A 57671-nucleotide genomic window follows, 5' to 3' on the forward strand; every position below is an offset into this window, starting at 1 on the left:
TCCTCGCGCAAGAATCTATTGCACGCATCGCTTTAATGGCATTAAGTAACGGAAACAAAAGCGCTACCGAATAATAGCGTTACTGAGAGCGAGGGCAGATGTGACGGACACTGTACACATCAATACACGGATCCGCCGTAATGCGGAAACGCTTTCCGAGGCGTTGGAAAGTCACATGTTGAAGGTCTTTGCGCCCGACGCGCGCAAGGAGCTACGCCGCTTTTCAGCCGGAGAAGCGGCTGAATTGCTTGGAATTTCAACCAGCTTCCTTCGCAAACTCCATTTCGACAATAAGGTCGTTGACGTTCAGACAAGCCCGGGCGGGCGGCGGCATTACAGTGCTGAAGATCTGCTCTCGATCCGGCGCACGCTTGAGTCAACGGCCAAATCGCGCGGTGCCTACCAGCGTGGCCGTCGTGACGGGGACAAACTGCAAGTATTGTCCTTTTTGAACTTCAAAGGCGGCAGCGGAAAGACGACGAGCGCAATCCATGCGGCGCAACGACTGGCCTTGAAGGGCTACCGTGTGCTCTGCGTCGATATTGACCCGCAAGCGTCTCTAACAACGCTTTTTGGCTATCGGCCCGAGTATGATTTCCTGAACTCGGGGACCATCTACGATGCCATCCAATATGACGATCCGGTCCCTTTGGCCGATGTCATTCAGAAAACATTCTTTACTGGCATTGATCTTGCTCCCGGCGGGTTGATGCTTCAGGAGTTTGAGCATGAAACCCCCCAAGCTCTGCTGAACAACACCCAGCCGGCATTTTTCGCCCGGTTGGCGACCTCTCTGCAGGACGTAGAGCAAGATTACGACGTGGTTATCTTCGATTGCCCGCCGCAACTGGGGTACCTCACGATGTCGGCGCTTTGCGCCTCGACGGGCGTGTTAATCACAGTGGTCCCAAACATGCTCGACGTCGCATCGATGTCGCAGTTCCTGCAGATGAGCGCGGACCTGCTTGATGTAGTCTCTAATGCAGGAGCAAGCATGGAATTTGATTTCCTGCGTTTCCTGATAAATCGGTACGAGCCGAATGATGGGCCGCAACAACAGGTTCTATCTTTCCTGCGCCAGCTCTTTGACGAGGAAGTCATGGTCGCACCGATGTTGAAATCCACCGCGATTTCGGATGCCGGGCTGACGCATCAGACGATTTATGAGGTCGACCGGTCCCAATTTCACCGCTCGACCTATGACCGGGCGGTGGATTCACTCAATCTTGTGAATGATGAGATCGAAAGCATGATCCAGAAAGCATGGGGGCGGTAATGGCACGTAAAGGCATTTTATCTTCTGCACCGGCGAATGTTGAGAAGCCGGAGAAGCCTAAATCCCCCTCGATAGAGCCTAATAAGAGCCGGGGTAAGGCCAGTTTAATGCCGCGCGGCGCGGTGGGGGCGCTTCAGTCTTCGTTGAACCGGATGCAAGAAAACGCGGTTCAGGAATTGGACGGCAATCTGATCGACATGGCTGGTGTCGAAGACCGTTTAGGCACTGATACACAGGCTCAGAAGCAGCTGCAAGACAGCCTCAAAACCTACGGGCAGCAGGTTCCTGTGCTCGTTCGACCCCACCCCAAAACCCCCGGACGGTTTGAAATTGTCTACGGGCGACGGCGGCTTCAGGCACTGAAAGCGCTTGGGATGCCCGTCAAGGCGATGGTCCGCCAGTTGGACGACCATGCTCTGGTGATGGCGCAGGGGCAGGAGAATACCGCGCGACAGGATCTGTCGTTTATCGAAAAGGCGAGCTTTGCTGCTCAGTTAGACGTGGGCGGGCATGACCGGCAGACAATCGCAGACGCGCTGTCGATCGATCTGCCGATGGTCAGTCGCATGCTCAAGGTTGGTCATGCGTTTGAGCTACCTTTTTTGCGCCAGATCGGTTCTGCCCCGTCCATCGGCCGGGACCGCTGGATGGCTTTGGTCAAGCTTTTTGAGCAACCCGCAGCAAAAGCGCGGGCGGACAAACGGATGTCGCAGGCCGACTGGGAAGGGTTCAATTCAGATGAACGGTTCGAGGCGATCTTTGCCGAAGCCTCAGCCCAGCCCGAGAAAGCTGCCGCCTCCCCTGCCCCATCGGCCAAGCCCCGCACCCTGCGGAGCCGTGATGGCAAGGCTTTGGCGGACATTCGCAGCGGCAAGCGTGGTGTCACGGTGACCGTCCCTGCCCGTGCAGCCGAGGGATTTGATACATGGCTCGATGCGCATGCAGAAGAGCTTTTGCAAGAGATTCACGACCGCTGGCAAAAGACCCGCGCGTGAGAAATTGAGGAAGTAGCAACAGGAGGCACATCCAAGACCACAAAAAAAGCCCCCCAGGATAAATCCCGGAAGGCCCTTCTCAAACTTTGCACCTTCGAGATAGCCCCAAAGATTTATCGATGTCAACTCTACCCGATGGGATAGGGCCGGTATTTTGTTGTCTTTCGTGATTTTAAATGGAAAACACGTTCCGAACTGGGTTCGGGCGGCCGAAATCGGCTACCCAAGTGTCATGCGAGGGGCCGGACAAATGGGCTTTGCTCGACCGGCTGACAACTGCGGCTGACTGTTTTGAATTGTCGCACCGCACCCTCACCGTATTGAAGGCGTTGCTCAGCTTTCTGCCGAGCCGTCATATTCCAGATGGCGCGGCAGGGATCGTATTTGCCTCGAACGCCCGGCTGTCTGAGCGGTTGCACGGGATGCCTGAAAGCACGCTTCGACGGCATCTTGCCCAGCTTGTCCGTGTCGGGCTTATTGCCCGGCACGATAGCCCCAATCGCAAACGCTTTGCACGAAACCGGGGCGGCGCGATTGCGCTGGCCTTTGGCTTTGACCTCTCCCCCCTTGTCGTTCAGTCAGATATGATAGAGACAGCCGCTCAGGCAGCCGAAGCGCACAGTGAGCGGCTGCAAGCGCTGAGGGACCGGGTGCTTGTTCTGAGGCACGCGCTGATCCGTCAGGGTGGCGCTGAGGGGGTGGCAAATGAGGCGGGGCGTGTCCTTCGGCGCAAGCCGGATGAAGCGGCATTGACCCTTCTTGAGAATGCATTACGTGAGGCGCTTGAGAGCACGGCCACCATTGTTGATGAAGCCGAAGCAGAACCGGTTTCCCCTGCCCCATCTACAGAACAAATGAGCGCCAGCGACGGCGAAAATGAGCGGCACATACAGGATTCAATTAAATCCTATTTTGACTCTGAACAGCAGAGCGGTCCGAAAGACGCCCTCCCTCACTCGGCTGACAACATTGACAGTGAAGACAACAAGCCAAAAAAAGGGGTCACTTTTGCTGAGGTGGTCGCTGCTTGCAAAGAAGTTCAAAGCTTCTTCCCAGAAGCGATGCGCAATTGGAGTGACATTGTACGGATCGGAGATCAGATTGCCCCAATGCTGGGGATTGACCTGCCGGTCTTAAATGAGGCAAAACGGGACATGGGTGCGGAGAGCGCAGCGGTGACAGTCCTTTGTCTGCTTGAGAAAGCCGCGACCATCCGAAGCCCGGGCGCATATCTTCGCCGTTTGACCCAAATGGCCCGTAATGGCGCTTTTTCCCTTAATCCCATGGTGGCAGCACTGGTAAATCAGCGCAATTGTCAGCTGACAATTTGAAAACCTACGGTTTTACAATGGGTTAGGCATATGTATGCTTGGCAATCGGGGCCAAAATACTGAATTGGTGGGGTTTGTCGGGCAAAATACGCCCCCACACTTCACCCTTGAAGGCGCAGCGGCTAAATTGGCCTCAGTTTTCCGGGAAAGCCCATGACCTCCGTTCGCCTACGCCTGCTGATCCTCGCGCTAACACCGCTTATCGTGTTGATGCCGCTGCTGCTGGTCTTGGGCATGTCGCGTTGGACGGCGGACTATGACGAAGTGCTCATCGCGAATGTCGAGAGCGAGTTGAGGATCGCCAACCAGTATCTCGCGCGGTTGTTGGCGCAGACCGGCAATGAACTGGATGCCGTCGCAGGCTCGGTCGAATTTGCCCGCTTGCTTGAGATGCCGACCGCAGATCGGGTGGCCTCATTTGCCGAGATACAAGATCGGCTGGGCTTGGATTTTCTGCGCTTCCTCCCCCTCGAAACAGCGGTCGATGAAGGCGAGGATTGGCCGGTGATCGCCCGCGCGGCGCGGGGAGCACGCGGGGCGGAGATCGACGTATTTAGCAATGCACGGCTGACAACTTTGAACGACGCGCTTGCGGTACGCGCGCAGGTGCCGGTGATCGACACGCCCGCCGCCGTGCCCACCAACCGAAAAGTCGAAGACCGCGGGATGGTGGTCCATGCGGCAAGCCCGGTTGCGCTGAACGGCAGGCAGGGCGTTTTGGTTGGCGGAATGCTTTTGAACCGAAACCTCGACTTCATCGATACGATCAACGACCTAGTCTATTTGAACGCGGTGACCGGCGGCGACCGGCAGGGGACCGCGACGCTGTTCCTCGACGATCTGCGCATCTCGACCAATGTGCGCCTGTTCGAGGATGTGCGCGCCCTTGGCACGCGCGTCTCGGCCGAAGTGCGGGAGGCCGTGTTGATCGAAGGGCGCACTTGGCTCGACCGGGCGTTTGTGGTGAACGATTGGTATATCTCAGGCTACCAGCCCATCACCGACAGTTTCGGGGAGCGGGTAGGGATGCTCTATGTCGGTTTTCTTGAGGCGCCTTTTGCGCAGGCGAAGCGCGAGGCGTTCTGGTGGATGCTGGCGGCCTTCTTTGCCGTGCTGGCCCTCTCGGCGCCGGTGTTCCTGTGGCTGGCGCGGGGAATCTTCTCGCCGCTTGAACGGATGACAAAGGTCATGCACCGCGTCGGCAAGGGAGAGCTTTCGGCGCGGATCGGGCCAGTGCCCGCGCGGGATGAGATCGGCGCGGTGGCGCATCACCTCGATTGGTTGCTGGAGCAGGTTCAAGAACGCGACCGGCAGTTGCGCAGTTGGAATGATGAGCTGAACCAGCGCGTGGATCAGCGTACCGGTGAATTGCGCGAGGCGAATGAGAAGTTGGAGCAGACCTTCCGCCAGTTGGTGATGAGCGAAAAGCTCGCCTCCATCGGGGAAATCACCGCCGGGGTCGCCCATGAGATCAACAACCCGGTCGCGGTCATCATGGGCAATGTCGATGTCATCCGTGAGACCCTAGGCGAGGATGCCGCGCCCGTGGCCACGGAACTGGGGCTGATCGACAGACAACTGTCGCGGATCGAGGTGATCGTCGGCAAATTGCTGAAGTTCGCCGCGCCGTCTGAGTTTTCCGACTGTGAACATAATATCGCGCTACGGCCCTTGGTGCAGGATTGCCTCGTGCTCGTTGATCATCTGATCAGCCGGGGCGGGATTGAGGTGGATTGCGATTTTGAAGAGGTCCCGCCCGTGCGCGCGGACTCGGGCGAGATTCAGCAAGTCGTGGTGAACCTTGTGGTCAATGCCGTGCAGGCGATGCGGGGGGCAGGGCGGTTGGATCTGTATCTAAGGTCTGAGGAGCGCGACGCTGTGCCCGGTGTCGCGCTTTCTGTCCATGACAGTGGGCCGGGGGTGCCAGAGGCGTTGCTCGGCTCGCTGTTCGATCCCTTCTTTACCACGAAACCCGGAGAGGGGACGGGGCTGGGCCTGTCGATCTCTCAGACGCTGATCCAGCGCGCCGGGGGGATCATCACGGTGCGCAACCGGGACGAGGGAGGCGCGGCCTTTACCGTCTGGCTGCCGCAAGCGCCCGATGATGCAGCCCCCCCCTGAACGCGCGCGGCGCGTTTAGGGGGGGCAGGGGGCTTTAGGCGGCCTTGCCGTCGAAGCCTTCCAGATAGGCCACGAGGATATCAAGCGCCGCCTGTAGGTCACTCTTGGAGACCATCTCCGTCACCGTGTGGATGTAGCGGGTGCCGACCACGATCCCCACCGCCCGCGCGCCTGCGGCAGCCTGCTGCGCCGCGGCGCCATCTTGTCCACCGGCGGCGAGCATGGTGCGTTGAAAAGGAATGTCACGTTCCAAGGCCAGGTCTTCAATCTCACTGACAAGACCCACATCGGCGATAAAACTGCTGTCGCGCACGTGCAGGCCAAACCCTTTGCCAAGGCGCGTCGTCGCCAAATGGTCGGGCACGCCGGGCGTGTCGCAGGCCAGCGTCGTGTCGATGCCAAGACCGATGTCGGGCTGCACTTTATAGGCCGCCGTACGCGCGCCGCGCAGGCCGACTTCCTCCTGACAAGTGAAGGCCACGTGAATTTCCGCCCCGCGCCCCTTGTCGGCCAGCTTGCGGATCGCTTCGATCCCCAGCCAGCAGGCGACGCGGTTGTCGAGCGCCTTAGACACAAATTGATCGCCCATTTCGAGGAAAGGTTCATCCATCACCACGAAGTCACCGACCTTGACGATGTCCTTGGCTTTTTCGCCCAGTCCCAGATCGACGAAGAACTCCGACACTTCGGGAATTTTCTTGCGGTCTTCGGCAGAAGAGATGTGAATGGGCTTACCGCCGGGGTTCATCACGCCCTTCAGATCGCCCTGATCGGTGCAGACCAACACTCGGCGCGAGAAGAGGTTGCGCGGATCAAAACCCCCCACGGGTTGAAGGTACAGAAACCCGTCTTTCGAGATATGGCTGACCAGAAACCCGATCTCATCCATGTGGCACAACAGCATGATCTTGGGCGCTTTGCCGTCGCCTGCCGTCGCATCACGGCGGCAGAGGAGGGAACCCATGGCGTCGGTCTCTACATGGTCGAACAGGCCCTCGATCTGCTGGGTGATCAGGTCACGCACGCGGTGCTCGCGCCCCGGAACGCCGGGGGTTTCGCAAAGGTCTTTGAGTAGGTCGATGTTCATGCTGGCCTCATCCTTGGTGATTTGGCCGCACTATCGCGCCGCGCTGGTCGAAGTGCAAACAGACGCGGCGCGATGAGGCTGAGAGGGCAGGGGGCTTACATCTGCCCCGGTAGGAAAAGCACCAGCGCGGGGAAGATCAGCAGCAGGATCAGCCGCAGGATATCGACCAGCCAGAAGGGCGTGACCCCGCGAAAGATCGTCCCGGTAGAGACATCGCCGACCACGCCCTTAAGCACAAAGACGTTCAGACCCACGGGAGGGGTAATCAGGCTAATCTCTGTCACTACGACGACGATGATACCGAACCACACCGGATCAAACCCAAGGCTGGTGACCAGTGGAAAGAAGATCGGCACCGTCAGCAACAGCATCGACATGCTCTCGAAAATGCAGCCAAGCGCGATGTAGATCAAAAGGATCAGCCCCATGACCACCCATGGGCCGAGGTCCAGCGCCGTGACGGTCGCCAGCAGCCCTTCGGGCAGGCCCGCGAGGTTCACGAAGTTTGAGAAAATCCATGCGCCAATCAGCACCGAGAAAAGCGAGGCGGACGTGAGCGTCGTTTCCTCCAGCACCTCACGCAGTCCGGCCCAGCTGAGCCCGCCACGCGCCCAAGCGATGAGGAAAGCACCCGCAGCCCCCATGCCCGCCGCTTCGGTCGGGGAGAAAGCCAAATGGATTGGCCAGAAATCAAGCACACCGTAGAGCCCGCCGATCACCAGCGCAAAGAGCGCCAGCACCGACCAAACGTGGTTCAGCGCGCGCAGCCGCTCACCCCATGTGGCGCGGGGGCCAGCGGGGCCTGCCTCGGGGTTCATGGCGACGGAAAAGCGCACCGCGCAGAGGTAAAGAAGGATGCCAAGCGCGCCGGGCACGATGCCCGCGATGAACAGCGCGCCGATAGAGGTCTCGGTCAGCAGCCCATAGATCACAAGGATCACCGACGGCGGGATCAGGATGCCGAGCGTGCCGCCAGCGGCAATGGACGCGGTCGAAAGACTGTCAGCATAGCCGTATTTGCGCATCTCTGGCATGGCGACTTTGGACATGGTCGCCGCCGTGGCCAAGGACGAGCCACAGATCGCCGCAAAGCCCCCGCAAGCCACGATGGTGGCCATGGCCAAGCCGCCCCGGAAGTGCCCCAGAAAGGCGTTGGAGACTTGGTAAAGCTCACGGCTGATGCCGCCTTTGTTCACGAAGAGCCCCATGAGGATGAAAAGCGGGATCACCGACAGCCCGTAGTCTTGGCTGGTGTCGATAATCAGCCGCGACACCATAGAGATTGAGGCGCGGTAGCTGGTTTCATAGACCAGCCCGACCATCCCAACGAGGCCCATGGCAAAGGCAATCGGCAAGCGTAGCAAGACGAGGGCAAAAACGGCGGCAAAGCCGATGGCAGATGCGATCATGTGGCAGGGTCCAGAAGTTGCGGCGCAAAGAGGCGCAAAAGCCCGCGCAGGATCAGCACAACGGCGGTGAGATAGGTCATCACCGCGATGAACATGCCGATGTAAAAGGTCGGAATTTCAAGGTATTCGGTCACGTCGCCATAGCTCAGCGCGCGGTAGGCTAGGTCCACCACCCGCCCGGCTGGAAACCACAGCATCACCCCGCACCCCAGCGTCACCAGCCCGTCGCGCCAGCGTTGCAGCCCCCAATTTTCAAAGGGGCGGTCCAGCAGGTCAGCAGCGATATGCCCCTCGCGGCCCGACAGAACGGGCAGGGCAGAGAAAACGATCAAGGCGATGCCGATGCGGATCAGCTCGGTCGCGGCTTCGATCGGGGCGTTGAAGACCGAGCGCATGATGACATCGGCAAAGGTCAGCACCATCAGCGCGAAAAGCGCGACAGAGGCCATCGTCATCGGCAGGGCCGAGAGGGCGGTGGTGAGGCGGATCAAAGAGCGCATGGCGGTTCCCTGGCTGGGGGCCGACCGCTGCTGCGACCGGCCCCTTTGGCGGTGGGGGTTACTGGCTGGCGTTTGCCATTTCCTCACGCATCATCTCATAGGCGGCTTGCCCATCGACACCGGCTTCGTCCAACTCGGCGATCACCTTGTCGCGCACCTTGGCGGCCATTTCGGCAAAGCGGGCCTGATCCTCTTCAGAGGCGGTGACGATCTTGTTGTCGCCTGCGGCTTCGGTCGCCTCACGCGCGTCCACGTCGCTCTGATCCCAGACGGCACCCATCATGCGGCTCGCCGTCTCGCCAAAAACTTCGCTGTCGAGCTTTTGCTGCACGTCTTCGGGCAGGCTGTCAAAGGTCTCTTGGCTCATGATGACCGAGAAGGAACCGCGATAAAAACCACCGGGCATTTCATAGACGTTCTTGGCCACTTCGTTCAGTTTAAAGCTGATCCGCTCGCCCATGTTCATCGCCACGGCGTCAGCGGCACCGGAATCGAGGGTTTCGTAAACCTTGGGCGCGGGCACCTGAATGCCGACGAGGCCAAGCTCCGCCCCCACATCCGCCGAAACACCGCCACCGAGACGGGTTTTAAGCCCTTGGAGGTCTTCCAGCGAGGCGACTTCTTTGTTGGAGTGAATCTGCCCCGGACCGTGGGTCGTCAGCGCAATAACCTTCACGCCGCGGTGCTCGTCCAACTCGGCCAGCATCGCCTCATGCACGCGCCAATGGGCAACCGAAGCCGCCTCGGCATTGCCTTCGTATCCGGGGATTTCCACCAGCTTGGTGCCGACGAAACGACCGGGCGTGTAGCCATGAAACAGGATCGCGATATCGGCGGCACCGTCCAACAGCAGGTCCATCTGCGCGGGCGGCGGGGCAAGGCCGTTTTTCAGCTCGGTTTCGATCAGCCCATCGCTGGCTTCGGACATCATGTCGGTCAGTTGCGTGAACATGCCGGTGTTGACCGGGTGGCTTGGTGGCAGCCAAGTGGAAATGGTCAGCGTCTCGGCGGCAAACGCGCCGGTCGCGGTGCAGAGCGCAAGCGCACTCGTCGTGAGAAACTTGGTGAATTTGGTCATTTTGGGCTCCTCCCCATACCGTTCGATATGCCTTGGCGGGGTTCTCCCAAACCCGTGTCGCCAAGTATATGCTTTTTCATGTATTCACATTTACAGCACGATTGGAACCATTTTTTGCGCGCAGGGCAAGGGCTGCGATCAGCCGCGTTGATCCGCAGTGTCGTCCAAGGCGGCCAGCAAGGATTTCAGCGCCGGTTTCAATTGCGCGCCCTCATTGCCCTTGAGCATTTCGATCAAAGCGGCCTCATGACGGCGCGCTTGCGGCACCAGTTCGGCGGCCAGCGCCCGGCCCGCATCGGTCAGATAGACACGCACCCGGCGGCCATCGGCGGGGTCACTGCGGCGGATCAGCAGGCCGCGTTCCTCCATCTGGGCGATGATCCGGGTGAGTCGTGATTGCTCGGCCAGCGCCTGCCGAGCCAGTTGCGTGATCATCGCGCCATCGGTGTCCGACAGACAGGCCAGCACGCGCCATTCCGGCACGCGCAGCCCCGCCTTGCGCACCTGCGCGTGGAACTGTGCGCTCGCCACATCGCTGGCCGCCGCCAACAAATAGAGCAGGTAATCGGAGACGAATCCCCCCTCCTGACCCGTGTCTTTGTCAGAGGTTGCGTCGGTCTTTTGCTGCGTCACACCTGTTAAGCCTTTGATGGAAAGAGGGCTCCTTGCGCCTCGGCACCCCTAAATGGCGGGCAAAATCGCGCTTGGCAAGAAAACCCTTGACCGAAACTATATGAAAAATCATATTGTTTACCACGGGAGGACATCACATGACGAAGATCAACGCTATTGTGCGGGAGGTCACAGCGCTGACCGATCGCATCAGTGAGTTCCAGATCGCAGCCGCAGATGGCAGCGCGCTGCCGCGGTGGGAGGCGGGCGCCCATGTGCTTTTCGATCTGCCCGACGGCGACACCCGCGCCTATTCTCTGATCTCCTTCGATCCGATTCCCGAGGCCCCCGAGAGCTACCGCATCGCCGTCCAACGCGAACCTGAGGGCAAGGGCGGATCAACCCATATGCACGGGCTGAAACCGGGGGCAGAAATCACCTGCGCCGCGCCGAAGAACGACTTCCCCCTGACCCAAGACGCGCCTGCGGTGCTGCTGGCAGGGGGGATTGGCATCACGCCGATGATCTCAATGGCGGCGACGCTCAAGGCCGCTGGTCAGGCGTTTGCATTTCACTACTCAGGCCGCAGCGCATCCCTGATGGCCTATCGCGATCCCCTGCGCGCGACCTTTGGCGATGCCTTGCATCTGCATTGTGACGATGACGACAGCGCGCTGAACCTTGATGCGGTGATTGCCTCTGCGGGGGGCGACGCGCATTTCTATGTCTGTGGCCCCAAGGGGCTGATCGACGCGGTCAAGGCGAAGGCCGAAGCCGCTGGTATCGCGCCTGACCACATCCACTTCGAACTCTTCGACGCACCCCAAGAGCAGCAGGGCGACAGCGCCTTCGAGGTCGAAGTCGCCTCAAGCGGGGAGGTTTTCACCATCCCGCCCGGCCAATCCATCATCGACGTGCTGGAGGCGGGGGGCGTCGATGTCATGTACGACTGCCAGCGCGGCGACTGTGGCATCTGCCAATGCGACGTGATCAGCGGCACGCCCGATCACCGCGACGTGGTTCTGTCCGAGGCGGAACGCGCGGCAGGCAATGTCATGCAAATCTGCGTCAGCCGCGCCAAATCACCGCGCCTTGTACTCGACATCTGAGGGAGGAACTCATGGGACGTTACGACAGCCCGGCGGCACTGGCCGCCCTCGTGCAGCCACATCAGGTGCACCGCGATATCTACACCGACGCGGAGGTGTTCCAACAAGAGATGAAGCATCTTTTCGCCAATGCGTGGGTCTTTGTCGGCCATGAAAGTCAGACGCCGAACAAGGGCGATTATTTCAGCACCCACATCGGCACCCAGCCGGTCATTCAGGTGCGTCATTCCACCGGCGACATCCATGTGCTGCTGAACCGCTGTCCGCATAAGGGCACCAAGATCGTGATCGATCGGCAGGGCAACACCGGCAAGTTCTTCCGATGCCCCTATCACGCATGGAGCTTCAAAACCGACGGCTGCCTTTTGGCGATCCCGCTCAAAAAAGGCTACCAAGATACCGGGCTGGAAGAGACCGACAGCGGCAAGGGCATGCGCAGCGTTGGCGATGTGAAGAACTACCGCGGCTTCATCTTTGCCCGGCTCGCGGAAGAGGGCATCAGCTTCGAAGAGTTCTTTGGCGCGAGCCTGACCTCGCTCGACAATATGGTGGACCGTTCCCCCGCCGGACGGCTCGAAGTCGTCGGCCCGCCGCTGCGTTACATGCATCATTGCAACTGGAAGATGCTGGTCGAAAACCAGACCGACACCTGCCACCCGATGGTAGCCCACGAAAGCTCTGCCGGGACGGCGGTGAAACTCTACGAGGAAATGGACCTCCCCGAAGGTGCCCCCAAGCCCCCCGCGATGGAGATCATCGCCCCCTTCATGTCGCCTTACGAATTCTTCGAAGGCATGGGCATCCGCACTTGGCCCAATGGCCACGGGCATACGGGCGTAAACCATTCAATCCACTCGGATTACGCCGCCATCCCCGGCTATTTCGAAGCGCTCTGCGACAGCTATGGAGAGGAGAAAGCCAAGGCGATCTTGGACGAAAACCGCCACAACACGGTCTATTTCCCGAACATCATGATCAAGGGCCCGATCCAGCAGCTGCGCGTATTCATCCCCATCGCGGCGGACCGCACGGTGGTGGAAAGCTACATCTACCGCCTTGTCGACGCCCCGGAAGAGCTGACCGCCCGCACCGCGATGTACAACCGCATGATCAACGCGCCGACCTCCATCGTCGGCCATGACGACTTGGAAATGTACGAGCGCGCCCAAGAGGGTCTGATGGTCGACGGTTTGGAATGGGTGAACATCCAACGCCTGATCGAAGACGACGAAGATTTTGAAGTGGAAGCGGTCGAAAACGGCACCACCGAACGCCAGATGCGCAACCAATTCCACGCTTGGGTCAAGTTCATGACCATGAGCCAAACAGCGGAGGCAGCGGAATGAGCGTGACGCGCGAGTGCCTGATCGACTTCATCTATGACGAAGCGCGCATGTTGGACGAGGGGCGCTATACCGAATGGCTGAACCTCTGGCTGCCGGATGGGCATTACTGGATGCCGCTGGACTATCAACAGACCGATCCGATCAATCAAACCTCGCTGATGTATGAGGATATGTTCATGCTGAAATTGCGCGTCGAACGGCTCAATGGCGCACGAACCTTCAGCCAAAAGCCCAAAAGCCGCTGCCATCATGTGATCCAGCGTCCTTTCGTCGATGAGATGGACATGGAGGCGGGACGTTTCGTCACCACCACCTTCATGCACTACGTTGAGACGCGGCTTGATGAGCAGCAACTGCTCGCCATCACCGCGCGGCATGAGTTGGCCTTGGTCGAGGGCGCGCTGCGGATCGCCAACAAACGGGTCGATATCGTCAATTGCGATGCGGCCTTCCGCAACATCCAGTTGCTGCCATGATCGCGCCAGAGATCGCAACGGTTTACGCGGCCTTTCAGGACACCGCCGCGCAGCATCCCAACCGCGCCTTTCTCAATGTCTTGCCAGAAACGGCGGAAATCTACGGCATCGCGGCGGGCGAGGTGAGCTATGCCGCAGCCGCGCGCGAGGTTGCGGCTTTGCGTGAGAACATCGCGGCGGCGGGCTACCTTTCCGGCCAGCGGGTCATGCTGCTGATGGAGAACCGCCCGGCCTTTTTCCTCTGGTGGCTGGCGCTGAACGGTTTGGGCCTGTCGGTCGTGCCGGTGAACCCCGATCTGCGCGCGGCGGAACTGAGCTATATGATCGACCACGCCGAGCCTGTTTTGGCCGTGGCGATCCCTTCGCGGGGCGATGACCTGCGCGCGGCGGCGCGGCAGGCGGGGCGCGACATGCCGGTGATTGCACCGGGCGATCCACTCCCATCGCCGGTCACGTTCACGGCCATCGCGGCGCATAATGGCGGCGCGGAGAACGCGGAAGCCGCACTTCTCTACACTTCCGGCACCACGGGCCAGCCCAAAGGCTGCATCCTCACCAATACCTATTTCCTCGACGCCGGGCGGTGGTACGCCGACACGGGTGGGCTCTGCGCCCTGTCGCAAGACCGCGAGCGCATGATTACGCCCCTGCCGATTTTCCACATGAACGCGATGGCTTATTCCTTCATGGCAATGATCGCCGTGGGCGGCTGCCTGACCGCGCTTGATCGGTTCCATCCGCGCAGCTGGTGGGCCTCGGTTCGGGCCTCGGGGGCGACCTGCCTGCACTACCTTGGTGTCATGCCATCCATGCTGATGGGGGCCGAAGAAAGCGAAGCCGACCGCGATCACGCCCTGCGCTTCGGCTTTGGCGCAGGGGTCGACCCAAAACTCCACGCCGCGTTTGAGGCGCGCTTCGGCTTTCCGTTGGTGGAGGCTTGGGCCATGACCGAAACGGGCGCGGGCGCCGTGATCTGCGCCAACCGCGAACCCCGGAGGGTGGGCGAAAGCTGTCTTGGTGCCCCCGAGGGTGGGCTGGAGGTCCGGCTGCTCGACGATGCCGGGCAAGAGGCCGATCAAGGCGAACTGCTGGTGCGCCGCGCCGGTCCCGACCCTCGGCGCGGGTTCTTCGCGGGCTACTTCAAAAATGCCGAAGCCACGAATGAGGCATGGTCGGACGGTTGGTTTCACACCGGCGACATCGTGCGCCGTGCTCCGGATGGCGCGATGTATTTCGTTGACCGCAAGAAAAACGTCATCCGCCGCGCGGGCGAAAACATTGCAGCGGTTGAGGTAGAATCGACCCTGATGCGCCATCCCGCCGTGGCCAGCGCCGCCGTCGCCGCTGTGCCCGACGCGGTGCGCGGGGATGAGGTCTTTGCCTGTATCGTCGCCAAAGACAGCGCCGCCGATCCCGCCGCGCTGGCGCAAGAGATCACCCAATGGTGCCTCACCCAACTTGCCTATTACAAAGCCCCCGGCTTCATCGCCTTTGTCGAGGCGCTGCCCCTGACCGCGACCCAAAAACTCCAACGAGGGGTGCTGAAAACGCTGGCCGCCGACCTGCTCACCGACCCCGCCACGCAAGACCTGCGCGGGATGAAGAAACGGACAGCGGCATGAGGCGTCAGGGCTATGACGGTGTGGTGCTCGCGGCACCCACCTCGGTTCCCTACGCGCGCTACAGCAACGAGACCGCGCATTGGTGGATCGCCCGCGCCCTGCGCGAGATGTTGGGTGAAGCGGGAATCGCGCCGGCGGAGTTGGACGGATTTTCGGTCTCCAGCTTCTCGCTCGCCCCCGACACGCCGGTCGGGCTGACCCAACATTTGGGACTTTCCCCGCGCTGGCTTGATACCGTGCCCACGGGTGGGGCCAGCGGGGTGATCGCGCTGCGCCGTGCGGCGCGGGCGGTGCAATCGGGGGACGTGGATGTGGTCGCCTGCGTGGCGGGGGACGCAAACCGGATCGACAGTTTTCGCACCCTGCTCAGCGGGTTTTCGCGCTTTTCGATGGATGCCACCTTTCCCTATGGGTTCGGCGGCCCCAACGCCAGTTTCGCGCTGCTGATGGACCGCTACATGCAGGAATTCAGCGCCACGCGCGAGGATTTTGGCCATATTGCGGTCTCGCAACGCGCAAATGCGCTGAACTATCCTGCGGCCTTGATGAAGACTCCGCTAAGCTTGGCGCAGTATATGGACGCCCGGATGATCTCAGACCCCATCGCGCTGTTCGACTGCGTCATGCCCTGCGCCGGGGCCGAGGCGTTTTTGGTCATGCGCGAGGACGAGGCCCTGCGCCGCGACCTGCCCTTCGCCCAGATCAGCGGCACGATTGAACGTCACAACGCCTATCCCGAAGACCCGATGCAACTGCGCGGCGGCTGGGGCATGGACATTGGGGAGCTCTATGACATGGCGGGTCATGGGCCGGAGGGCGTCGACCTGTTGCAGACCTATGACGACTACCCGGTGATCTCGATGATGCAGTTCGAAGACCTCGGATTTTGCGCCAAGGGGGAGGGGGCCGCCTTTGCCCGCAAGCGTGATCTCACGACCAACGGCGACTTCCCGCACAACACCTCGGGTGGGCAATTGTCGGTGGGCCAAGCGGGGGCGGCGGGTGGTTATCTGGGGTTGGTCGAAGCGATCCGGCAGGTGACCGGACAGGCCGAAGGCACGCAGGTTGCAAACGCCCGGCGGGCGCTGGTCTCGGGCTTTGGCATGATCAATTATGACCGGGGCGTCTGTTCGGCGGCGGCGATCATCGAAGGGGGCGGGGCATGACCGAACCATTGATGCCGCCCCAAAAGAAGAACCCGCAAAAGCGCAGCACGGTGCCGACCCTGCCGCCTGCCCAACGCTCGCGCGCGACGCTTGGGCTGGCGATTGCCGCAGGGCGCGGGCAGTTCGCCCTGCAGCACTGCGCGGATTGCGGCGCGGTGCAATATCCACCGCGTGATGCCTGCGGCAAATGCCTGTCGGTGGCGCTTGAGTGGCGCGAGACTGAACCGGCGGGCGAGGTGCTGGCCGAAACGACGATCCGGGTCTCGCCCGACCCTTACTTCCGCGAACGTCTGCCATGGCGCATTGGCACGGTCCAACTCGCCGCCGGACCGGTTGCGGTGTGCCATCTGCACGGCGATGTCGGGCGCGGCGATCACGTCCGTCTGGCGCTCAAATTGGACCGGGCAGGGCAGGGGGTCATGGTGGCCCTGCCGCGAGAGGAAAGCGAATTTATGCAAGACGATCCAATGCTGCGCGCAATGTCGAGCGACCCGAAACACCGGCGGGTGCTGATCACCGATGCCCGCTCCCCCTTGGTCTTGCCGCTGACCCAAGCGCTTTTGAAGGCTGGTGCGGCGCAGGTCTTTCTGGGTGAGCCGGAACATTGGCGGCGGTGGGAAGGGCGCGCGGGGTTCGAGGGGATGGAGAACGTCAGCCTCATGCCGCTTGATGTGACCGACACCGCCTCGGTCTCGCGCCTTGCGGCAGAGATCGGCGGCAAGGTCGATATCCTCATCAACACGGCACAGTTCATCCGCCCCGGCGGGGTGCTGGGCAATGATACGATCTTTGCCCGCGAGGGGATGGAGACCAATGTGCTGGGCCTGATGCGACTGGCGCAGGGCTTTGGCCCGGCGATGGCGTCGCGCACGGCGGATGGTGTGAATTCGGCAGTGGCGTGGGTGAACATCCTGTCGGCGGGAGCCTTGGCGCCCGAGGCAGGGTTTGGCGGCTTCGATGCCTCGCAGGCAGCGGCGCGGTCGCTCAGCCAGACGCTGCGGGCGGAATTTGCCGGGTCCGGGCTGCGGGTGATGAATGTCTACACCGGCCCGGTAGACGATGAATGGCACCAACCCCTGCCACCGCCCAAAGTCACCCCCCGCGCGCTGGCGCGGACGGTGGTGACTGGCCTGATTGATGGCCTCGAAGAGCTCGCCTGCGGGGATGTGGCCAAGGATGCTCTGGCCCGTTGGCTGGAGGATCCGGCATTGATGGAACGTGAGATGCGGGGGAGCGGCGCATGAGCGATGCAATCACAGCACTGGCCGATGCGCTGGCAAGCGGCGCGGCCCGGGTCGTCGATCTGACGCACCGGCTTGATCCCGATTTCCCCGTCATCGTGCTGCCGCCCGAGTTCGGCCAATGCGCGCGGTTCCGGATGGAGGAGGTCTCGGCCTATGATCATCGCGGCCCGGCGTGGAAGTGGCATAACCTCACCCTCAATGAGCACACTGGCACCCATTTCGACGCGCCGATTCACTGGGTCTCGGGCAAAGACGTGACAAACGGCGCGGTGGATGAAATCCCGGCAGAGGCCTTCATCGGCCCGGTCGTTGTGATCGACTGCTCCGAGGGGGCAGGGCAGGACGATGACTTTGAACTGACCCCCGAAATCATCCACGATTGGGAAGCCAAACACGGCGCGATCCCGGCAGACGTTTGGGTGTTGATGCGCACCGATTGGTCAAAGCGCAGCGGCGCGGATTACCTCAACATGCACGAGGACGGCGCCCATTCGCCCGGTCCCACACCCGCCGCGATTGCCCTTCTGTTGGAGCGCGGCATTCGTGGCTTTGGCACCGAAACCGTCGGCACCGACGCGGGGCAGGGGATGCACTACGATCCGCCCTTTCCGGCGCATTACCTGCTGCATGGAGCGGGCAAATACGGGCTGCAATGTCTGTGCAACCTCGACCAACTGCCGCCCACCGGGGCCATGCTGATCGCACCGCCGCTCAAGATTAAAGGCGGGACCGGCAGCCCCTTGCGGGTGCTGGCGCTGATACCGGGAGCGAGACCATGAGCAATTACACCGCCGTCATCACCGGGGGCAGCAAGGGCATCGGCGCCGATCTGGCGCAGCGGCTGCTGGAGCGCGGCTATCGGGTGATCTCAATCGCGCGGGGCAAGCCGGAATGGGAGGCGGAAGGATGTGAGCATATCGAAGCCGACCTTCTCGATCCCGCCTCCGTCGCTGCCGTCGCCGCTGATATCGCGGCGCGCTATGACGTGACCCATCTGGTGCATAACGCCGGGTTGATCTGGCCCAATCTGATTGAAGAGGCCAAGCCCGAAGACATCTCCGGACTGGCGCAACTGCACCTCGGCTCGGCCCTGACGCTTCTACAAGCCTTCCTGCCCAACATGAAAAAACGCGGCTTTGGCCGGGTGATGTTCAACGCCTCGCGCGCGGCCTTGGGCGCCCCGACGCGCACCGCTTATTCGGCGTCGAAAGCGGGGATGATCGGCATGGCGCGCACATGGGCGCTGGAGCTTGCACCGCATGGGATCACCGTCAACGTCGTGGCCCCCGGCCCAGTGCAGACCGACAATTTCTGGGGCATCATCCCGAAAGAAAGCGAACGCGAAGCAGAGCTTGCCAAACGCATCCCGGTGGGCCGGTTGGGGCAAGTCGAGGACGTGACCAACGCATTTCTCTTCTTCTGCGATCCAGCCAATAGTTTCGTCACCGGCCAGACGCTTTTCGTCTGTGGCGGGTCGAGCATCGGGACGCTGACGCTCTGACCCTAGGGCTTAACCCTTGCGGAAATGCTGCACCAACTCTGGCACATAGGCATCGCCCGCGCCCTTTTCGACGACCTTAGACAAGGCGCTGTAAACCCCGTCGGCAATCTCAACCTGCGCACCTGCTTGCGCGGACATCTGGCGGTAATAGTCGAAATCCTTCAGCGCATTGCTGATCGCAAAGGGCAGCGCCTCGCGGTCGCCGCTGACGATGAAGGGAGCCAGCCGATCAAGCGCGACACTGGCGCCGCCGCCACCCGCCAAGACATCGACAAAGCTCTGCGGATCAATGCCCGCATCAGCTGATTGCGCGGCGGCTTCGGCGAGCAGCGACATAAAGCCAACAGAGACGTAGTTGTGCAGCAATTTCAAACGGTGGCCTGCGCTGACCTCGCCCACATGTTTGACCTCGTCGGTGAAGGAGGCGAGGACGGGAGAGACCTTTTCAACAACCGCCGCGTCCCCCCCGACCAGCAGGTTCAACTTCCCCTCATGGGCGAATTGCGCGGTGCGGGTCATTGGCGCGTCAACGAATTCGCCCCCCGCCGCTTTGACCGCCTCGGCCATCTTTACCGTCGAGGCGGGCAGAGAGGTAGAGCAATCGACCACAACCGCACCGGGCTTCAGTCCGGCAATCACGCCGCCCGCCCCGGTCAGAATTCCTTCGACCTGCGGGGAGCCGGTCACGCAGAGAATAATCACATCCGACGCGGCGGCCAGATCGCTAAGACTGTCAAAGGCCGTGGCCCCCAGCCCGTCCAGCTCATCGGTCGGCTGGTTGCCGGGGTGGCCAAAATAGCCAAGCGCAAAACCTCCGCGCCGCATCACGTTGCGCGCAATACCGTGGCCCATCAGGCCGACACCGATCATACCGATTTTCATGGGCTTTCCCTCGCTTGCCACCGCCGCTCCTGCGCGCGGTTCCCTTGGGTAAAGGTCTACCCCGCCGCCCGCCACGGCGCAACGCGGGCGGGGCGGATTTTCTCGGCCAAACAGGGCTTTGTATATTTGAAACCGACACAGCGCTTGATAGGAATGGCGCATTGATTGCATGAGGCTGATATGACTTTGACCATCGACCCCCACCAGATTGCCCAAGACCTCTATCACGGGCAGTTCTGTCCGATGTTCATCGACGGCAAGGATGTGCCCGCGCTTTCCGGTGAGGTGCTGAATGTGGTCGATCCCGCTTCGGGCCGGGCGCTGGCGACGGTGCCGCGTGGCGGGGCCGAAGATGTCGATGCCGCCGTCGCCGCCGCGCGCCGGGCCTTTGAGGGGGAGTGGTCGAAATTCACGCCCTATGACCGGCAAGAGGTGCTTTTGCGCATTGCCGATGTGATGGAGCGCGATTGGGAAAAGCTCTGTGTGTCGGACACAGCCGACATGGGTCTGCCGCTGGCGCGGACCATGGGCAACAAACGCCGGGTGATCGGGATGCTGCGGTTCTATGCGGGGCAGGCGGTCGCGTTGCACGGCGATGTGATCGAGAACTCGGTCTCGCAATCGATGTTCTCTTTTACAACGCGCGAGCCGGTCGGCGTGGTGGGGGCGATTATCCCTTGGAACGCCCCGACCGCTGCCTCGATCTGGAAAATCGCGCCTGCCTTGGCGACGGGCTGCACCGTGGTATTGAAGCCCTCCGAAGACGCGCCGCTGACGCCCTTGATGATCGCGAAGTTGATGCAAGAGGCAGGCGTGCCCGATGGGGTGGTCAACGTGGTGACCGGCACGGGCCGCGAAGCAGGCGCGCGTTTGGCCGAACATGAGGACGTGAACAAAGTGGTCTTCACCGGCTCGACCGCCACGGGCAAGACCATCGCCCGCGCTGGCGTTGAGAACCTCAAGCGGATCACGTTGGAGTTGGGCGGGAAATCTCCGCTGATCATCTGCAAGGATGCTGACATCGACAAGGCGGTGCCTGTCGCGGCGATGGCGGTCTACGCGCATTCGGGGCAAATCTGCATCGCAGGCTCGCGGCTGTTCGTGGCGCGCGAAATTCAGGATGAGTTCATCGAGAAACTGGCCGCTTTCGCGCGGGGGCTGAAGATCGGGCATGGCTTGGATGAGGGCACGGACCTCGGCCCGCTGATCAACCGTGTGCAGGCCGAAAAGGTCGAGGGCTATATCGCTGCGGGCAAAGCCGAAGGCGCGCGGCTGGTCACCGGCGGGGCGCGGCCCGAGGGCGCGGACTATGAAGGCGGCAACTTTCTTGAGCCGGTGATCTTTGCCGATGTGACCGACGACATGACCATCGCGCGGGAAGAGATTTTCGGGCCCGTGATCTCTGTCCTGCCCTTCGACACGATGGAAGAGGTGATCGCGCGCGCCAATGCCACGCCCTATGGGCTGGCGGCGGGCATCTTTACCCGTGATCTAAGCACGGCGCACCGCACGGTGAAACGGCTGAAAGCGGGCTCGGTTTGGGTAAACATGTACCACGCAATCGACCCGGCGGTGCCGTTCGGCGGGCTCAAGATGTCGGGCTATGGCAAGGAAGGCGGCGTGGAGCACCTGCAGGCGTATTTGGATACCAAGGCGGTTTGGATTCAGACCGAGTAGGGAAACGCGACCGGCAACGCCGCCCGGTCTGATGCCGGGCGGTAAACTGTTAAAAACCGCTGACCTTCGGCAGCCATGTCGAAATCGCCGGCACAAAGGTCAGCAGCATCAACACGACAAAATTCGCCAGAAAGAACGGCGGCATCTCACGGATCAGCGCCGCAGGGCGCAGGTTCACCGCCGAAGACACCACGAAAATCAGGCTCCCCACCGGCGGCGTCGTCAGGCCGAGCGTCAGGTTCACGATCACCACAATCGCAAAATGGTCCGGCGCGATGCCAAGCGCATGGCTGATCGGCGCCAAGATCGGCACCAAGATCATCACGCCCGGCAGCGGGTCCATAAACAGGCCAAAGAGCAGCAGCAACACGTTGACCGCCAAGAGAAACAGGATCGGCGACAACTCCCATGAAATGATCGTCTCGGCCAGAAACTGCGGCACGCCTTCGATCACCAGAACCCATGCAAAGGCCCGCGCCGCGCCAAGGATCAACAAAACGGCGGACGAAATCAGCGCGGCGCGCAGGATCAGCCCCGGCAGGTCACGCAAGCGCAGCGCGCGGTAGACGAAAAAACCGCAGAAGAGGGCATAGAACACCGCGATGACCGAGGCTTCTGTGGGCGTGAAAATACCGCCCCGGATGCCGCCGACAATCAACACGATTAGCCCAAGTGCTGGCAGCGCCATAAAGGTATTGCGCCACATCTGCGCCCGCTCGGGGCGCGCATCTGCGCTGCGATAGTCGCGTTTCCAACTGACCCACCCGTTGGCGGCAAGACTGCCACAGGCCAGCAAAAGCCCCGGAATGACACCGGCCATAAACAGCGACCCGACCGAGACTTCCTGATCCTGCAGCGCATAGATGATCATCACGATCGACGGTGGAATGATCGGCCCTACCACCGCCGAGGAAATCGTCAGCGCCCCGGCGTAGGAGCGGTCATAGCCGCCTTTTTCCATCATGCGGATCATCATCGCCCCCGGCCCCGCCGCATCGGCCAAGGCCGAGCCGGAAATGCCCGCGAACATGGTGGAGGAGATCACATTGGCATAGCCCAAGCCGCCCCGCAGGTGGCCCACGAATTGTGCCGCAAAGCGCAAAAGTGTGTGCGTGATCGCGCCGCCGGTCATGATCTCGGCGGCGAGGATGAAGAAGGGCACAGCCAAAAGCGGGAAGCTGTCGAGGCCGGAAAACATCTCTTTGACAACGACGATCTGCGGATAGGAACTGCCCAAGCCAATTGCCGCAAAAACCGAAATGGCCATGGCAAAGGCAACGGGCAGGCCCAGCACCATCAGCACGAAAAGCGAGATAAAGAGGATCTCAGCCATTGGCGGCTCCCGGCATGTTTTCGGTTTGGCCATCGGACTGATGGTAGTGGCCCGCCATTATGAAAGGCCGCGCGATCAGCAGCAAATGCACGATCAACAGCGTGAACCCAACGGGCATGGCAGCATAAACATAGCGGAACGACAGGCGCATTGCGGGGGTCATCTGGTACTGCGCGCGCTGCATATAATCCCAGCCGACTTTAACCATAAAGGCGAAAAAGAACAGCAGCACCGCCACGATGACCGCGCGCAAAATGCGTTGCATCCGGGTGCTCATCACGTCATGCAGATTGGTAATCGCGACATGGCCGCCTTGGCGCAGGGCCAATCCAGCCCCCAGAAAGGCCATCCAGATCATCAGGTAACGGGCGGATTCATCGGACCATGACAGCGAATGGTTGGTGCTGAACCGCAAAGCGACATTGGCCCCCACGACCAAGACCATCCCCGTCAGGCAGGCGATCACCACCGCGGCGTTCACCCTGACGAATAGCTGTTCCAATCTGCGCATGGTTTCCCCTCCCGTGCAAAACGGCCGGAAGCGCTGCTCCCGGCCGTCTGATTTTACATCGCGGCGCTTACTCGGTCGCGGCGATCTGGTCGATCAACTCTTTGCCGTAGGTCTCATAGTAGCCTTCATAGGCGCTCTCAATCGAGGCGCGGAAAGTGGCTTTTTGCTCTTCGGTCAGCTCGTTGACTTCCATGCCGCGCTCTTTCAGCGTTTCGACGCCGCTTTGCTCGACATCATCGACGAAGCCGCGCATGGCAGCCACAGCCTCGGTCGCGCCCTTCTCAAAAGCGGCCTTGTCTTCGTCAGACAGACCTTCCCAGAAGGGTTTGGAGACCAGCAGCATGGCGGGCGAATAGACGTGGCCCGACAGCGTCAGATACTTCTGCACTTCGTCAAGCTTCACCGACACGATCACCGACAGCGGGTTTTCCTGCCCGTCGATGGTGCCTTGCTGCAGCGAGCTGATGACCTCGGGCCATGCCATCGGGGTGGGGGCAGCACCGGCGGCGTTGAAGGCATCAAGGTGCACCGGGTTTTCCATGGTGCGCAGTTTCATGCCCGCAATGTCTTCTGGGGTCTCGATCGCGTTGCGGTTGTTGGTGATGTGGCGGAAACCCTGCTCACCCCAAGCCAAGGCCACCATGCCCGCGCCGTCAAACTCGGCCAGAATGTCTTGGCCGATGGGGCCGTCGAGCACGCGGCGGGCGTGATCAAGGCTGCGGAACAGGAAGGGAATGTCGGTCACACCGGTGGCGGGGACGAAGTTGCTCAGCGTGCCGGTGGAGACGATGGTCGCCTCTACGGTGCCAAGCTGCAGACCCTCGACCACTTCACGCTCACCGCCCAAGCCGGAAGAGGGGAAATGGCGGAAGCTGAACTTGCCGTCGGTCTCGGCTTCGACGACTTCCTGCCACTTCTGCGCCGCGACGCCGTAGTGGCTGTCGGGGGCGAGGGCGTAGCCGATCTTGACTTCGGTCTGGGCGCTCAGTGCTCCTCCGGTGAGCGCGGCCAAAGTGGCGATAATTGCCGTGGGCTTGGTGATTTTGAACATTTTGTATCCTCCAGCGATCTTATTAACAAGGTCAGGAAAACTGCTAGCGCTGGACGCTCAAAATGGCAATGGGGTGAGGGCGCTTTGTGGACAATGAATCCACAGCGTTTTGAGGGTGGTTTCCTTCGTGATATGAGCGGACTCGATGCTACAACCCTTGACCACTTCAGCAGTGCTCAGGACTGACCCAGCTAGAGATCGAGCTCGATCTTGCGCACCCGGTCACGGAGCAGGGTTTTGGATACGGTCAGCAAATGCTGTTCCATCGCCGCGGCCGCACCGAGCGTATCGCGCCGGGCGATGGCGTCGTTCAGGGTCATGTGTTGTTCGCCAAGTATCTGCAATGTCTCAGGCGCGTGATAGGTGCGGCGGCGCGAGGTCCAAGCCACTTCGCGGCGCACCGCGCGGATGGATTCGTAGACCGTGAGGAACAGCGGGTTCCGGGCCATCTCGGCGATCTTGTAGTGGAACATGTCATCCGCTGCCTCATAGGCGTCGGGATCACTGAGGTTCAGCGTGGCGCGCATCAACTGGTCCAGCCGCTCGATCTCTTGCGGGCGGGCGCGGTCTGCGGCGAGGGCGGCCAGCGCGGGCTCGACCTCAAGCCGGACTTCCATGACATCGCTTGGCGTGACCTGCCGGGCGAGGTGGCGCAGGCTGTCGGCATTGGTGGCGGGCGGCGGCGTGGCAAAGGTGCCTTGGCCGTGGCGGCGGTAGATCGTACCATCCTCTTGCAGCAGGCCAAGCGCCAGCCGCAGCCGCGCGCGGCTCACGCCGAAATGCTCGGCCAATGCCCGTTCGGGCGGCATCCGCCCATCGTTCAGGATATCCCCTTGCCGGATCGCTCCGCGCAGCCGCTCGGCCAATTCATCTTCACTTGGGGCGGTCTGGGGGGGCTGAGTCATGAGTTGGAAAACGCTTCAAATAAATCAATGAACATACGCAATGACGTTACCATCAGGAAAATTCCAAAGGCAAACCGAAGCGCCCTTCGGGGGATGCTATGGGCCAATTTTACTCCGACATGGGCAAAGCTGCTGGTCAGCGGAATGATGATGGCCGCAGCGGCAAGGTTCACATAGCCAAGCGAGAAGGGCGGCAGCCCTTCGGCGCCGAGGCCCGTCAGCGCATAGACCACCGCGCCGGGCAGCCCGATGATAAAGCCGATTGCGGCAGAGGTGCCGACCGCGCGGCGGATGTCGTAGCCGAGAAAATTCAACAGCGGCACGCCAATGGTCCCGCCCCCGATGCCCATCATCGCCGACAGCCCGCCGGTGACAACACCCAGCACCGCCCAGATGGACTTGGCAAAGCCGCGCGGCGTGGGGTCGTCTTTGGTCTTGCGAAAGATCATGTCGAGCGCGACGAGCGCGGCTACGGTGGCAAAAACGCCGACAAGGATCAGCCCCGAGACATAGCCCCCCAAAAGCGCGCCGATGACAACGCCAACCAAAAGCGACGGCGCCCAGAGTTTCAGCAGGTCCATATCAATCGCGCCGCGTTTGAAGTGACCATAGCCAGAGGACAAAGAGGTAAAGACGATAGTCGCCAGCGAGGTGCCAACGGCCACCTGCATGGTAATCGCCGGGTCCATCCCCGCCGTCGACAGGGCAAGATAGAGCGCAGGCACAATCACAATACCGCCGCCAACACCCAGCAGACCCGCAAGGATACCGCCAAAAATACCGGCGGTCACCGCAATGGCGAGGAGGGGCAGAAGCTGGCCAAAATCGAGCGCGTTCATCGGGTTAATCTTTCTTTGTCTCTACATCTGTCGCCAGTGACCGGCTGGCTTTGCCCGCTGCTTTGCGCGCCTCTTCGGCCCGCGCAATCGCGGCATCAATTGGTCCGCGGTCCGAGGTGCCCGAGAAATTGTCGAGGCTCGGCATCGCTTCGGCCACATGGAGATAGCGCTCTCCTGCGACCTCAAGCAGCCGGTCAAGTTCGCCAAGCGGATCGCCGTGGTCGTCGACCCGCAAGTCGAGATAGGCGTGGTCCTGCCCGCGGTGGATCACCAGCCCCGCCGCCTGACGCCCGCGTTTGTCGCCGCCCGCCTCTTCGCCCGCACGCATCGCGGCAAGCAGCCGTTCGGCCATCGGCAGATCGCTGCGGGCGGCATAGGTGTCGAACGTGGCCTCTACGACCTCTGGCCCGGTCAGCATATTGCCCGCAACCGAATGAGTGCTGCCAACGCGGTGCCCGGCCCAATCGACACAGCCCGCACCGGTATGCGCGGCGAAATTCCCCTCGGCGTCGAGCATATGGCACTGGCGGATATCGCGGCCTGCGTCGCGCGCGGCGAATTCCTTCAGCAGTGCTTCGGCGGGGTCACCGCTTTCCAGCATGCGCCGGCCTTCGGTCCCCCAAAGCGGATTGACGAAAGCCTGCGTCGCCACGGCGACACGGCGCCCGATGTAGGGCACGGCAGCCCCGCAGGCGAAAAAGCGGCTGGCCACGGCGATGCCGATTTCTTGGCTGTCGGGATCACGGGCGATGATGGAATAGGTCATGGGTCAACGTCCTACGGCATAGGCCTGCATCAGGCGGGGGGTCGCGGCGGCCTGAAGGCTGCCATCGGGATTGCGCAGCGCGGCGGTCATGCGCCCCACTGACCACGGCTCGGCCACGGTGACAATATGCCCCCGCGCGCGCAGCACGTCGATCACCGCAGCGCCGACATTGGGTTCGATCATCATCTCGCCGGGCAGGGCTTGGCGGGGAAAGAAGCTGCTTTGAAAATGCATGGTATGGAACAGCGGCGCGTCCATGCCTTCTTGGAGGTCGATCCCGTGATGCACGAAACGCAGGAACCAGATCAGCTGCCATTGGTCCTGCTGGTCGCCACCCGGCGTGCCAAAGACCAGTTGCCGCCCATCTGCATGCTCGGCTAAAGAAGGGGTCAGCGTGGTGCGTGGCCGACGCCCGGGGGCAAGCGACGTGGGCAGGCCCCGCTCAAGCCAGAACATCTGCGCGCGCGAGTTCAGCGGAAAGCCCAAGCCTGGCACGACCGGATTGCTCTGCAACCATCCGCCCGAGGGCGTGGCCGAGACCATATTGCCCCAGCGGTCGATCACATCAAGGTGCACGGTATCGCCGCGTTTTTCGGTCAGATGCGCCATCGTCGGTTCTTGCGGCGCGGCATTCTGAACGCCGAAATCACGGGCAGCGCGTTCGATATAACGCTCGGCCAAATGCTCCAACCCTGCGATCACGCCGGGGCGCTGCTCAAGGGACGCTTTGCCGTTCACCAGTTTCGCGCGCTCAGCGTTATAGGCGTCAGAGAGCAGTTCTTCCATCGGGATGATGCTCTGCTCGGGGTCGCCGTAATAGGCTTCGCGGTCGGCATAGGCGAGTTTCATCGCCTCGATCACCGTATGGGTAAAGGAGGCGCCCATCGGGTCCATCGCGGCCAGATCAAAATGTTTGAGGATTGCGAGGGCCTGCAAAAACACCGGCCCCTGCGACCAGGCGTGGGTCTTGTGCACCGTCCAGCCGTGATACTCATACGTGAGCGTGTCTTCGTAGCTGGCCTGCCATTTGGCCATGTCCTCGCGCGCCAGCAGGGCGCTGTTCTTTTGCTCTGACACGTCATGAACGCAGGCGTCTTCTAGATAGTCGAAAATTGCATCGGCCACGAACCCTTCGGACCAGATTTTCCGCGCGGCCTCGATCTGCGCGCTGCGGTCCTCTCCTGCGGCTTCGGCCTCGCGCAGAATCCGTTCATAGGTGGCGGCTAGATCGGGGTTTTTGAAGTTGGCATTGGGCTCTGGCGCTTCGCCGCCCGGCGTCCAGACGGCGGCGGAGCTGGGCCATTCGGCGGCGAAATATTCGGCCAACCCCTTGATGGTGTTCGACACGCGCGGCAGCACCGGATGGCCATCGCGGGCATAGTCGATCGCGGGTTGCATCACCTCGCGCAGGCCCATGGTGCCATGATCGCGCAGCATCAGCATCCAGCCGTCAAAGGCACCGGGCACCACTGTCGACAAAAGCCCCGAGCCGGGGATCAGTTTCAGCCCGAGTTCCTCGAAATGCTCGAGCTTGGCGGCGGCGGGGCTGACCCCCTGGGCGCAGACGACCTTGGTCGCTTTCTTTTCCGCGTGGTGAAAGATGATCGGCAGATCGCCCGCCGGGCCGTTCAAATGCGGCTCGACCACCTGCAAGACAAAGCCCGCAGCGGCGGCGGCGTCAAAAGCATTGCCGCCTTTTTCGAGGATGCCAAAACCCACGGTCGAAGCGATCCAATGGGTCGAAGTGGTGACACCAAAGGAGCCGCGGATCTCGGGGCGGGTGGTAAAGGGGGTCATGTCGTCTCCGGTCAGTGTTCGCGCGGGTCCAGCGCATCGCGCAGCCCGTCGCCGAGAAGGTTAAAGCCAAGCACGACCATGAAGATCGCAATGCCGGGCCAGAGCGCCATCCAAGGCGCTTGATTGAGGAAGTTTTTCGCCGTGTTCAGCATCGAGCCCCAGGAGGGCGCAGGGGGCTGCTGCCCGAGGCCAAGGAAGGACAGGGAGGCTTCGGCGATGATCGCAGTGGCGACGGTCAGCGTGGCTTGCACAAGCACGGGCGGCAGCACGTTGGGGAAAATATAGCGGCGCAGGATGCGTGGGGTCGACAGGCCAATGGCACGCGCGCTCTCGACGTAATCCTCGGCGGCGACGCTCAGCACCTGACCGCGGGTCAGGCGGATGAAGATCGGCGTGGCAGAGATGCCGATGGCAATCATCGCGTTGGTCAGGCTTGGCCCGAGGAAAGCCGCCAGCGCGATGGCGAGGATCAGGAAGGGCGCGGCCAACAGCGCCTCGGTGCAGCGCGAAATGATCGCATCGGTCCAGCCGCCGAAATACCCGGCAATGATGCCCAGAGGGACGCCAAGCCCAAGCGCGATGGCGACTGAAACGACCCCCGCCAGCAAGGACGCCTGCGCCCCCCAGATCAGCCGGGACAGCACATCGCGGCCCAGCTCATCGGTGCCGAACCAATGCGCGGCAGAGGGCCCTTTGCGCACAGCACCCCAATCGGTGGCGGCAGGGTCGGGGATGGGCAGTAACGGGGCCAGCAAAGCGATGGCGCAGAAGAAAACCACCAGCACGCCGCCCAGCATGGCGCTGCGGTGGTGGCGGAATTTCTTCCAGACCCGGTTTTCCGGACGGGCAGAGAGGACCGGATCAGCGGCGCTTTCGGCGTCGATGGTGATGGGGGTGGCAGGTTGGGCCATTATTGCTTCCTCAGGCGGGGGTTCAGCAGCACATAGGCGACATCGGCCAGCAGGTTCATAAAGATAAAGCCAACGGCGGTGACCAGCACGATCCCCTGCACCACGGCGTAATCCCGGTTGAACACCGCATCGACCACGAGCTTGCCAAAGCCGGGGATGGTGAAAATCTGTTCGGTCAGCACCGCGCCCGCGATAAGTTCACCAAACAAGAGCGCAGTCAGGGTAACGATGGGCGTCAGCGCATTGCGGAAGGCGTGTTTGAGGATAACCTTCCGCTCGACCAGACCCTTGGCGCGGGCGGTGCGGACGTAGTCACTGCTCAGCACGCTCAGCATGGCCGACCGCGTGTGGCGCATCAGCGTGGCGGCGAGCGCTGTGCCCAGCACGAAGGCGGGCATGATCATCACGGTGATGGAGCGGATGGGGTCTTCGCTCAGGGGCACATAGCCCGAGGCGGGCAGCAGTTTCCATTTCACCGAGACCAGCAGGATCAGCATGATCCCCAGCCAGAAGTTCGGGATCGACAGGCCCGAGAGCGCCACCACATTGGCCACATAATCGGTCACGGTGCCCTTCTTAACGGCCGAGAAGATCCCCGCAGGCACGCCGATCAGTAGGGCAAAGATCATCGCCATCGTCGCCAGTTGGATCGTGACGGGCAGCTTTTCCCCGATCAGCTCAAGCACCGGCTGGTTGGTGCGCAGCGAAATGCCCAAGTCCCCCGTCAGCGCGTTGCCGATCCAAGTGAAATATTGCACCGGGATTGGGTCATTCAGGCGGTATTTCTCGCGCAGGAATTCCAGCACCTGCGGGTCGCGTTCTTCGCCGGCCATGGCCAGCACCGGATCGCCCGGCAGCAGCTTTTGCAAGGTGAAGACAAAGACCGAGATCAAGATGATCGTCGGGATCGCGATCACCAGACGGCGCAGGATGAAGGACAGCATTTTGAAACGTCTCGCTCAGGGGAGGGGCACCGCCGGGACCGGCCCGGCGGTGCATATGGAGAAGGTTTTACCCTTCTTCTTTTTTCATACCTTCAAGGCGGATCATGCCATCAGGATAGGGGGTGAAGCCGGAGATGTCGGAGTCCAGCGCCCAGATCCATGTCTGGTGATAGAGGTACACGATCGGCAGCTCTTCGTTCAGGATCGCACGGGCCGCGGTGTAGCTTTCGCGACGCACGTCTTGATCGTTGGATTTGCGCGCCTTGTTCAGCAGCTCATCCACTTCCGGGTTCGAGAACTTGGAATCGTTGATGCCGCCATCGGAGGTCATGAACTGGTGGATGTTGCCATCGGGGTCCACACGGCCCGACCAGCCGATCTGGCTCGCCTGATAGTCACCCGCCGATTGGTCGGCCAGCAGCGTTGCGAATTCCTTGGAGGTGATCGAGATGTTGATCCCCGCCTCTGCCGCCATGGACTGTACGACCTGCATCAGTTGCAGCGGGATCGTGGTGTTGGGCACCTGCACCTCAAGATCGATCCCATCGGCAAAGCCTGCTTCGGCCAGCAGTTCCTTGGCCTTTTCTACGTCACGCTCAGGCACGGGGAAGTCGGTGCTGTACCAAGGCGAGTTCGGCGGGAAGGGCTGGTTGCCCGCGGCGAAGGCACCGTTGAAAACGACCTGATTGATTGCTTCGCGGTCGATCGCATAGCTCAGCGCCTGACGCAGACGTTTGTCGTTGCCCCAAGGGTTGTCGCCCTTTTCGCCATTGGCGACATTGATGGTGATGCCTTGATAGCCCAGCGACACGGCGCTTTCGACCTTGATGCCGTCGTCACCTTCGGCCTGCGCCAGATCGGTTGCGGCGAGGCGTTCAAGCATGTCGATGTCGCCCGATTGCAGGTTCGCCAGACGCACGGTGGTGTCAGGGATCGGCAGGTAGGTCACGCTGTCAAAGTGGTATTCGTCGGCGTTGTAGTAGTCGGCGAATTTCTCCAGCACGATCCGGTCTTGGGCCACACGCTCTTTGAACTGGTAGGGGCCCGAACAGACCGGGTTCAGGCCAAAGTCATCGCCCGCCGCTTCGGCAGCGGTGGGGGAAACCATCATCCCCGCGCGGTCGGCGAACTGCGCCATCAGCGTGGCGTCGGCATCGGCAAGATCAAAGCGGATTTCATGGCTGCCCAGCACTTCGACGCCGGTGATGGAGGAAAGCTCGGACTTGCGGCGCGAGGTCTCAAGGTTCTGGCTGCGGTCGATGTTGGCGGCCACGGCCTCGGCGTCAAACGGTGTGCCGTCATGGAAAACCGCATCATCGCGCAGCATCATGGTCAGTTGCTTGCCATCCTCAGAAAAGGACCATTCGGTCGCCAGTTGGGGGATGATTTCCAGATCAGGCGTGATGTCCACCAGCTTGTCGCAAAGCGAGGTATAGACGATCCGCCCCACAAAGGTGCGCGACTGGTCGGGGTCCAGCACATCGGCGTCAGATTGCAGCGCGATGCGCAGGTCTGCCGCCTGCGCGCCGAGGGTCGTGGCCCCCAGCAGCGCGGCGGCGAGGGTCATTTTGGTCAGTGTCATATCGAACTCTCCTGTCGTTTCATTAAGTCTGTTTTAGCCTGTTATTCTTGGTCTTGGCGGGGGCGGAGCGTTGTCCGATCCCGCATGGCGTCTTGGTAAAGCGCAAAGCGTGCCGCCGCGCCGGGGGCACGTTCGGGCGCATCGGCAAGGCCGAGGTCCGGCGTGGCGGCGGCGATCTCTTCGAAAAAGTGGCAGGCGGCGATATGACCGTCGCCTGCATCGGTTTCGCGTAAGGCAGGCGGCTCACTCGCGCAGCGTTCTTTGGCATAGGGGCAACGGGTGTGGAAACGGCAGCCCGAGGGCGGGTTGGCCGGGCTCGGCATCTCGCCCTCAAGCGCGGTTTGCGGTGTGCGTGCACCATGGGCGGCGACCGGAATGGCCGAGAGCAAAGCTCGGGTGTAGGGATGGCGCGGGTGGTTGTAGACCGTATCGACATCACCCTGTTCGACGATCTGGCCCAGATACATCACCGCCACACGGTCGCTCATATGGCGGATCACAGCGAGGTCATGGGCGATGATCACCAGCGTGAGCCCCAACTCATCCCGCAGATCGCCCAGCAAGTTAATCACCTGCGCCTGCACCGACACATCAAGGGCCGAGACAGGCTCATCCCCGATCACCAGCTTCGGAGCGGAGGCCAGCGCGCGGGCAATCCCGATCCGTTGGCGCTGACCGCCCGAAAACTCATGCGGGTAGCGTTCGGCGTGCTCGGGGCGCAGGCCGACTTTAGCCAGCAGTTCCGCCACTTTGCCGCGCCGCTTAGAGGCGGACATTTTTGGGAAATGCGTCTCTAGGGGTTCGCCGACCAGCTTGCCGACGCTCATGCGCGGGTTCAGCGACGAAAAGGGATCCTGAAAGATGAACTGCATGTCCCGGCGCAGCGCGGTCAGGTCGCGCCCCGCAAGGCTGCGCACATCGCTGCCGTCAAACTGCACATCGCCCTCGGTCGGGGTCAGCAGCCGCATGAGCAGCCGCGCGAGGGTGGATTTGCCACAGCCGGATTCGCCGACGATGGCAAAGGTCTCTCCGCGGCGCACGTCGAAGGAGACGCCGTCGAGCGCCTTTACCGTGGCCCCTTTCGCCAAGCCGCCGCCCGAGGTTTTGAAATGTTTCTTTAGCCCGCGCGCGGTCAGGATCGTGTCGGTCATGCGCTCTGCTCCAGATGGGTCTCTAGCGGGGCGAAATGGCACGCGACGGCGTGGCCACCTTCCAGCGGCGCAAGCGGCGGTTCCTTGGCGCAGATGGGCTGGGCGAAAGGGCAGCGCGTGGCAAAACGGCAGCCTTCAGGCATGTTCTGCGTCGTGGGCACCATGCCCGGCACGGTGGCCAAACGCCCGCGCGGACCGCTCAACTGCGGGATCGAGGACATGAGGCCAATCGTGTAGGGGTGCTGCGGGTCGTTGAATATGCGCTCCGCCGGGCCGGTCTCAACAATCGTGCCCGCGTACATGACGGCCACGGTATCGGCGATTTCGGCCACGACGCCGAGGTCGTGGGTGATCATGATCGTGCCCATGTCAGTCTCGGCCTGAAGATCGCGGATCAGTTCTAAGATCTGCGCCTGAATCGTCACATCGAGCGCGGTGGTCGGCTCGTCTGCGATTAGCAGCGCGGGGTCGTTCACCAGCGCCATTGCGATCATCACCCGCTGGCGCATCCCACCCGACAGCTGGTGCGGATAATCCCGCATCCGCTTTTCCGCCGCCGGAATGCCGACCCGCTTGAGGATCGCCAGCGCCTTATCCTCGGCCTCGGACTTGCTGGCGTTGCTATGGGCAAGCACGGCTTCGGTGATCTGGTCGCCAATGCGGAACGCGGGGTTGAGCGAGGTCATCGGCTCTTGGAAGATCATGGTCATCCGACTGCCGCGCAATTTGCGCATGGCGGTGTGATCGGCAAGGTCGAGCTTTTGCCCCTCGAAAACCATCTCGCCCGATCTGATCGTCGCAGCGCCTTCGGGCAGCAGCCCCATCATCGCCAAAGAGGTCACGCTTTTGCCGCATCCACTTTCCCCGACAACGCAGAGCGTCTTGCCCGGTTGGACCGCGAAGTTCACATGGTTAATCTGGTCGCTCGGCGCACCGCGAAAGCGCAGGCTGAAGTCGCGCACTTCGAGCAAAACCTTGTCTGGGTCGGTGTTGAGGCCGATGTCAGGGCTGGGCAATGGACCGCTTTCTTGAACCAATATCAGATTGGTCGAGTATGCGGTTGCAAGTTTCTTGCTGTCAATCCGGCGATTTTAATTTTTGGGAAAGCCTTTTTCGGTCAATCTGTTGCGACAGAAATTGCCTGCCGTATCAACGGCGATGCTTGATTTTTGAGCGATTTGTGAAGGTCTGTTGGGGGCTTGATTGGCAAGGATGGCGTTTGGGGGAGATTGCGGACGGTATTTAAGAAAGGATGAACTGAAGGGGGCGGGCGCGCATTCGGTGGGGCTGCGCTATTGTAGGGCGGTCGATTTGTTGCTTTATCGAGGGGGAGCCAAGAATTTCGAAAGGGCGGCATCCCCGCATGACCAGCAAACCTAAAACGGCGGAACGCAAGCGCGGGTCCGGGGCGCAATTTGTCTATTCTATCCTGCGGGATGAGATCCTTGATTTAACCCTGCTGCCCGGCAGCCCGATCGACGAGATTCGCCTATCCGAGCGTCTTTCGATGTCGCGCACGCCGATCCGTGAGGCATTGGTGCGGCTGGCGAGCGAGGGATTGGTGACCACGCTGCCCAACCGTTCGACCGTGGTGGCGAATATCGACTTCATGAATCTGCACACCTTCTTTGACGCGATGACGTTGATGTACCGTGTCACCACGCGGCTAGCGGCGCAGTTTCATACTCCGGCCGACATGGCCAAGATCCGCGCGCGGCAGGCAGAGTTTGCCAAAGCTGTGTCGGCGCAGGACGCGCTGTCGATGATCGCCACGAACCGCGAGTTTCATGCCGAGATCGCGCGGGCGGGGCGCAACCCTTATTACGAATCGCTTTGTTTGCGCTTGTTGGACGAGGGGCGCCGTTTGCTGCGGATGTATTACCAATCCTTCGATGATCAGCTTCCCAGTGAGTATGTCCAAGAGCATGAGGATTTAATCGCGGCCATCGAGGTGCGCGATATCGGGCGCGCGGATTCTTTGGCGGAGACCCATGCGGATCAGATTGTAGGGCAGATTCAGGCGCTGATTTCGCGGGATCGACGGCAGCATATCGAACTATAACTAGAGTAAATGCGGGGTTTTTCGCGCGCAGAAAGCTTGTGTCGATTTTCTGTCGACAAATAAAATACAATAGCTAAGATGCAGCCAACCCCGGCAATATCACAGCCGGATTCTATGAATGGAGAGACAAATGACCCCTTCGATTTTTTCCGGCTGCATCCCGGCCCTGATGACCCCCTGCACGGCAGACCGGAAACCCGATTTCGATGCGCTGGTGCGCATGGGCAAAAAGCTGATCGCCGATGGTATGAGCGCGGTCGTCTACTGCGGCTCCATGGGCGATTGGCCTTTGCTGACAGATGCAGAGCGGATGGAGGGCGTTGAGCGTTTGGTTGATGCGGGTGTGCCTGTCGTCGTTGGCACGGGTGCTGTGAACACCAAGCTGGCCGCCGAACATGCGGCCCATGCGCAAAGGGTCGGCGCGAAGGGGTTGATGTTGATCCCCCGCATCTTGTCGCGCGGCACGTCGGTTGCGGCGCAGAAGGATCACTTCAAAACCGTTTTGTCGGCCGCGCCAGAACTTCCTGCCGTGATTTACAACAGCCCCTATTACGGCTTCGCCACCCGCGCCGATCTGTTCTTTGCCCTGCGGGCCGAGCATTCGAACCTCGTGGGTTTCAAAGAGTTCGGCGGTGCGGATGATCTGCGTTATGCAGCAGAGAACATCACCAGCCGCGATGATGAAGTCACGCTGATGATCGGGGTCGATACCACCGTGTTCCATGGTTTCGTCAATTGCGGTGCCACGGGCGCTATCACCGGGATCGGCAATGTGCTGCCGCGCGAAGTGCTGCATCTTGTGGCCCTCAGCCAAGCCGCAGCGGCGGGCGATGCCGAAGCGCGCCAGCGGGCGCAGGAACTCGACGCGGCGCTTGGTGTTCTATCCTCCTTTGATGAGGGGCCGAACCTCGTGCTTTATTATAAGCACCTGATGGTGCTTGAGGGCCATGGGGAATATGCGTTGCATTTTAACGAGACCGACGCTCTGACCGACAGCCAGCGCGGCTATGCCGAGGCGCAGTACCGGCTGTTCCGGACATGGTATGCCGATTGGAGCAAGCAGGGCGGCGCGGTCGCGAAATACGCCGCCTAATCCCCCTCCCAACTCTCCCCGGCTGGGCAGGCCCGTCGCATCTGCGGCGGGCCTTTTGCGTTGTTTTGCGCCCTTTCGAAGAAGATAATTGCAAACGCATATAAATTTGACTAGCATCTTTTCAGGGGCCAACGCATCGGGAGTGGGTGCGCCATTTGAGGGAGAATGTTTGAAATGAGTGCTACGGATTTAATGCGTGATTTTGGGGCGATGCTCGTCTCTGGCGGGGTCGAAGTGGTGGATTGTTCGGGCGTTTTGGGGCCGGATACGCCGATCCTGCAACTGCCAGCCGACTTTGCCAAGCCGACACCGAAGGTCGAGATTCACAAGATCAGCGAATATGACGAGGATGGCCCGTTCTTTGCATGGAACTGGATGGTGCTGGGAGAGCATTCCGGCACGCACTTCGACGCGCCGCACCATTGGATCACCGGCAAGGATTACGACGACGGGTTCACCGATACGCTCGACGTGCAGCGCCTCGTTGCGCCGGTGAATGTGATCGACTGTTCGCAGCAATCTCAAGAAGACCCGGACTTTCTGCTCGACGCCAAGGGCATCAAGGAATGGGAAGCGGAATATGGTGAGATCGGTAAGGGCGAATGGGTCGTCATGCGCACCGATTGGGACGCCCGCGTCGATGACGAAGCGCGTTTTCTCAATGCGGATGAGGCGGGCCCCCACAGCCCCGGGCCGACCCCGGATGCGATTGAATATTTGATGGACAAAAAGATCGTCGGCTGGGGCACCCAGTGCATCGGCACCGATGCGGGCCAAGCCGGTGGAATGGAACCGCCGTATCCTGCGCATAACCTGCTGCATAAGAACAATTGTTTCGGTCTTGCCAGCCTTGCCAACCTCGACAAGCTGCCGCCCAAGGGCGCGATCCTGATTGCGGCACCGCTGAAGATCAAGAACGGTACCGGCAGCCCCATTCGGGCGCTGGCGCTGGTGCCGAAGGGCTGACCGGTGGCAGATACATCACCTTCCGAGGCTGGGAATGCGCCGCTGGATCAGATGGGCCTCGATAATTTCGCGCCCTATTTGATGAACCGGATCATGGGGCGGTATAACGCCGCCCTGTCGGCGGAGATGGCCGCACTTGGGCTGACCACGCCGCAAATGCGCTCTCTCGCCGTGCTGTCGGTGACCGATGGCATCCTGATCCGCGAATTGGCCGTTTATGCCGTGGTGCAGCAATCCACGCTAAGCCGCGCGCTCGACGCGCTGGTGCGCGACGGGTTGGTGCGGCGCGAGACCGATGCGGCCGACAGCCGTGCCACGCGCGTTTATCTGACCGACAAGGGACAAGAGGCCTATGCAAGGCTTTGGCCGCATATGGCAGAGGCCTATGACGCGATGTTCAAAGGCATCGGCGCGGCCGAGAAAGAGGCCTTTGTGGCCACGCTGCGCACCATGCTGCGCAATATCCGAAAACACGATTTTTAAGAGGGTCCAATGGCCGAACGTTCGTTCAAGGCAGAGGTGGAGCACCTGCGCAAAGGGGATGGCGACGTCTTCACAGGTGAGGGTATCCTCGCGATTACCAAGGCGCTGCTGGAAAACGGGGTCGGCTATGTGGGCGGTTATCAGGGCGCGCCGATCTCGCATCTGATGGACGTGTTGGCCGATGCCGAAGAGCTTATGGGTGAGCTTGGCGTGCGGTTTGAGGCGAACGCATCGGAGGCCGCAGCGGCGGCGATGCTGGCAGCTTCGGTGCACTACCCCATTCGCGGGGCGGTGACCTTTAAGGGGCCGGTGGGGGTGAATGTGGCTTCGGACGCGCTGGCGAACCTCAGTTCCTCCGGCGTGACCGGCGGCGCGCTGGTGATCGTGGGCGAAGACTATGGAGAGGGCTCTTCGATCATGCAGGAGCGCAGCCATGGTTTCGCGATGAAATCACAGTTCTGGATGCTCGATCCGCGCCCCAACCTGCCCTGTATCACCAAGGCGGTCAAAGACGGATTTGAACTGTCGGAGGCGAGCAACACGCCCGTCATGCTGATGGTCCGCATCCGGTCTTGCCATGTGACGGGCAGTTTCGAGACGCGCGACAACCAGCGCCCACCGCTGACCGTGGCCGAAGCCGCCGCCAACCCGCGCTCGGACTTCAACCGCGTGGTGCTGCCGCCGATGTCTTATCTGCATGAGCAGGACAAGATCGAAAACCGCTGGCCTGCCGCGGAAAAGTTCATCCGCGACAAAGGGTTGAATGAGTTCTTTGGCCCCGAGAAAGCGCCCTTGGGCATCGTGGTGCAGGGCGGCATGTACAATTCGGTCATCCGGGCGCTGCAACGGCTGGGGCTGGCCGATATCCACGGCCAGACCGAAGTGCCGCTTTATGTGCTGAACGTCACCTATCCGCTCTTGCGGGACGAGTTCGACGAATTCTGCGCGGGCAAAGAGCATGTTCTGGTGGTCGAGGAAGGCCAGCCCGATCACATCGAACAGCAACTCGGCTCCTACCTCTACAGGCTCGAACGCAAGGTGAAACTGCACGGTAAGGACGTGCTGCCGATGGCGGGTGAATATACCGGGCAGGTGCTGCTCGATGGGATGACCGCTTTCCTTAAGATCGCCGCGCCCGAAATGCTCCCCGGCAAGGTCCGCGCGCCCAATGCCGAAGCGCCCGCGATCCCCGATCTGTCAGACACCGTGCCGATCCGCCCGCCGGGTTTTTGCACTGGCTGCCCCGAACGCCCGATTTTTGCTGCGATGAAATTGACTGAGCAAGAGCTGGGCAAGCACCAGATCACCGGCGATATCGGCTGCCACCTTTTCGGGTGCCTGCCGCCCTTTGAGATCGGCGGCTCGACCATGGGCTATGGCCTTGGCCCCGCTTCTAACGCGGCCTTCGACGGGGGCGGCGACAAACGGGTGATCTCGATTCTTGGGGATGGCGGATTCTGGCACAACGGGCTCTCGACCTCGATCGGGAACATGGTGTTCAACAAGTCCGACAGCGTCGCGGTGATCGTCGACAACTACTATTCCGCCGCCACGGGCGGGCAGGACGTGATGTCCTCGCGGGCGCATAACGACACGAAATCAACCAACAATCCGATCTCCAAGGCGCTCAAGGGCGTGGGCGTCGAATGGGTGCGCCAGATCGACCGGACCTATGACGTGGGCAAGCTGCGCGAGGTGCTGCGCGAGGCGCTGACCACCGATTATAAGGGGCCGAAGGTCATCGTGGCCTCTTCGGAATGTATGCTCAACAAGCAGCGCCGCGAAAAGCCCCTGCGCAACAAGGCGATCAAGGAAGGCCGCCGCATGGAGGTGCCGCGCTTTGGCGTCGATGCCGATGTTTGCACCGGGGATCATGCCTGCATCCGGCTCTCGGGCTGCCCGTCGCTGTCGCTCAAACGGCTCGACGATCCGCTGCGCGACGATCCGGTGGCGCATATTGATCAGACCTGCGTCGGCTGCGGCAACTGTGGCGAGGTCGCCGATACGGCGGTGCTTTGCCCGTCGTTTTACCAAGCGGATGTGGTGCATAATCCGACGCGGTTTGAGCGGTGGCGTGCCGATAAATCCAGCCAGATCATCGCTTGGCTGCAAAGACGGCGCGACGCCAAGCGGCTGCGCAGCGAAGGAGTGACGACGTGAATTTGGTTCTGCCGCAAAAGACACCCGACGCGCGCGTCGGCGAAATCATCAAGCTCGCGGTCATGGCCGTGGGCGGGCAGGGCGGCGGCGTCTTGACCGGGTGGATCGAATCCATGGCCCGGGCCGAAGGCTATGTCTGTCAGGCGACCTCGGTCGCGGGGGTGGCGCAGCGCACTGGGGCCACGATCTATTACATTGAAATGGCACCGAAAACCGCGTTTGTGCCGGTCTTTGCCCTCGCCCCTGCGGCGGGCGATGTCGACGTGTTGATCGCGGCTGAGATGATGGAAGTTGGCCGCGCCGTGATGCGCGGTTTCGTGACACCCGACCGCACCACGCTGATCGGCTCAACCCACCGCGCGCTTGCGGTGAGCGAGAAGATGGCCCCCGGCGATGGCATTGCCAATGCCGATGAAGTGCGCGCGGCGGCTGAGATCGCGGCGCAGAAACTGGTGCTCGAAGATATGGAGGGGCTGGCCGTGGGCGCGGGCTCTGTCATCTCGGCCTCGCTCTTTGGCGCTTTGGCCGGGTCTGGCGCGCTGCCGTTCCGCCGGGAGGCTTATGAGGATGCGATCCGCGCCGGGGGCAAGGGGGTGGAGCCCTCATTGCGTGCCTTCGCCGTGGGCTTTGACGCGGCGCAGGGCCGTCTGCCCAACGCCGCCCCGGTCCCTGTGGAAGACCCCGAAACCGCATTCCGCCTTGCCGGACCTGACGCGCTGCAAGGCCAATGGGACGCGCTGGTCACCCGCGCCGATGCGCTGCCCGAAGCGGTGCATGATCTGGCTTTTGCGGGGCTTGCCAAGGTCGTGAACTACCAAGACTGCGCCTATGGCACGCTCTATCTTGATCGGCTCGATACCGTGTTGGCCCGTGACAACGCCGCGCAGGACTGGCGGCTTTCGGCGGCTGCGGCGAAATATATTGCCAACGCCATGGCCTATGATGACGTTATTCGGGTGGCAGACCTGAAAACCCGCGCGCCGCGCTTTGCGCATATCCGGCAAGAGATGCGGGCGGGCGATGCCAACCTCATGCAGCTGACCGAATATTTTCACCCCCGCGCCGACGAAATCGCGGGCCTGATGCCTGCCCGTCTTGGCGCAAAGGTAGAGGCGAGCGAGAAGTGGATGGCGCGTCTGAACCGCTGGTTCGACAAGGGCCGCCGCCTGCGCACCGACAGGCTGCCTGCGTTTCTCATGCTGCATGTTCTCGGCGGGCTTAAAGGGTATCGTCTGAAAACCCATCGCCATGCCATCGAAGTCGCCCATCTCGACGGTTGGCTGTCGCGCTGTCTGGCGGAGGTTGAGGCCGATTACGACTCGGCGGTTGAACTGGTGAAATGCCGACGGCTCATTAAAGGCTATTCCGACACCCATGCGCGGGGGCTGGGCAAGTTCGACAAGGTGATGGATGCCGCCGCGCTGCTGCGCGGGCGAAAGGACGCGGCGCAGTGGATTGCACGTCTGCGCGAGGCGGCGCTGCAAGATGCCGAAGGAAAGGCGCTCGACGGGGCCATCGCGACGGTGCGGTCTTTCGTCTAGGGGCCGTGCCCGTTTTTTGGGCAGATGTGGGGCGGATCAACGTCCCGACGGTGCGGGGTCACCCAATCTCAGTTGACCGGGTGCCTCAGCCCCGCATAGCTGGGGGCGCACAAAGGGGGGCCGCTGCCATGGAACTGTCGCATCTCATCGCCTTTAACATCGCGCTCATCGCGTCGATCCTCAGCCCCGGCCCGGCCTTTCTGATCGCGCTAAAGACCACGCTAAGTTCGGGGCGGCGGGCGGGTGTTGCGGTGGGGCTTGGGCTTGGCCTCGTGGCATCGTTCTGGACCCTCGCCGCGCTCTTGGGGTTGGAGGCGGTGTTCCTCGCTTTCCCATGGGCCTACGCAGTCGTGAAAACACTGGGCGCGGTCTATCTGCTTTATGTGGCCTTTGGCATGTGGCGCGGGGCGCGGGCGCCCGTGACAAGTACGGTGACCCCCGCCCGCCATGCCTTTCGGCAGGGGCTGATGATCAACATTCTGAACCCCAAATCGGTGCTTTTCGCCGCGGCGGTTCTGGTGGTCATCTTCCCCGAGGGGATGCGCCTGAGCGAGAACCTTTTGATCGTCGCCAACCACCTGATCATCGAAGTCGCCTTTTACACCACTTTGGCCTTCGGCATGAGCCGCCCGGCAGTGAGCCAAGGCTACCTGCGCGCGAAGGTTTACTTTGACCGGGTGGCCTCAGCGGTGCTGGGGCTTTTGGGAGTGCGTCTGCTGTTCGCGCGTTAAAGCTCGGCTTCCCACCGCCGCGACAGGCGCATCGCGCCGTTGATGATGCCGACCATGGAATAGGTCTGCGGGAAGTTGCCCCAGCCCTCGCCGGTGGCAAAGGCGGTGTCTTCGGACATCAGGCCAAGGTGGTTGCGGGCTTCCAACAGTTCTTCGAACAGCTTGCGGGCTTCCTCTTCGCGGCCAATCCGCGCCAGCGCATCGATCCGCCAGAAGGCGCAGACGTTAAAGCCGACCTCGGGCACGCCGAAATCATCCGCCTCTTCGTAGCGCAGCATGAAGGGGCCGCGGCCCAGCACTTCGGAAAGACGCTCGACCGTGGCGATGAACCGCGGGTCTTTCGGTGGCAGGAAACCGACCTCCCCCATCAGCAAGACACTGGCGTCCAAGGTGCTGCCGCCAAAGCTTTCGACAAAGGCGCCGCGTTCTTCTGACCAAGCGTTGTCGAGGATCTTGTCGCGGATCACCTCGGCGCGCTCGGCCCAGAGGGCGGCGCGGTCGTCCAACTTCAAATGGCGCGCAATCTTGCCCAAACGGTCGCAGGCAGCCCAGCACATCAGCGACGAAGACGTGTGAATGCGGGCACGGCTGCGCAGCTCCCAAATCCCGGCATCAGGTTCGTCGTGCAGCTCCCACGCCTGCTCGCCCAAGGGCTCAAGCTGTTCAAAGGCCGTGCGCCCGGTGTTCATCGGCAGGCGGTGGTCAAAAAACGCGGGCGCTGCGCCAAGGATGATATTGCCATAGGTGTCGTGCTGGAAATGCTCATGCGCCTGATTGCCGATCCGCACCGGCCCCATCCCGCGGAAGCCTTGCAAGCTGGGTGAGATACGTTCGGTTAACGCCGTCTCAAGCCCGAGCCCTAGCACGGGCTGGATATGCCCGCCTTCGGCATCCGCCACGGCATTCATCAGCCATTGGAAATAATGCTCCAAGGTGCGGGTCGCGGCGAGACTGTTGAGCGCGCGCACGGTGAAAAACGCATCGCGGACCCAGCAATAGCGGTAATCCCAGTTGCGCCCCGAATCCGGCGCTTCGGGCAGAGAGGTGGTGATCGCGGCGATGACACCGCCCGTGGCCTCATAGCTGCAGAGTTTCAGCGTGATCGCGGCGCGAATGACGGCCTCTTGCCACTCGAAAGGGATCGCCAACCGCTGCGTCCAGCGCTGCCAATAGCGCGTGGTTTTGGTTCGAAAGGTGGTGCCAATCTGCTCAGGACTGTCCGACAGTGTCTCGTCCGGGCCAAGGAGGAAGGTCATTTCCCCTTCGAGGTTGATCATGCGCCCGTCCAACACATGGTCGATCGGCGCGTCGGTGGTCAGGCGCATGTTCTGCTCAGGCCCGACAAAGCGCACATGGTTCGACCCGCGGGTAAGCGTGGGGGCCACCTCTCCCCATTGAAAGCGCGGTTTTAGATGCATGCGCACGCGGGGCGAGCCTTCGATCCGGCGGATTTGCCGGACCAACATCTGGGGGCGAAAGCTGCGGCCATAGGCGGTGAAACGGGGGCAGAAATCAACAATCTCAACCGCGCCCTTGGCGCTGCGCAGGACCGTGCGCAGGATCGCGGTATTGGGCAGATAGCTCTGTTCGCTTTCTGTCATGTCTTCGAGTTCGACGGCAAACTCCCCGTCGCCCTCTTCGCCCGCGCCGTGGCCCATCAGACTGTGAAAGACCGGATCGCCGTCAAACCGTGGCAGGCAAAACCAGTTGATCGCCCCTTCGCGGCTGACCAGCGCCGCAACCGCGCAATTCCCGATGACACCCAGATCCATAAGTCCCTCTTTTCTATTCTCAATGCGTCTGCCGGGCGGGCCGGATCAGTGCAGAATTTCTTTCAGCCAATCGGCAAAGCCGGCCACATCTGCGATGCGATGTTGTGCGTCGGTTGGCCCTTGGCCGATCTTGATGCCAAAGCCACCCATGGCCTGCGCCGCGCGAAAGCCATCTTCGTCCGTTACGTCGTCGCCTACCATTACCGGCAGCCGCTCGGCAAAGGCGGGGGAGGCCATGAATCGCGTCACCGCGCCGCCCTTGTCGACACCTTTCAGGGCGACTTCGCTGACCATCTTGCCATGCAGGCCGCGCAGGCTGGCGTCTTCGCCAACCAGCGTATCGACAAAGGCGCGGCAGGCCTCGCCCTGATCGGGGGCCTTGCGGTAATGCAGCGCAATCGCGCCGGGTTTGCGTTCTGACGTCACCCCATGCAGCACGGCGAATTCTTCCAACCGGTCGATCACGGGGGCGGGGATCCCTGCGCTCTGCTTTGGGGCGTGATCCGCCGCGGTGCTCAGCCGCAACTCTAACCCATGCGAGCCAGAGACCGGCAGCCGCAGCGCGCCCAAGATACGGTCCACATCCGCCAGCGCCCGGCCCGAGATCACCGCCACCGCCCCATCGGTCTGCGCAACGAGTTGCGTCAGCAGGTGGCGCGTCGCCTCCGGCAGGCAGGCGTCTTCGGGGTTGTCGACGATGGGGGCCAGCGTGCCGTCGAGATCAAGGAAAAACGCATGGCGCTCAAGCGGGATCACGGGCGGCAGATTGCTGTGCGACAGGGTGGTGCTATCCATAGGGTCTGGTCTATCCGTTTCAGGGCACTGGGATTTTCAGTGCGCGGGCGTTCTCACGAAACCTATGCGCCGGCGCAGCGAAATCAAAGGATTTATGCTGCAACTGCGCAAAGATGCGCGTCCTGCGGGGCGGGAACCCAGCCAATGCAGCGGCGTTTGCCTAGACGAAGGGCAATCTGCGCGCCCCCGCAAGACCCCGCATCACACATTCGGAACCCCAGATGACCGCACCGTCCACGCTTAGGTATTACCCCGACAGCAAACCCGGCATCGCGCGACGGCGCTGCGGCCGGGGGTTTTCCTATCACGCGCCCGATGGCCGCTGCATCAAGGACAAGGCCGAACGCGAACGACTGGTGAAACTGGCGGTGCCCCCAGCCTATGAGCAGGTCTGGATCAGCCCTCATGTCAACGGTCACTTACAGGCGACGGGGTTCGATGCGCGGGGGCGCAAACAGTACCGCTATCATCCGCTCTGGTCCGAGGCGCAGGCGCAGGAGAAATACGCAAGCCTGCCCGAATTTGCCGAGACCCTGCCGCGCATCCGCCGCCGCGTGCGCCGGGACCTCAAGGAAGAGTTGGGCGAACGTGACTTTGCACTGGCCGCCGCTGTGGCGATGATCGACCGCCTGTCGCTGCGCGTGGGCAATCAAGTCTACGCCAAGACCAACCGCACCTATGGCACGCTGACCTTGAAACGGCGGCATCTGGTCTTGAAAGATGGGAAATTGCAGGCCTCCTTCATGGCGAAGGGCGGCAAGCGGGTCCGCCGCCAGATCGCTAACCGCACCCTGATGCGCGCCTTGGAGAAAATCCGCGATCTGCCGGGCGCGGACCTGCTGACCTGGCTCGACGAAGAGGGGGAGCCGCGCAGGCTGACTTCTTCGGCCCTGAATGATTATATCGCCGAGGCCGCTGGCGCCGAAGGGTTCTCTGCCAAGACCTTTCGCACATGGGCCGGGTCTGTCGCGGCCTTTGACGTGGCGCTAAAGGACGACAAACTGACCATCAAAGCCATGGCCGAAGCGGCGGCCCAACGGCTGCACAACACGCCCACCATTGCGCGCAACAGCTATATCCATCCGCAGGTCATCGACCTTTGCCAGAACCCCCAAGACCTGCCGGACCCACCTGATATTGACGATATGACCCAAGCCGAACGGGGGCTTCTGGCCTTTTTGCGCAGCACCGCGTGACCCTGAATTGACGGGACGGGCGAACTTTAACCGCGCTCAGGCATTGTTAACATGAATAGTGGTATCGCCCGGCTTCAGAAGGACTGAAATTTTATGAACGAGACAGGTGGGCCAACTCTCAGCGGTGTCCTTGACCAGATGGAGCATCTGTCCGGCGGCGCGGATCGGCAGATTACCGTAGAAGAGATCATCGATTGTCTGGGCAAACATTCATTTGCTTCGACGATCCTGACCTTCAGCCTGATCTCTACCTCTCCGGCCAGCGGCATCCCCGGCTTTACGGCGTTTATCGGGTTGGTGGTCTTGTTTCTGGTGGTGCAGATGATCTTTGGCCGCGAAAGCCTGTGGCTACCGGGCTTTATCATGCGCCGCGACATCGCTGCGAAGAAGCTGCGTGCGGGGGTGCGCTGGCTGCGCCGCCCGGTGGATTTCGTGGATCAATATTTGCATCAGCGGTCGACCTTCATCCTGCACCGCCCGTGGATTTACTTGCCGCTGTTGATGGTGATGGCCCTGTCGATGTTCATGCCGTTCATGGAAATCGTGCCCACTTCCGGCTCTATCGCCTCGGCCATGATCGCCATTTTCGCGGCGGGCTATCTGATGCGCGACGGCAGGGTCGTGATTTTTTCGATGGTCTTGATGTCCCTGCTTCCCGTGGGGGTTGCATGGTTCTTTCTTGGGCGCTGAAAAAATAATCGCAGCGGTTTGCCATGCTGCGCCTGCAAAAGAATTGACCAAAGCCGACCAAGCTGGGAACCTTTACCAACCTAAACCATTAAACCGTTAGTGGTGGTCGGCGTTCCGCCTTAGCAGGCTCGGCGGCCAAAAATTGATTGTTCCCGAGGCATAAAATGGCTGGCAGATTAATTGTAATCTCAAATCGCATCCCGTCAGAGGCCGCCCCCTCCGGTGGGTTGGTCTATGCGCTTCATGAAACCCTGCGCAAGATCGGCGGCATCTGGATCGGGTCGCACCCGGAAACCACCGAAACCCCGTCAGAGAGCCTGAGCGAATATGGCGATCAGGGCAAATACACCCGGCTGAGCTTCAGCCTCAGCCCCGAAGACTACAAGAATTTCTACCTCGGTTTTTCGAACTCGGTGCTTTGGCCGGTCTGTCACCGTCGCGGCGATCTGGTGGAGTTGGACCGGGGGTTCGAGCGGGGCTACAGCGCCGTTAACGCGCGCCTTGCGCGGCAGGTGATGAAGGTGGCCCGGCCGGACGATATGATCTGGGTGCACGACTACCACTTCTTTCCCCTCGCGACAGAACTGCGCAAACTGGGTTTTGCAGGTAAGATCGGGTTTTTCCTGCATATTCCTTTCCCCGCATTGGGCGATATGGGCGCCCTCCCGCGGGAGGCCAATCTGGCGCATTGGCTGGCGGACTATGACCTTGTGGGCCTGCAAACCCGCGCTGACGTGGCGCGTTGCCTTGAAATGTTCCGCGCCGAAACGGACTCCGAATTCTTGATGAACGGCACGATCAAATGCGGCTCTCGGGCAGTGGCGTTGAGATCATTCCCCATCGGGATCGATGTGGAGACCTTTGTGCAGGCCGCCCAAGGCGGCAGCGCGCAGGACCGGCTTGCCGATGATATGGCGGGGGACATCGTGATCGGGGTGGACCGGCTGGACTACTCCAAAGGTCTGCCCAACCGCTTCCGCGCCTTTGGCCGCTATCTGGAAACCCGCGATGAGCGTGAGCGGCGGGTAAGCATGGTCCAGATCGCCCCGCCAAGCCGCGAAGAGGTCGCCGCTTACCGCGAGTTGCGCTACGAATTGGAAGAACTTGTCGGCCGGGTGAACGGCGAACATGGAGAGATCGATTGGACCCCGCTGCGCTATATTCACCGCAACCTTGATCGCGATCTCTTGGCGCGGCTCTACCGCCGTGCGCGGGTGGGGATCGTCACCCCCTTTGCCGATGGGATGAACCTTGTCGCCAAGGAATATGTCGCGGCGCAAGACCCCGAAGACCCCGGCGTGCTGATCCTGTCGCATATGGCCGGGGCCGCCGAAGACCTGACAGATGCTATTCAGGTCAACCCGTACGACATCGAGGACATGAGCGAGGCGCTCAAGACCGCGCTTGCCCTGCCGTTGGAGGAACGCAAACGCCGCCATGCCAGTTGCATGGCGCAGGTGCGGGCGACGGATGTGAACCGCTGGAGCCAGAACTTTGTCGAAGCATTGCAAGCCTGCCTGCCGACGCTGGTGACCAAACCCGTCGCGCGGGAATGGACGGACGCCTAGCGGCGCGCGTCAGGCATCCGGGGCAAAGATCACTTCGGTCTCCCAACCCTTGCATTTCTCTGCTAGCCCGGCGGGCAGGGGCAGATCGGTAAAGAACATATCCACCTCCCGCGCCGAAGCGATGCGCGCCGGGGCGGAGCGTTTGAATTTGGAATGATCCGTCACCAAAAAGGTCTTGCGCGACTGCGCGATGATACATTGGCTGACCCCCACCTCTTCGATATCGAAGTCGAGCAGATCACCATCCGCATCCATGGCCGAACAGCCGATCACCGCGATGTCGAACTTGAACTGGCGGATCGTTTCGATCGTCAGATTGCCAACCAGCCCGCCGTCCATGCGGCGCAGCGCCCCGCCCGTCAGCACGATGCGGCATTCGGGATTGTCGACCAGAATATTGGCGACATTCATGTTGTTCGTCACCACCATCAGATCGCGGTGATGCAGCAGAGCGCGGGCCACCGCCTCGGTGCTGGTGCCGATATTCAGAAAGACCGAACAACCGTCGGGAATATGTTCGGCACAGGCGCGGGCGATGCGAGTCTTAGCCTCTTCGTGCAGATTGCGCCGCTCGGCATAGCCGATGTTGCTGGCCCCCGAAGGCAGCACCGCGCCGCCATGCACCCGCTCAAGCTTACCACTATCGGCCAGTTCCGTAAGGTCACGGCGGATGGTCTGATGGGTCACGCCGAAATGCTCGGCCAGCCCGTCGACGGTGACTTTGCCTTCGCGCCGGGCGATTTCAAGGATGTCGGGATGGCGGAATGTCTGTGAAATGGGTGTCGCTCCTGCCTGCTGTTGGCGCATTATCTCCAGTGTTTTGCCTAACGCAAGCAATCGCGCAGCAGGTTGTGGTTAGCATGTTCGATATACTGGTGAAACGAACATAAACGAAAATAAAACTTGTGCAGATGAGAGTCGTTTCGTAACACTGCCCCTAATTGGACAGTCTGAGCTGGGGGAGGGCCGGATTTTGAACCAACAGCCCGATAGCCATGTGCCCGCTGCCCCGGTCGATCTTTTCGTCATCGGTGGGGGCATCAACGGCGCCGGGATCGCGCGCGACGCCGCAGGACGGGGGCTGAGCGTGACCTTGGCCGAGATGAATGATCTGGCCTCGGCGACCTCTTCGGCCTCGACCAAACTGTTCCACGGCGGGCTGCGCTACCTTGAGTATTTCGAGATCGGCCTCGTGCGCCACGCGCTGACCGAGCGCGAAGTGCTGCTGAAAGCGATGCCGCATATCTCTTGGCCGATGCGTTTCGTGCTGCCCTATCACCGCGACATGCGGTTTGAGGGGGACACGCCGACCTCCAAATTGCTACGGCTGTTCATGCCTTGGATGCGGGGCCGCCGCCCGGCGTGGCTGATCCGCTTGGGCCTGTTTCTCTATGACAATCTCGGTGGTCGCGAGATCCTGCCCGCCACCCGCAGCCTGTCACTGCGCGGTACGCCCGAGGGGGCACCGCTGGAAGATCGCTTCGAGAAAGCCTTTGAGTATTCCGACTGCTGGATCGAGGATTCGCGCCTTGTGGTGCTGAACGCCCGCGATGCGGAATTGCGCGGCGCACGCATCATGACCCGGACCAAGGTGATCTCGGCCGACCGCAATGCCGAAGGTTGGGCTGTCACGGTGGAGCATGGCGCCGATGGTCAGCGCGAGGTGATCCAAGCGAAGATGCTGGTCAACGCGGGCGGCCCGTGGGTGGGCGAGATCATCCACAACACTGCGCGGCTGAACTCCTCCGAAGGGGTGCGGCTGGTGCGCGGCAGCCATATCGTGACCAAGCGGCTTTACGATCACGACAAATGCTATTTCTTCCAAGGCACCGATGGGCGGATCATCTTCACGATCCCCTATGAGCAAGATTTCACGCTAATCGGCACCACGGATGCGGATCACCCCGATCCTTCCGTCACCCCGGAATGCACCCCCGAAGAGCAGGATTACCTGATCAACTTCGTGAACGGCTATCTCAAGCAGGACATCACCCGCAAAGACATCGTCTGGACCTATTCCGGCGTGCGCCCGCTTTATGACGATGGGGCCAGCAGCGCCACGGCGGCCACGCGGGACTATACGCTCAAGGTGGACGAAACCGGCGGCGCGCCGATCCTCAATGTCTTTGGCGGCAAGATCACCACATACCGCAAACTGGCCGAAGACGCGCTGGATCTGATCGCCCCGCATTTTGGCGGGCTGTCGGATCATTGGACCGCTGGCGTGGCGCTGCCCGGCGGTGATTTCCCGGTGGACGGTGTCGCGCAGTTGATCGCGCGGTTGAAAGCGGATTATGACTTTCTTGATGAAAGCTGGGCAGCACGGCTGATCCGCGCCTATGGTACCGATGCATGGGCGATGATGGGCGCGGCGAAAACGCTCGCGGATATGGGCGAGCATTTCGGCGCGACCCTCACGGCGGGTGAGGTCGCGTGGCTGATGAACAAAGAATATGCCCTCAGCGCAGAGGACGTCGTTTGGCGCCGCAGCAAGTCGGGCCTGCGAATGGATGAGGCGCAGCTCGCGCGTCTTGATGAATGGATGCAGATGCGTGCAGCGAAACAAGCCGCCTCTGCGGCGGAATGAGGGGAGGACGAACGTGAGTTTGATCCTAAAAAACGTGTCGAAAACGGTGGGCGGTCAAACGCATATCCACCCGACCGACCTGACCTTGGAAAAGGGCACGATGAACGTGCTTTTGGGGCCAACGTCTGCGGGCAAGACCTCGCTGATGCGGCTGATGGCCGGGCTGGATGTGCCCAATACTGGCCAAGTGATCTGGAACGGCGAAGATGTCACCGGCATGCGCGTTCAAGACCGCAAAGTGGCGATGGTCTATCAGCAGTTCATCAACTACCCCTCGATGACCGTCTATGACAACATCGCCTCGCCGATGAAGCTGGTCGGTAAATCCAAAGACGAGATCGACCGCGCGGTGCGCGAAACCGCCGAGCTGATGCAGCTAACCCCGATGCTTGACCGCAAACCGCTGGAGCTTTCGGGCGGTCAGCAACAGCGCTGCGCCTTGGCGCGGGCACTGGTGAAAAACGCAGGGCTGGTGCTGCTGGATGAGCCGCTGGCGAACCTCGATTATAAACTGCGCGAAGAACTCCGCGCCGAGATTCCGCGCATCTTTGAACGCGCCGGGTCGATCTTTGTCTACGCCACGACAGAGCCGGAAGAGGCGCTGCTTTTGGGCGGCAACACCGCGACGCTTTGGGAGGGCCGCGTCACGCAATTCGGCCTGACGCCAAGCGTCTACCGTCGGCCTGAGAATGCCACGACGGCGCGGGTTTTCTCTGACCCGCCGATGAATTTTCTCAGCATGACCAAATCGGGCAACACGCTGCGGTTTGACGGCGGTGAAATGCCCGCGCCTGCCACGATGGCAAGCCTGAAAGACGGTGAATATACCGCCGGTTTCCGCCCCAACCACCTGACGCTAAGCGCGCAGGCCGCTGAGGCGATCGGCTTTGACGCGGTGCTGAATGTGACCGAGATTACGGGGTCGGAGACGTTTATCCACCTCGACTATCACGGCGCAAAATGGGTCGGGCTGGTGCATGGCATCCAGCACCTGAAGCCGGGTCAGCCGCTGTCGGTCTATCTGGATCCAGCGCATATCTATCTCTTTGACGCGAACGGGGCCCTCGTCTCTGCCGCGCCCTATGCGGAGGCGGCATAATGGCCAAGATCACGCTTGATAACCTTGCGCATTCCTATCTGCCGAACCCCGGCCATGAGGATGACTTTGCCCTCAAGGAATTGAACCACGACTGGATCGACGGCGAAGCCTATGCGCTTTTGGGCGCGTCCGGTTGCGGCAAGTCCACACTTCTCAACATCATTTCGGGGCTGTTGCAGCCTTCGCAGGGTCGCATCCTGTTTAACGATGTGGATGTAACCCACGCCCCCACCGCCGAGCGCAACATCGCGCAGGTGTTTCAGTTCCCGGTGGTCTACGACACGATGACGGTGCGCGATAACCTCGCCTTTCCGCTGCGCAACCGGGGCGCGGATGCCTCTTATGTTGCAGATCGCGTGCAGCAGATCGCGCAGATGATCGGCATGGAAGACGAGTTGAACCGCAAGGCGCGCGGCCTCACGGCGGATGCCAAGCAGAAGATTTCGCTGGGTCGGGGCATGGTACGCGAAGACGTGAACGCGCTGTTGTTCGACGAGCCACTGACGGTGATCGACCCGCACATGAAATGGGAGCTGCGCACGCAGCTCAAATCGCTGCACCATGAATTCGGCCACACGATGATCTATGTGACCCATGACCAGACCGAGGCGCTGACCTTCGCGGATAAGGTCGTGGTGATGTACGATGGTCGCGTGGTGCAGATTGGCACGCCGCAGGAATTGTTCGAGCGGCCCGCACATACTTTCGTGGGCTATTTCATCGGCTCGCCGGGGATGAACCTGTTTGACGCGCAGATCTCGGGCAATGCCGCGCAGGTCGCGGGCACGAACATCAACTTGAATAAAACTTACGCCCCCAAGGGCGGCAAAACCCAGCTGGGCGTCCGGCCCGAGTTTATCCGCCTCAATGGCGAAGGGCTGGGCCTGCCTGCCAAGGTAACGCGCGTCGAAGACGTGGGCCGCCACAAGATCATCCGCCTTGATGTGGCAGGTCAACCGGTCAGCGCCATTGCCGAGGAAGGCGCAACCGTGCCGAGCGAAAACACCGCGATCAGCTTCGATCCGGCGGGCATCAATGTCTATGCCGATGATTGGCGCATCAGCGCAGAGGGAGAGGCCGCATGAACAAGACCGTCAACCAAAAGGCATGGTTCCTTGTCCTGCCGGTTCTGATCCTCGTGGCCTTCTCGGCCGTGATCCCGCTGATGACCGTGGTGAACTACTCGGTGCAAGACACCTTTGGCCGCAATGAGTTCTTCTGGGCCGGTCTTGAGTGGTTCTCCGACATGCTCGACAGCGACCGGATGTGGGATGCTCTGGGCCGGCAGCTGATCTTTTCGGGTGTCATTCTGGCGATCGAAATTCCGCTGGGCATCTTTGTCGCGCTGAACATGCCGAAAAACGGGTTCTGGGCCAGCTTTTGTCTGGTGCTCATGTCGCTGCCGCTGCTGATCCCGTGGAACGTGGTCGGCACCATCTGGCAGATCTTTGGCCGCGTCGACATTGGCCTTCTGGGCTACACGCTCGACAAGCTCGGTATCACCTATAACTACACCCAAGACATCACCGCCGCTTGGATCACTGTTGTGGTCATGGACGTCTGGCACTGGACCTCGCTGGTGGCGCTCTTGGCCTATGCCGGGCTGCAATCCATTCCGGACGCTTACTACCAAGCCGCCAAGATCGACCAAGCCAGCCGTTGGGCCGTGTTCCGCTACATCGAACTGCCCAAGATGGCGGGGGTGCTAATGATCGCGATCCTGCTGCGCTTCATGGACAGTTTCATGATCTATACCGAGCCGTTTGTTGTGACGGGCGGCGGGCCGGGCAATGCCACGACCTTTCTCAGCATCGACTTGGTGAAAATGGCCATCGGCCAGTTTGACCTCGGCCCCGCAGCGGCGTTCAGCCTGATGTATTTTCTGGTGATCTTGTTGATCTCATGGGTGTTCTACACCGTGATGGTCAACCTCGACAAAAGGGATGGTGTGTGATGACCGACACAACCGTGCAAGCCCCCGGTGCCGCGCCCATTCCGGGTGACGTGACCACCGACAAACGCGCCCGCCGCAGCCGCTTTCGGCCCAAAGGGTCTGTGGTGGTGATGACCCTCTACCTGCTTTTCCTGCTGCTGCCGATCTACTGGCTGATCAACATGAGCCTGAAGACCAACGCAGAAATCTTGGGGAGCTTCTCGCTCTACCCGCGTGATTTGACGCTGGCGAACTATGCCAAGATCCTCACCGATCCGAGCTGGTATATGGGCTATGTCAACAGCCTGATCTATGTTGTGCTGAACACCGTGATCTCGCTCGCTGTGGCGCTGCCTGCGGCCTATGCTTTCTCGCGCTACAGCTTTATGGGCGACAAGCATCTGTTCTTCTGGCTGCTGACCAACCGCATGGCCCCGCCTGCCGTATTCGCGCTGCCGTTCTTCCAGCTCTATTCCTCGGTCGGGCTGTTCGACACGCATATTGCCGTGGCGCTGGCGCATTGTCTGTTCAACGTGCCGCTGGCGGTCTGGATCCTCGAAGGTTTCATGCGCGGCGTGCCGAAGGAGATTGACGAGACCGCCTACCTTGACGGCTACTCTTTCCCGCGCTTCTTCATCCGTATCTTCACCCCGCTGATTGCCTCCGGCATCGGTGTCGCGGCCTTCTTCTGCTTCATGTTCTCATGGGTCGAATTGCTGCTGTCGCGGACCCTTACTTCGGTCGACGCGAAACCCATCGCCGCCACCATGACCCGCACCGTTTCGGCCTCGGGCCTCGACTGGGGTGTTCTGGCCGCCGCCGGGGTGCTCACAATCGTACCGGGCGCTTTGGTGATCTATTTCGTCCGCAACTACATCGCCAAGGGCTTTGCCCTCGGGCGCGTATAAAGGGAGACCGCTTATGTCTTGGATGGCTTGGACCATGCCCACCGCGATCTTCTTCGGTGTCATCGCGCTGTTGCTTATCACCTTCACGATCCTCGCGATCAAATTTCCTGAGACGCCCCGCACCGGCATTCTCAGGATCGAAACAACCCGTGGTGACCGTCTGTTCATCACGCTTCTCGGCTCGGCCTTTATCAATTTGATCTGGCTGGGTTTCGAGGCGGGGCCGCAGCCCTATGCGCTGCTGGTCTGCCTTGCCTATGCCGCAGCCGTATTTCGCTGGGTCTAGGCGCTATCACGGCTGATCCCGGTTAATCGGGGCAGCCATACGACACGACCAAATGTCTAGGGAGGACATAATGAAACGATCTGTCATGAAATCGAGTACCGCACTTGCGGTCACGCTCGGTCTGCTCGCCGGACCAGCATTCGCGGATATGGATGCCGCGAAAAAATTCCTCGACGAGGAAATCGAACGCTCCGCGCTGAGCCGCGAAGAGCAAGAGGCGGAGATGCAGTTCTTCCTCGACGCTGCTGAGCCGTTCAAGGGCATGGACATCAAAGTGGTGTCCGAGACAATCACCACCCATGAATACGAGGCCAACGTGCTGGCCCCGGCCTTCACCGCGATCACCGGCATCAACATCACTCACGACCTGATCGGCGAAGGTGACGTGGTCGAGAAACTGCAAACGCAGATGCAGTCGGGCGAGAACATCTATGACGCCTATATCAACGACTCTGACCTGATCGGCACGCATTGGCGCTACAAGCAGGCGCGCAGCCTGACCGACTGGATGGCGAACGAAGGCAAAGACGTGACCAACCCCGGTCTGGATCTGGACGATTACATCGGCCTTGATTTCACCACGTCGCCTGACGGTGAGCTGTACCAGCTGCCCGACCAGCAGTTCGCCAACCTCTACTGGTTCCGCCAGGACTGGTTCACCGATCCTGAGTTGATGGCTGAGTTCAAAGAAAAATACGGCTATGAGCTGGGCGTGCCGGTCAACTGGTCTGCCTATGAGGACATCGCTGAGTTCTTCACCGGCCGCACCATCGACGGCGTCGAAGTCTTTGGCAACATGGACTACGGCAAAAAAGACCCGTCGCTTGGCTGGCGCTATACCGATGCGTGGATGTCCATGGCTGGCATGGGCGATGTCGGTGAACCCAACGGCCTGCCGGTCGACGAATGGGGCATCCGGGTCAACGAAAACTCGCAGCCCGTCGGTTCCTGTGTGACCCGTGGTGGTGCGACCAACGATGCGGCGGCGGTCTATGCGATCTCCAAATCCATCGAATGGCTTGAAAAGTACACGCCCCCCGCAGCCGCTGGCATGACCTTCGGCGAAGCCGGCCCGGTTCCTGCACAGGGTGCCATCGCCCAGCAGATGTTCTGGTACACCGCCTTCACCGCGGACATGGTGAACGAGAATGCCACTGCCGTGCTGAACGACGATGGCACGCCCAAGTGGCGCATGGCCCCCAGCCCGCATGGCGCCTACTGGAAAGATGGTCAGAAGGTTGGCTATCAGGACGTGGGCAGCTGGACGCTGATGGAAAGCACCCCCGTCGACCGCGCCAAGGCCGCATGGCTCTACGCGCAGTTCGTGACCTCGAAAACCGTTGATGTTGAAAAAGCCCACGCCGGTCTGACCTTCATCCGCGAGTCGACCATCCAGCACGAAAGCTTCACCGAACGTGCGCCGAAACTCGGCGGTCTGGTGGAATTCTACCGCTCCCCCGCACGCACCGCATGGTCGCCCACCGGGACGAACGTGCCGGATTACCCCAAGCTGGCGCAGCTGTGGTGGCAGAACATCGGCGACGCAATGTCCGGTGCGAAAACCCCGCAAGAAGCACTCGACAGCCTCTGCGCCGAGCAGGAAAAGGTCATGGAACGTCTTGAGCGCGCAGGCGTCCAAGGTGATCTGGGTCCGAAAATGAACGAAGAGCAGGAAGCCTCCTACTGGCTGGAACAGCCCGGCTCGCCGGTTGCCAAGCTCGACAACGAAGACCCCGAGCCTGAGACAATCAGCTACGAAGAGTTGATCAAGTCCTGGCAGTAAGCCAAACTTTGGGGGCCGGGGCGCAGCAGCGTTCCGGCCCTTTTTCATTCCATAAGACAACCGGGGGCTGCGCCATGACCCATATCCTCGCCATTGATCAAGGAACCACATCCTCGCGGGCGATCCTTTTTGACGGCAACATGGCCGTGACGGCCACCGCCCAAGAAGAGTTTCCGCAGCATTTCCCCCGTTCCGGCTGGGTTGAGCATGATCCCGGCGATCTGTGGTCCACCACTGCGGGCACCTGCCGCGCGGTGATCGAAAAAGCAGGCCTGCGCCCCGATGACATCACCGCCATCGGCATCACCAACCAACGTGAGACGACGCTGGTCTGGGACGCCAAGACCGGCCAGCCAGTCTATAACGCCATCGTTTGGCAAGACCGCCGCACTGCCGATTTCTGCCGCGCGCTGCGCGAGAGTGGTGACGACAAGATCATCACCGAACGCACGGGCCTGCTGGCCGATCCTTATTTCTCCGGCACCAAGCTGAAGTGGATTTTGGATAACGTCGACGGGGCGCGCGACCGCGCACAGGCGGGCGAGTTGCTTTTCGGCACGGTCGACAGCTACCTGATCTGGAAGCTCACAGGCGGCGCGCGCCATGTGACTGATGCCACCAACGCCGCGCGCACCATGCTTTATGACATTCACAAGGGCCGATGGAGCACGACGATCTGCAAGATGTTCGACATTCCCGTCGAGATGCTGCCCGAGGTCAAAGACTGCGCCGCCGATTTCGGCATGACCCGTCCCGATCTGTTTGGCCGCGAGATTCCGATCCTTGGTGTGGCAGG

52 protein-coding genes (1 of these 52 running past the window's edge) are annotated in these 57671 nt (G+C 61.4%); 31 read left to right on the top strand and 21 right to left on the bottom strand.

What is annotated here, in order from left to right; translation table 11 throughout:
- The first annotated feature begins 100 nt into the window (after positions 1–100).
- The 4 genes from repA to B5M07_RS16555 all read left to right on the top strand — a co-directional run bounded on the left by repA (position 101) and on the right by B5M07_RS16555 (position 5723).
- Positions 101–1276, top strand: a complete 1176-nt coding sequence (gene repA / locus B5M07_RS16540; RefSeq protein WP_120352309.1) for a plasmid partitioning protein RepA — start codon at positions 101–103, stop codon at positions 1274–1276.
- Complete coding sequence (gene repB, locus B5M07_RS16545) at positions 1276–2271, top strand: plasmid partitioning protein RepB (protein WP_120352446.1); 996 nt, start codon at positions 1276–1278, stop codon at positions 2269–2271. Before repA ends, repB begins: the two co-directional genes overlap by 1 nt.
- Before the next feature lie 176 nt (positions 2272–2447).
- Positions 2448–3602: a plasmid replication protein RepC gene (repC, locus tag B5M07_RS16550; protein ID WP_120352310.1), complete on the top strand. Its 1155-nt coding sequence runs from the start codon at positions 2448–2450 to the stop codon at positions 3600–3602.
- 153 nt (positions 3603–3755) lie between these two features.
- Positions 3756–5723 carry a sensor histidine kinase gene (locus tag B5M07_RS16555; RefSeq protein ID WP_120352311.1) on the top strand — a complete coding sequence of 656 codons (1968 nt, stop codon included), beginning with the start codon at positions 3756–3758 and terminating at the stop codon, positions 5721–5723.
- 34 nt (positions 5724–5757) lie between these two features.
- On the opposite strand, the gene B5M07_RS16560 is transcribed toward B5M07_RS16555, so the two are convergent.
- The 5 genes from B5M07_RS16560 to B5M07_RS16580 all read right to left on the bottom strand — a co-directional run bounded on the left by B5M07_RS16560 (position 5758) and on the right by B5M07_RS16580 (position 10430).
- A complete protein-coding gene (locus B5M07_RS16560; RefSeq protein ID WP_120352312.1) occupies positions 5758–6810 on the bottom strand; it encodes a M42 family metallopeptidase in 1053 nt (350 codons plus the stop codon).
- Positions 6811–6905: 95 nt separating this feature from the next.
- On the bottom strand, positions 6906–8219 hold the full coding sequence (locus B5M07_RS16565) for a TRAP transporter large permease (protein ID WP_120352313.1): 1314 nt from the start codon (positions 8217–8219) through the stop codon (positions 6906–6908).
- Positions 8216–8719: a TRAP transporter small permease gene (locus tag B5M07_RS16570; RefSeq protein WP_067628726.1), complete on the bottom strand. Its 504-nt coding sequence runs from the start codon at positions 8717–8719 to the stop codon at positions 8216–8218. Before B5M07_RS16570 ends, B5M07_RS16565 begins: the two co-directional genes overlap by 4 nt.
- Before the next feature lie 58 nt (positions 8720–8777).
- A complete protein-coding gene (locus B5M07_RS16575) occupies positions 8778–9797 on the bottom strand; it encodes a TRAP transporter substrate-binding protein (protein WP_067628729.1) in 1020 nt (339 codons plus the stop codon).
- 138 nt (positions 9798–9935) lie between these two features.
- A complete protein-coding gene (locus tag B5M07_RS16580; protein WP_120352314.1) occupies positions 9936–10430 on the bottom strand; it encodes a MarR family winged helix-turn-helix transcriptional regulator in 495 nt (164 codons plus the stop codon).
- Positions 10431–10567: 137 nt separating this feature from the next.
- On the opposite strand from B5M07_RS16580, the gene B5M07_RS16585 reads away from it, so the two are divergent.
- From B5M07_RS16585 to B5M07_RS16620, 8 genes are read left to right on the top strand one after another with little or no spacing between them, the layout of a single operon-like run.
- Positions 10568–11518, top strand: coding sequence for a PDR/VanB family oxidoreductase (locus tag B5M07_RS16585; RefSeq protein WP_120352315.1), 951 nt, complete (start codon positions 10568–10570; stop codon positions 11516–11518).
- 11 nt (positions 11519–11529) lie between these two features.
- On the top strand, positions 11530–12864 hold the full coding sequence (locus B5M07_RS16590; protein WP_120352316.1) for an aromatic ring-hydroxylating dioxygenase subunit alpha: 1335 nt from the start codon (positions 11530–11532) through the stop codon (positions 12862–12864).
- Complete coding sequence (locus B5M07_RS16595; protein WP_120352317.1) at positions 12861–13340, top strand: aromatic-ring-hydroxylating dioxygenase subunit beta; 480 nt, start codon at positions 12861–12863, stop codon at positions 13338–13340. The genes B5M07_RS16590 and B5M07_RS16595 overlap by 4 nt, the downstream gene beginning before the upstream one ends.
- Positions 13337–14962, top strand: coding sequence for an AMP-binding protein (locus tag B5M07_RS16600; protein WP_120352318.1), 1626 nt, complete (start codon positions 13337–13339; stop codon positions 14960–14962). Before B5M07_RS16595 ends, B5M07_RS16600 begins: the two co-directional genes overlap by 4 nt.
- The gene (locus B5M07_RS16605) at positions 14959–16128 is read left to right on the top strand and encodes a thiolase family protein (RefSeq protein WP_120352319.1); all 1170 of its coding nucleotides are present in this window, start codon (positions 14959–14961) and stop codon (positions 16126–16128) included. The genes B5M07_RS16600 and B5M07_RS16605 overlap by 4 nt, the downstream gene beginning before the upstream one ends.
- Positions 16125–17372, top strand: a complete 1248-nt coding sequence (locus B5M07_RS16610; RefSeq protein ID WP_120352320.1) for an SDR family NAD(P)-dependent oxidoreductase — start codon at positions 16125–16127, stop codon at positions 17370–17372. The genes B5M07_RS16605 and B5M07_RS16610 overlap by 4 nt, the downstream gene beginning before the upstream one ends.
- On the top strand, positions 17369–18151 hold the full coding sequence (locus tag B5M07_RS16615; RefSeq protein WP_120352321.1) for a cyclase family protein: 783 nt from the start codon (positions 17369–17371) through the stop codon (positions 18149–18151). Before B5M07_RS16610 ends, B5M07_RS16615 begins: the two co-directional genes overlap by 4 nt.
- On the top strand, positions 18148–18873 hold the full coding sequence (locus B5M07_RS16620; protein ID WP_120352322.1) for an SDR family NAD(P)-dependent oxidoreductase: 726 nt from the start codon (positions 18148–18150) through the stop codon (positions 18871–18873). The genes B5M07_RS16615 and B5M07_RS16620 overlap by 4 nt, the downstream gene beginning before the upstream one ends.
- A gap of 9 nt (positions 18874–18882) precedes the next feature.
- Here B5M07_RS16620 and B5M07_RS16625 read toward each other — a convergent pair whose 3' ends face one another.
- Complete coding sequence (locus tag B5M07_RS16625; protein ID WP_120352323.1) at positions 18883–19755, bottom strand: NAD(P)-dependent oxidoreductase; 873 nt, start codon at positions 19753–19755, stop codon at positions 18883–18885.
- Positions 19756–19935: 180 nt separating this feature from the next.
- On the opposite strand from B5M07_RS16625, the gene B5M07_RS16630 reads away from it, so the two are divergent.
- Complete coding sequence (locus B5M07_RS16630; RefSeq protein ID WP_120352324.1) at positions 19936–21432, top strand: aldehyde dehydrogenase family protein; 1497 nt, start codon at positions 19936–19938, stop codon at positions 21430–21432.
- 49 nt (positions 21433–21481) lie between these two features.
- Here the strand turns inward: B5M07_RS16630 and B5M07_RS16635 are convergent, their stop codons facing one another.
- From B5M07_RS16635 to B5M07_RS16690, 12 genes are all read right to left on the bottom strand, one after another.
- Positions 21482–22765: a TRAP transporter large permease gene (locus B5M07_RS16635; RefSeq protein ID WP_120352325.1), complete on the bottom strand. Its 1284-nt coding sequence runs from the start codon at positions 22763–22765 to the stop codon at positions 21482–21484.
- The gene (locus B5M07_RS16640) at positions 22758–23276 is read right to left on the bottom strand and encodes a TRAP transporter small permease (RefSeq protein ID WP_120352326.1); all 519 of its coding nucleotides are present in this window, start codon (positions 23274–23276) and stop codon (positions 22758–22760) included. Before B5M07_RS16640 ends, B5M07_RS16635 begins: the two co-directional genes overlap by 8 nt.
- Before the next feature lie 67 nt (positions 23277–23343).
- Positions 23344–24327 carry a TRAP transporter substrate-binding protein gene (locus B5M07_RS16645; protein WP_120352327.1) on the bottom strand — a complete coding sequence of 328 codons (984 nt, stop codon included), beginning with the start codon at positions 24325–24327 and terminating at the stop codon, positions 23344–23346.
- Between the two features lie 191 nt (positions 24328–24518).
- The gene (locus B5M07_RS16650; RefSeq protein WP_120352328.1) at positions 24519–25232 is read right to left on the bottom strand and encodes a FadR/GntR family transcriptional regulator; all 714 of its coding nucleotides are present in this window, start codon (positions 25230–25232) and stop codon (positions 24519–24521) included.
- Entirely contained in the window at positions 25229–26071 is an 843-nt protein-coding gene (locus tag B5M07_RS16655) for a sulfite exporter TauE/SafE family protein (RefSeq protein ID WP_120352329.1), read from the bottom strand. Before B5M07_RS16655 ends, B5M07_RS16650 begins: the two co-directional genes overlap by 4 nt.
- A 4-nt stretch (positions 26072–26075) precedes the next feature.
- The gene (locus B5M07_RS16660; protein ID WP_120352330.1) at positions 26076–26837 is read right to left on the bottom strand and encodes a DUF1028 domain-containing protein; all 762 of its coding nucleotides are present in this window, start codon (positions 26835–26837) and stop codon (positions 26076–26078) included.
- A gap of 3 nt (positions 26838–26840) precedes the next feature.
- Positions 26841–28634, bottom strand: a complete 1794-nt coding sequence (locus tag B5M07_RS16665; RefSeq protein WP_120352331.1) for a gamma-glutamyltransferase family protein — start codon at positions 28632–28634, stop codon at positions 26841–26843.
- A gap of 11 nt (positions 28635–28645) precedes the next feature.
- Positions 28646–29545 carry an ABC transporter permease gene (locus tag B5M07_RS16670; protein ID WP_067628764.1) on the bottom strand — a complete coding sequence of 300 codons (900 nt, stop codon included), beginning with the start codon at positions 29543–29545 and terminating at the stop codon, positions 28646–28648.
- A complete protein-coding gene (locus tag B5M07_RS16675) occupies positions 29545–30489 on the bottom strand; it encodes an ABC transporter permease (protein ID WP_067628831.1) in 945 nt (314 codons plus the stop codon). Before B5M07_RS16675 ends, B5M07_RS16670 begins: the two co-directional genes overlap by 1 nt.
- Before the next feature lie 67 nt (positions 30490–30556).
- Positions 30557–32071, bottom strand: a complete 1515-nt coding sequence (locus B5M07_RS16680) for an ABC transporter substrate-binding protein (protein ID WP_120352332.1) — start codon at positions 32069–32071, stop codon at positions 30557–30559.
- Between the two features lie 41 nt (positions 32072–32112).
- The gene (locus tag B5M07_RS16685; RefSeq protein WP_120352333.1) at positions 32113–33222 is read right to left on the bottom strand and encodes an ABC transporter ATP-binding protein; all 1110 of its coding nucleotides are present in this window, start codon (positions 33220–33222) and stop codon (positions 32113–32115) included.
- On the bottom strand, positions 33219–34238 hold the full coding sequence (locus B5M07_RS16690) for an ABC transporter ATP-binding protein (protein WP_120352334.1): 1020 nt from the start codon (positions 34236–34238) through the stop codon (positions 33219–33221). The genes B5M07_RS16685 and B5M07_RS16690 overlap by 4 nt, the downstream gene beginning before the upstream one ends.
- 347 nt (positions 34239–34585) lie before the next feature.
- Here B5M07_RS16690 and B5M07_RS16695 point away from each other — a divergent pair, with 347 nt between their 5' ends.
- The 7 genes from B5M07_RS16695 (at position 34586) to B5M07_RS16725 (ending at position 42258) form a co-directional block, all read left to right on the top strand.
- On the top strand, positions 34586–35284 hold the full coding sequence (locus B5M07_RS16695) for a GntR family transcriptional regulator (RefSeq protein ID WP_120352335.1): 699 nt from the start codon (positions 34586–34588) through the stop codon (positions 35282–35284).
- Positions 35285–35414: 130 nt separating this feature from the next.
- Positions 35415–36377, top strand: coding sequence for a dihydrodipicolinate synthase family protein (locus tag B5M07_RS16700; RefSeq protein WP_120352336.1), 963 nt, complete (start codon positions 35415–35417; stop codon positions 36375–36377).
- A 174-nt stretch (positions 36378–36551) separates the two neighbouring features.
- A complete protein-coding gene (locus B5M07_RS16705) occupies positions 36552–37343 on the top strand; it encodes a cyclase family protein (RefSeq protein ID WP_120352447.1) in 792 nt (263 codons plus the stop codon).
- A gap of 51 nt (positions 37344–37394) precedes the next feature.
- Positions 37395–37826 (top strand): MarR family winged helix-turn-helix transcriptional regulator, encoded by a 432-nt coding sequence (locus B5M07_RS16710; protein ID WP_120352448.1) that lies wholly within the window; start codon positions 37395–37397, stop codon positions 37824–37826.
- Positions 37827–37835: 9 nt separating this feature from the next.
- Positions 37836–39986, top strand: a complete 2151-nt coding sequence (locus B5M07_RS16715) for a thiamine pyrophosphate-dependent enzyme (RefSeq protein ID WP_120352337.1) — start codon at positions 37836–37838, stop codon at positions 39984–39986.
- Positions 39983–41527 carry an indolepyruvate oxidoreductase subunit beta family protein gene (locus B5M07_RS16720; protein WP_120352338.1) on the top strand — a complete coding sequence of 515 codons (1545 nt, stop codon included), beginning with the start codon at positions 39983–39985 and terminating at the stop codon, positions 41525–41527. Before B5M07_RS16715 ends, B5M07_RS16720 begins: the two co-directional genes overlap by 4 nt.
- A 128-nt stretch (positions 41528–41655) precedes the next feature.
- Positions 41656–42258 (top strand): LysE family translocator, encoded by a 603-nt coding sequence (locus B5M07_RS16725; RefSeq protein WP_120352339.1) that lies wholly within the window; start codon positions 41656–41658, stop codon positions 42256–42258.
- Here the strand turns inward: B5M07_RS16725 and B5M07_RS16730 are convergent.
- Positions 42255–44030, bottom strand: a complete 1776-nt coding sequence (locus B5M07_RS16730; protein ID WP_120352340.1) for a glycoside hydrolase family 15 protein — start codon at positions 44028–44030, stop codon at positions 42255–42257. The two genes, B5M07_RS16725 and B5M07_RS16730, sit on opposite strands and share 4 nt — an antisense overlap.
- 45 nt (positions 44031–44075) lie before the next feature.
- Positions 44076–44825, bottom strand: coding sequence for a trehalose-phosphatase (otsB, locus tag B5M07_RS16735; protein WP_120352341.1), 750 nt, complete (start codon positions 44823–44825; stop codon positions 44076–44078).
- A gap of 221 nt (positions 44826–45046) precedes the next feature.
- Between otsB and B5M07_RS16740 the strand changes: the two genes are divergently transcribed.
- The 3 genes from B5M07_RS16740 to B5M07_RS16750 all read left to right on the top strand — a co-directional run bounded on the left by B5M07_RS16740 (position 45047) and on the right by B5M07_RS16750 (position 48279).
- The gene (locus B5M07_RS16740; RefSeq protein WP_120352342.1) at positions 45047–46021 is read left to right on the top strand and encodes a DNA topoisomerase IB; all 975 of its coding nucleotides are present in this window, start codon (positions 45047–45049) and stop codon (positions 46019–46021) included.
- A gap of 93 nt (positions 46022–46114) precedes the next feature.
- On the top strand, positions 46115–46711 hold the full coding sequence (locus tag B5M07_RS16745; protein WP_120352343.1) for an exopolysaccharide biosynthesis protein: 597 nt from the start codon (positions 46115–46117) through the stop codon (positions 46709–46711).
- 164 nt (positions 46712–46875) lie between these two features.
- Complete coding sequence (locus B5M07_RS16750) at positions 46876–48279, top strand: alpha,alpha-trehalose-phosphate synthase (UDP-forming) (protein WP_254694008.1); 1404 nt, start codon at positions 46876–46878, stop codon at positions 48277–48279.
- Positions 48280–48288: 9 nt separating this feature from the next.
- Here B5M07_RS16750 and B5M07_RS16755 read toward each other — a convergent pair whose 3' ends face one another.
- On the bottom strand, positions 48289–49056 hold the full coding sequence (locus B5M07_RS16755; protein WP_162931908.1) for a DeoR/GlpR family DNA-binding transcription regulator: 768 nt from the start codon (positions 49054–49056) through the stop codon (positions 48289–48291).
- 196 nt (positions 49057–49252) lie between these two features.
- On the opposite strand from B5M07_RS16755, the gene glpD reads away from it, so the two are divergent.
- From glpD to glpK, 8 genes are all read left to right on the top strand, one after another.
- Entirely contained in the window at positions 49253–50866 is a 1614-nt protein-coding gene (gene glpD / locus B5M07_RS16760) for a glycerol-3-phosphate dehydrogenase (protein ID WP_254694009.1), read from the top strand.
- 13 nt (positions 50867–50879) lie between these two features.
- Positions 50880–51965, top strand: a complete 1086-nt coding sequence (locus B5M07_RS16765; protein ID WP_120352345.1) for an ABC transporter ATP-binding protein — start codon at positions 50880–50882, stop codon at positions 51963–51965.
- Positions 51965–53050 (top strand): ABC transporter ATP-binding protein, encoded by a 1086-nt coding sequence (locus B5M07_RS16770; protein ID WP_120352346.1) that lies wholly within the window; start codon positions 51965–51967, stop codon positions 53048–53050. Before B5M07_RS16765 ends, B5M07_RS16770 begins: the two co-directional genes overlap by 1 nt.
- Positions 53047–53919, top strand: coding sequence for a carbohydrate ABC transporter permease (locus B5M07_RS16775; protein ID WP_067628794.1), 873 nt, complete (start codon positions 53047–53049; stop codon positions 53917–53919). Before B5M07_RS16770 ends, B5M07_RS16775 begins: the two co-directional genes overlap by 4 nt.
- Entirely contained in the window at positions 53919–54806 is an 888-nt protein-coding gene (locus tag B5M07_RS16780) for a carbohydrate ABC transporter permease (protein WP_067628796.1), read from the top strand. The genes B5M07_RS16775 and B5M07_RS16780 overlap by 1 nt, the downstream gene beginning before the upstream one ends.
- A gap of 13 nt (positions 54807–54819) precedes the next feature.
- Positions 54820–55092 carry a DUF2160 domain-containing protein gene (locus B5M07_RS16785; RefSeq protein WP_067936718.1) on the top strand — a complete coding sequence of 91 codons (273 nt, stop codon included), beginning with the start codon at positions 54820–54822 and terminating at the stop codon, positions 55090–55092.
- An 85-nt stretch (positions 55093–55177) separates the two neighbouring features.
- Positions 55178–56875, top strand: coding sequence for an ABC transporter substrate-binding protein (locus tag B5M07_RS16790; protein WP_120352347.1), 1698 nt, complete (start codon positions 55178–55180; stop codon positions 56873–56875).
- A gap of 74 nt (positions 56876–56949) precedes the next feature.
- Positions 56950–57671, top strand: partial view of a glycerol kinase GlpK gene (gene glpK, locus B5M07_RS16795; protein ID WP_120352348.1) — the 5' end (the start) only. 775 nt of this gene lie beyond the right edge of the window; 722 of the gene's 1497 nt are visible here — the first part of the coding sequence; the start codon lies at positions 56950–56952; its stop codon lies beyond the right edge, outside the window.

It is taken from the genome of Sulfitobacter sp. D7, from assembly GCF_003611275.1.
Lineage (GTDB): Bacteria > Pseudomonadota > Alphaproteobacteria > Rhodobacterales > Rhodobacteraceae > Sulfitobacter > Sulfitobacter profundi.

Coding starts and splice junctions, on each gene's coding strand:
- B5M07_RS16710 (WP_120352448.1), top strand. CDS start 37,395: ATGGGCCTCGATAATTTCGCGCCCTATTTGATGAACCGGATCATGGGG.
- B5M07_RS16700 (WP_120352336.1), top strand. CDS start 35,415: ATGACCCCTTCGATTTTTTCCGGCTGCATCCCGGCCCTGATGACCCCC.
- B5M07_RS16780 (WP_067628796.1), top strand. CDS start 53,919: ATGACCGACACAACCGTGCAAGCCCCCGGTGCCGCGCCCATTCCGGGT.
- B5M07_RS16695 (WP_120352335.1), top strand. CDS start 34,586: ATGACCAGCAAACCTAAAACGGCGGAACGCAAGCGCGGGTCCGGGGCG.
- B5M07_RS16600 (WP_120352318.1), top strand. CDS start 13,337: ATGATCGCGCCAGAGATCGCAACGGTTTACGCGGCCTTTCAGGACACC.
- B5M07_RS16645 (WP_120352327.1), bottom strand. CDS start 24,327: ATGTTCAAAATCACCAAGCCCACGGCAATTATCGCCACTTTGGCCGCG.
- B5M07_RS16790 (WP_120352347.1), top strand. CDS start 55,178: ATGAAATCGAGTACCGCACTTGCGGTCACGCTCGGTCTGCTCGCCGGA.
- B5M07_RS16745 (WP_120352343.1), top strand. CDS start 46,115: ATGAACGAGACAGGTGGGCCAACTCTCAGCGGTGTCCTTGACCAGATG.
- otsB (WP_120352341.1), bottom strand. CDS start 44,825: ATGGATAGCACCACCCTGTCGCACAGCAATCTGCCGCCCGTGATCCCG.
- B5M07_RS16555 (WP_120352311.1), top strand. CDS start 3,756: ATGACCTCCGTTCGCCTACGCCTGCTGATCCTCGCGCTAACACCGCTT.
- B5M07_RS16660 (WP_120352330.1), bottom strand. CDS start 26,837: ATGACCTATTCCATCATCGCCCGTGATCCCGACAGCCAAGAAATCGGC.
- B5M07_RS16655 (WP_120352329.1), bottom strand. CDS start 26,071: ATGAACGCGCTCGATTTTGGCCAGCTTCTGCCCCTCCTCGCCATTGCG.
- repB (WP_120352446.1), top strand. CDS start 1,276: ATGGCACGTAAAGGCATTTTATCTTCTGCACCGGCGAATGTTGAGAAG.
- B5M07_RS16570 (WP_067628726.1), bottom strand. CDS start 8,719: ATGCGCTCTTTGATCCGCCTCACCACCGCCCTCTCGGCCCTGCCGATG.
- B5M07_RS16730 (WP_120352340.1), bottom strand. CDS start 44,030: ATGGATCTGGGTGTCATCGGGAATTGCGCGGTTGCGGCGCTGGTCAGC.
- B5M07_RS16775 (WP_067628794.1), top strand. CDS start 53,047: ATGAACAAGACCGTCAACCAAAAGGCATGGTTCCTTGTCCTGCCGGTT.
- B5M07_RS16560 (WP_120352312.1), bottom strand. CDS start 6,810: ATGAACATCGACCTACTCAAAGACCTTTGCGAAACCCCCGGCGTTCCG.
- B5M07_RS16750 (WP_254694008.1), top strand. CDS start 46,876: ATGGCTGGCAGATTAATTGTAATCTCAAATCGCATCCCGTCAGAGGCC.
- B5M07_RS16685 (WP_120352333.1), bottom strand. CDS start 33,222: ATGACCGACACGATCCTGACCGCGCGCGGGCTAAAGAAACATTTCAAA.
- B5M07_RS16740 (WP_120352342.1), top strand. CDS start 45,047: ATGACCGCACCGTCCACGCTTAGGTATTACCCCGACAGCAAACCCGGC.
- B5M07_RS16650 (WP_120352328.1), bottom strand. CDS start 25,232: ATGACTCAGCCCCCCCAGACCGCCCCAAGTGAAGATGAATTGGCCGAG.
- B5M07_RS16585 (WP_120352315.1), top strand. CDS start 10,568: ATGACGAAGATCAACGCTATTGTGCGGGAGGTCACAGCGCTGACCGAT.
- B5M07_RS16565 (WP_120352313.1), bottom strand. CDS start 8,219: ATGATCGCATCTGCCATCGGCTTTGCCGCCGTTTTTGCCCTCGTCTTG.
- B5M07_RS16610 (WP_120352320.1), top strand. CDS start 16,125: ATGACCGAACCATTGATGCCGCCCCAAAAGAAGAACCCGCAAAAGCGC.
- B5M07_RS16625 (WP_120352323.1), bottom strand. CDS start 19,755: ATGAAAATCGGTATGATCGGTGTCGGCCTGATGGGCCACGGTATTGCG.
- B5M07_RS16575 (WP_067628729.1), bottom strand. CDS start 9,797: ATGACCAAATTCACCAAGTTTCTCACGACGAGTGCGCTTGCGCTCTGC.
- B5M07_RS16680 (WP_120352332.1), bottom strand. CDS start 32,071: ATGACACTGACCAAAATGACCCTCGCCGCCGCGCTGCTGGGGGCCACG.
- B5M07_RS16675 (WP_067628831.1), bottom strand. CDS start 30,489: ATGCTGTCCTTCATCCTGCGCCGTCTGGTGATCGCGATCCCGACGATC.
- B5M07_RS16590 (WP_120352316.1), top strand. CDS start 11,530: ATGGGACGTTACGACAGCCCGGCGGCACTGGCCGCCCTCGTGCAGCCA.
- B5M07_RS16615 (WP_120352321.1), top strand. CDS start 17,369: ATGAGCGATGCAATCACAGCACTGGCCGATGCGCTGGCAAGCGGCGCG.
- B5M07_RS16595 (WP_120352317.1), top strand. CDS start 12,861: ATGAGCGTGACGCGCGAGTGCCTGATCGACTTCATCTATGACGAAGCG.
- B5M07_RS16770 (WP_120352346.1), top strand. CDS start 51,965: ATGGCCAAGATCACGCTTGATAACCTTGCGCATTCCTATCTGCCGAAC.
- repC (WP_120352310.1), top strand. CDS start 2,448: ATGGAAAACACGTTCCGAACTGGGTTCGGGCGGCCGAAATCGGCTACC.
- B5M07_RS16630 (WP_120352324.1), top strand. CDS start 19,936: ATGACTTTGACCATCGACCCCCACCAGATTGCCCAAGACCTCTATCAC.
- B5M07_RS16705 (WP_120352447.1), top strand. CDS start 36,552: ATGAGTGCTACGGATTTAATGCGTGATTTTGGGGCGATGCTCGTCTCT.
- B5M07_RS16725 (WP_120352339.1), top strand. CDS start 41,656: ATGGAACTGTCGCATCTCATCGCCTTTAACATCGCGCTCATCGCGTCG.
- B5M07_RS16640 (WP_120352326.1), bottom strand. CDS start 23,276: ATGCGCAGATTGGAACAGCTATTCGTCAGGGTGAACGCCGCGGTGGTG.
- B5M07_RS16620 (WP_120352322.1), top strand. CDS start 18,148: ATGAGCAATTACACCGCCGTCATCACCGGGGGCAGCAAGGGCATCGGC.
- B5M07_RS16715 (WP_120352337.1), top strand. CDS start 37,836: ATGGCCGAACGTTCGTTCAAGGCAGAGGTGGAGCACCTGCGCAAAGGG.
- B5M07_RS16670 (WP_067628764.1), bottom strand. CDS start 29,545: ATGGCCCAACCTGCCACCCCCATCACCATCGACGCCGAAAGCGCCGCT.
- B5M07_RS16785 (WP_067936718.1), top strand. CDS start 54,820: ATGTCTTGGATGGCTTGGACCATGCCCACCGCGATCTTCTTCGGTGTC.
- B5M07_RS16665 (WP_120352331.1), bottom strand. CDS start 28,634: ATGACCCCCTTTACCACCCGCCCCGAGATCCGCGGCTCCTTTGGTGTC.
- B5M07_RS16605 (WP_120352319.1), top strand. CDS start 14,959: ATGAGGCGTCAGGGCTATGACGGTGTGGTGCTCGCGGCACCCACCTCG.
- B5M07_RS16635 (WP_120352325.1), bottom strand. CDS start 22,765: ATGGCTGAGATCCTCTTTATCTCGCTTTTCGTGCTGATGGTGCTGGGC.